This window comes from Saccharothrix carnea, from assembly GCF_003014735.1.
Lineage (GTDB): Bacteria > Actinomycetota > Actinomycetes > Mycobacteriales > Pseudonocardiaceae > Actinosynnema > Actinosynnema carneum.
The window spans coordinates 173,015-230,685 of sequence record NZ_PYAX01000009.1 but is presented as its reverse complement, the minus strand read 5'-3'; the positions used below and the strand labels follow the sequence as shown (position 1 = coordinate 230,685).

The window sequence follows — 57,671 nt, the reverse complement described above, 5'->3', positions numbered from 1 at the left end:
CGGCTGCACGGCGACGGCGCCGCCACCGAGAACCTCGCGGTCGAGCTGGACGTCGACCCGGTCGCGCTCGGCCTCTTGCTGCACCACCTCTCGACCCTCGGCATCGTCGAGCCCGGCCCCACCGGCTACCGGACGACGGCGTTCGGCGAGCACCTCCGCGCCGACGCCGACAACCGCCTGGCCGACCTGCTGCACCTGGACACCGCCGGCGGTCGCGCCGAACTGGCCTACGTCGACCTCGTCCACAGCGTCCGCACCGGCGAGGCGGCCTACCCGCGCCGCTACGGCCGTGACTTCTACACCGACCTGGACGACCACCCGCAGCTGCGGGAGTCCTTCGACCGGCAGATGACCCGCCGGTTCCGCGACCAGGTCCCGCGGATCGTCGCGGGCGTCGACTGGTCCCGCTTCGCCACGATCGTGGACGTGGGCGGTGGCGCGGGCAGTCTGCTCGCCGCGATCCTGGCCGCCCACCCCGACGTGCGCGGCCACCTGGTCGACCTCGACCGGACCGCCGCCGAGGCCCGCCGCACGTTCAGCGCTCACGGTCTCGACGCGCGGGCGCGGGTCACGGCGGGGAGCTTCTTCGACCCGCTCCCTGCCGGGGCGGACGCCTACCTGCTGTTCGACATCCTCCACAACTGGGACGACGACCACGCGCACCGCATCCTGGGCCGGTGCGCGGAGGCCGCGCGGCCGGACGGGCGGATCCTGGTCGTCGAAGGGGTCGGCGGCCTGCGGGCCGACAGCGAGAGCGACCTGACCATGCTGGTGATCTTCGGTGGCCGCGAGCGCCGCCTCGACGAGTTCCGCGCGCTCGGCGCGGCGCACGACCTCGTCCTCGACTCCGTCACCGAGTTGACCGGCCACCGCTGCCTGCTGGAGTTCCAGCTCTCCGGAAGCCGCTGACCACGTCGCTCAGCGGGGCGCCGTGCCGACCCCGATCAACGTGGTGGCGTCGAGTTCACCGATGCCCGCCTCCCGCAACGACGACAGGTACAGCTCGCGCACCGAGTCGACGGTCTCCGGCGCGAGCGTGGCCAGGGCACCCCGGAAGCCGGACCCGAGGACCACCAGCCAGGCGACCTCCGGTGTCATGGTCAGCCGGAGCTCCTTGACCTCCACGTCCACGTCGGACAGCCCGAGCCCGGTCAGCCACCCGGCGTACGGCTCCGCCTGGTTGATCTCGTCGAGCAGGTGCGGCTTCCGCTCCGGTGCGGGCTCGGTGGCGGTGGCCGCGGCGACCGCCTGCCTCAGGTGCCGACCGGCGGCGACCATCGAGTCACCCCGCCAGATGGTGAAGGCGACCCGCCCGCCCGGCCGCGCCGTGCCGATCAGGCTCCGCGTGCCGGCGGTCATGTCGGGGAAGAAGAAGATGCCCAGCGCCGACACGACCACGTCGTAGCCGCGACCACCCCAAGCGGTGACGTCGGCCTGGTGCGCGTGCAGCTGCGGCAGCCCGGCCGCGTTCGCGCGCAGCTCCTCGACCATCGGACCCGACACGTCGACGGCGTCCACGACACCGTCCGGCCCGACCAGCCGTGCGGCGGGCACGGCCGAAGCCCCGGTGCCGCAACAGGCGTCGAGGACGCGGTCACCGGGCCGCGGGCCCACGGCCGCCACCGTCGCCTCGCCGATCGGGCTCCACAGGTAGCGGCCCAGCGCGGTGAAGTCCGTCGCGGCGGCGTCGAACGCCCGCCGGGTTTCCTCGTTTCGCGACCCAGTCGACATGGCCGGCACGATAACCGCTGCCGCTGAAGATCGCGGGCCTGACGCGCCGGCGCGAGCCCGCGCCGGCACGCGTCACCTCCGACACCGGGGTGCTCGCCACGGCCGCCGCCTGTGGACGGTCTCCGAAGAGCTGACCGGTGTCACCTTCCCCCGCGACCTCCTCCAAGCCGCCTGACCCGCCTGCGCCACCGCAAGCCGTGCCGCCCGCCCATCCCGGTGCTACTCCCGCTCGACGCGCGCGAGCGGACCCGGCCGGACGGGCACCCACAGCCACGCCGGTTGGCTGAACTCCTTCTCCACCACCTCGACCCGCTCCAGGTCCGGCCCGGGCAGCCGCACGTAGCCCGGCCGTACGACGTAGGCGTGCAGGTGCTCGGAGATCAGGACGGCGAGCGGTGCCTCCGGGTTCGCCCGCACGGCATCGCGCAGCACCCGTGAGTCGACCAGCCGCGAGAGCTCCAGGACCATCGAGCCGCCGAACCCCGTCGGGGCCACCGCGACCAGGCCGACGCCGAACGCCACCCTCAGCCGGAGCCGGTCCGCGTGGACGGCGTTGTCCACTTCCAGCCGACGCAGCAACGAGCGCGGTAGCGCGCCGGTGACCCGGGTCGGGTCCACGTCGCCGGGCAGCACCACCGCGACACCGTCACCGGTCCACTGGTGCGTCGTCGCCGGCAACCCGATCCCCACGTCGTCCAACGCGGAGCGGACGAGGTTCGCGAGGCGGTCCTGGACCACCTCCCGCGCCAAGGCCGGACGTCCGCCGAAGTCGACGACGTCGACCACGAAACCGGTGTGCAGCGTGCGCGGCGCGGCAGGCTCCCACGCCTCGTGCTCACCCGTGGGCACCGGTTCGAGGAGGTCACGACGCTCGGCGTCGGCGATCGGCACCAGGCCGTGCGCCTTGCAGGAGGCCACACACGCGTCGAACTCCGCGTCCGTGTAAGCCAGGAGGTACACGATCTCCACCGGGGTGTCCGGCACCGTCCTGAAGTGGTCGATCGCGGCGTCCACCAGCGAGTCCGCGGTCGGGCGCGCGGCCCCTCCCCCGGTTCCGGCGCCGAGCAGCGGCACCAGGACCGACTTCGGTGGCCGGGGGTCGCCGCGACCGACGAGCGCGAGCGCGTTGGTCAGGCAACGCCCCACCTCGGGGATCTGCCGGAACCCCGAACCCGGCTCGCCGTGGACGGCCGCCACGTGCACCACGCGGCGGACCCCCTTGGCCGCCAGCCCACCCGCGCCCGTCATGATCGCGGTCCCGCCGGGCACACCGTCGTGCCCGGCCAGCGCCCGCGCGAGTTCGTCCGCGATGTGGTCCTGGACGACCCGGCCCGTGCGGTCGCGCCGCGCACCCTCGTACCGGACGATGCCCGACACCGAGAAGTCGTCGACCCTGGCCATCTGCATCGCCGTGTTCTCCGGGTTGACCCACACCTCGGCGAAGTTCACCCGCCTGATGTCACCGGTGACGATCCCGAGGTAACGGGCCCGCCTGCCCGCCACCCGGTGCACCAAGACCCGGTGCGCTTCCAGACCGCGCGGTGGCCGGCGGGTCACCGCGCCCCGGTCCAGCCGGCGGCGCCACGCCACCACGGCACCCGCGCACAGCAACGCCAGGACCAACCACCGGACATCGACGGCAACCGGCTCCACCGTGCCCACCTCCACCAACGGGTTCAGGACGGGATCCGCGGCTCACCCCTCCAGTGCGGCGAAACCACCGCCCGGGACGCCCAGGCCACCGTTGCGCTCCGCCCCGTCCTTGAGGCGCTGCTTGCGCCGCTCCTGCTCCAGCGCGACCCAGTCGCGCCCCTCGGCGGCGACGGCTTCGAGCGTGCGCAGCGCCGAGGTGACCCCGGAGGTGTCCATGGCGAGCTTGACCAGCTCGGCCGGGTCCTCCAACGCCGGGTCGACCAGGCCCTGGAAGTTCTCCACGACCGCCGTGATGACCTCGCCGCTGTTGAGCGTCAGGGCGAACTGCCGGCTGCGCAACCTGCCGACGTCGAGGGGCTGGAGCTGCTCGGTCACCTGGACGACGTTCCGCTCCCCGTTGGCCACGCGCGTGCCCGCCTCCGCCACCTTGGCCGACGCCAGGGCCTCGTACCGGAACGAGGTCCGACGCTCGTCGCGGACACTGCCGTCGAGGAAGTTCAGGTCGACCTCGATCTCGCGGACCCCGCTCCTGGTGAGCAGGAAGATCAGCACCACGTACTCGGAGTAGCGGACGGGACCGCGCGGCACGCGGGCCCGCCGCGCGTCCGGCGCACCCTGGGTCATCACGACGTGGTCGATGAGGTCGCGGTTGGTCAGGCCGGCCCGTTCGAGGGCCACGGTCTTGAGGTAGGACTTGTCCAGCGCGAGCCAGGTCGCCATCTCCTCGTCGTCCGGGCGGTCGGCGAGCACCTGGAGCCACGCCGTGTAGGCCTCCTGCTCGCTCTGGGAGAGGGCATCCTCCGCCGCCGTGAGATCGCCGACGACCTGGCGCGTGGTCAGGACCGCGATCGCGGTCCGCAGGCCCAGGTACGCGCCGGCTCCCAACAGCAGCGCTACGCCGACCATCCCCCGGCCGGCCAGGACGAGGGGGCCGACCACCGCGAGCGCCACGCCGACGCGGAACAGGACGACGGGCAACGTGCTCGGCCGCAGCGCTTCGCGGTAGTCGAGGAACGTGCCCGCGCGCCACCGGGACACGGCCTGGTCGGCGTGCCAGCGGATCAGCCAGTTCAGCGACGCCGGACTGACCTGGGCGTTGCCGTACGCCGCGACGAGCCTGCCCTTGAGGTGTTCCCGCAGCCCCGCGGTGCCGCCGGACCAGTCACCCGCCACGTGGGGGCGGCGGTCGCGGAACCCCGCCTCGACCTGCTCGTGGACGCCGCGGACCCAGTCGGTCGGCACCCAGTGCCCCGGCGACTCGACCGGCTGGGGGACGTACGGGAACCCGTGCTCGGCCTCCTTGCGCACCAGCCGGGCGGACTGCACCGCGCGTGCCACGCCGAAGCGGACGGTCAGGTAGCCGCCCGCGATCGTGAGCAGCAGCGGCAGCAGCGCACCGAACACCCCCGGGCTGCCGAACAGGGTCAGCAGGCCCATCGCGACCAGGAGCCCACCCCCGGCCAGCTTCGCCCAAGCGGAGGCGCCGACCGGTGGGGACGAGTACAGCAGGCGACGCGGTTGCGCGGGCTCGGGCTCGAAGAACTTCCAGGCCCGCCCGACGCGGTCGGGTTCCCGCCGCTCGAAGAGGATGCGCTGGGCGTCGACGGCGGCGAGGTGGTCCTGGATCGCGCCGCCCAGCACGGAGTTGAGGTGCCGCGTGATCTCCTTCTGCCGCTCGCCGGGCAGGCCGCCGACGCGGTTGAGCACCCGCTGGAGCGAGTCGGCGTCGAGCTGGCCCACCGACGCCTGGCGCCAGATGCACGACATCAGCTCGCGCACCACGTCCAGCGCCACCCTCCAGGCATCGACGACCGGGAAGTTCCGCGCGACGTGCAGGGCGGTGTCGAAGTTCTCGATCACCGACGGGTCGACCTCGTTGAGCGATCGTTCGCTCACCACGGACAGCGCGTAGTAGTAGACCATCCGGCTCGTCCCGCGTCCACTGAGGACCAGTTCGCGCAACAGCTTCTCCGCCTCACGCGGCACACCGCCGTTGAGGTGGCTGAGCGCCACCTTGAAGCGCCACTCGGGCGGGTCGTCCCTGTTGACGTGGTAGGTCGTGTTGTGGGAGTGCAGCGTCGAGCCGCGCAGGTCGAAGCCGACCTGCTTGCCCACGAACGAGTGGTCCCCGGCGACGTTCCGGTTGTCCATCTGAGGTGCCCACGGCGGTGGCGGTGGCGTGTTCATCGGTCATCCCCGTTCCGGAACGCGCTCGGGAAGCCCGCTCCGAAGTCGAAGCCGACCTGCCGGTCGACGTGGGCGTGGTCGCGGGCGATGTTCTGGTTGGACAGCCGGGCGTACGGCGCGTCGTGCTCGTCGGGCTTGCCGGAGTCGCGCTGCTCGGCGTCGTAACGGTCCAGCGTCCCCGCCACGGCCACGGCGAACGCCGCCGCGTTGCGGGCCGCCAGCACCTGCGAGCCGGCATCGTCCGCTTCGTACTTGTGCCCGTCCGCGTGGTCGCTGATCGCCCGGATGGTCGCGGTCGGGATGCCGTTGTTGAGGTGCCCGGCCAGGGCGAACCCGGCGCTCTCCATCTCCACGGCGACGGCGTCGTTGTAGTGGTCGTCGATCTGCTTCGCGGTGTCGGACCGGCGCGAGTCCAGCAGGACCTCACCGGCGGCGATCGGTCCGAAGTGGACTGCCGGGACCGCCTCCCCGTCCCGGTCGGGCGACGCGCGGAACCACCGGTCTTCCCGGGATACCCGACCGGCGACCTGTTCGATCCGGTGCGAGACGTCCCAGGCGCGGGGACGGGCGCGAAACCCCGTGTCGTCGCTCCGCCCGCCCTGGTAGGCGTAGACGCGGGTCCCGACGACGACGTCGCCGATGTCGAGCCGGTCCCGCAGCCCGCCCGCGATGCCGACGAACAGCATCGCCGCGGGGGCGAACTCGACGACGGCGCGCTCGGTGAGCGTCGCCGCCGACAAGTTGCCCATGCCGGTCGCCGCGAGGGCGATCCGGCAGGTCGGGTGTGACGCCAGGAAGCCGGTGTCGAACAGGGTTCCGGCACCGTGGCGGTGCGTCCGCAGGTCGGTCAGGTGTGCGCGCACCGCGTCGTACTCCACGGGCAGCGCGGTCAATATCACGATCATCGGTCCACTCCATCGCGGTCCGGGTGACGTTCTTCGGGAGAAGTGATGAGCGGTGGCGAGCTCACGCGCTCGCCGGTCGATCGAGCCCGCGACGGCACACCACGAGATGCGTTGACCAGGTGAGGGGAACGCCGATGCGGCATCGCGGACGCTAGCCCACCCGCGTTGTTCGCGTCAAACCGACGATAACGGTGAGCGGGTGGAACCCCGAGAATTGCGGTTACCATGTTCCATGTGGATGGACGACCGGTCGGCACAGGCGGCCATGCCTGAGGAAGCCTGGACGATCCCCGAGGTCGCCGTCGCCGTCGACCTCGCGATCCTCACCGTGCGTTCCGGCGCGTTGAAGGTCGTGCTCGTCGAACGCGGGATCGAGCCGTTCGCCGGTATGCCGGCCTTGCCCGGCGGGTTCCTCGCCCACGAAGCCGAGGACGTCGAGGCCGCCGCGTTCCGCGAGTTGACCGAGGAGACCGGCCTCTCCCCCGAATCGCTGCACCTCGAACAGCTCCGGACCTACGGCGCGCCCGACCGCGACCCGCGCCGCCGCGTCATCACGGTGTGCTACCTGGCTTTCGTGCCCGGTCTGCCGTCACCGACCGCGGGCGGCGACGCGGCCGACGCGAACTGGGTCCCGGTCGACGCGGTCCTGCGCAAGCGGAGCAGGTTGGCGTTCGACCACAAGAAGATCCTGGCCGACGCGGTGGAACGGGCCCGGAGCAAACTGGAGTACACGACGCTCGCCGCCGCGTTCTGCCCGCCCGAGTTCACCGTGAGCGACCTCCGCCAGGTGTACGAGATCGTGTGGGGCGAGGAACTCGACCCGCGCAACTTCCACCGCAAGGTCACCAGCGTGGCCGGGTTCCTGGTGCCCACCGGTGGTCGCACGTCCCGTGGTGGTCGACCGGCCGCGCTCTTCCGGCGTGGCCCGGCGGAGGTCCTGCACCCGGCGATCCTGCGCACCCCGTCGAGGACCGGCCGCCGCTGAGCCACGCCACCACCGCGTCGCCGACGATGTCGCGGTGGTCGAACGCCACGTCCGCGCCGGGAGCGAGGAACTCGTCCAGCGGGACCCACCGGGCGGCGCGGGCGTCACTCGCGGCCGTGACCCGGGGCGCTCGCTCCACGTAGTAGCGGTAGACGACGCTGACGACCCGCCCGCGCGGGTCACGACCGGGTTCGTCGTAGCACCCGACCTCGGCCAACCCGGCTCGCGGCACCCTCACGCCGGTCTCCTCCTCCAGTTCCCGCGCGGCCGCCGCACGCGGTTCCTCGCCCGCCTCCACGAAGCCGCCCGGTAACGCCAGGCAGTCCTGGAACGGCTGCTTGGCCCGTTCGACCGCGAGGAGCGAGAGAACCCCGCTCGCCCCCGCGAACAGCACCACGTCGGCGGCGAGATCGGATCCGACGCGCCGACGTCCGACATCATCAGTCATGACACCAGCGTAGCTTATTGTCAGCGTGACATCAACTACTCGCGACCCTAGAGCCGCTCAACCAAGCCAATTGTCATCTTGACCTTAAGAGGGTCACTCCCCCGTCCGGCGCGACCGCATCATCGGTGGTGACAACACCGTCGCCCCGCCGGCCCGGTAGAGCGCGGCCGGTCGACCGCCCGCCGTGGGCCGCTTGCCACCCGTCGCGACGACGAACCCGTCCGCGTCGGTGACCTTGCGGTGGAAGTTCGGCTTGTCCAGCGCCACGCCCCACACGGCCTCGTACACCGCGCGCAGGTCGCCGATGGTGAACTCGTCGCCGCAGAAGGCCGTGGCCACGGTGGTGAACTGCAGCTTGTCGCGCGCCAGCTCGACACCGTCGCGCAGGATGTCGCCGTGGTCGAACGCGAGCCGCACGCGCTCGGCCTCGGCCACCGGCACCCAGCGCGCCGCCCGCGCGTCGGACCCCGCGGTCGGCAGCGGCAGGTCGGGCGCGATGGCCAGGTACGCGCAGGTGATGACCCGGGGGTCGCGGGGATCGCGGTCGGGGTCGGAGTAGACGCCGATCTGCTCCAGGTGCAGGCGGGCCGCGTCCATCCCGGTCTCCTCGGCCAGCTCCCGCGCCGCGGTCTCGTCCAGGCTCTCCCGGCCGCGCAGGAACCCGCCGGGCAACGCGGGCTTTCCGGCGAACGGCTCGTTCGCCCGCTCGACCAGCAGGACGTTCAGCCGGTCGGCGCGGATGGTGAGGATGACGAGGTCGGCGGTGACGGTGACCTTCTGCCGTGCGCGGCGCTGCGGTGACACCGGTGCAGCGTAACTTCTTGTCGGCTCGACATCAGGTCGTGGACTTCGATACACGCCCTAGATCCGGCCGGTCGCCGTCACCAGCTTCACGATCTCGTGCGGTGGCCGTGCGGACGCGCGCCGCTCCACCTCGCGGTAACCGTCGCCGTAGACCGGGTCGGGGTTCGACGACAGGTTGTCCAGGTAGTACCGGGCCAGTCGGCCGCCGCGGTGGCGCAGCCACCAGCTCGCGACGAGCTCGCAGAGCCCTTCCTCGTCACGAGCGCTCCGGATGCCCGCGCCGGGGCAGAGCGCGAGCCAGGCGTGGCCCATCTCGTGCGCGAGCACCTGGCCGAACTGCGTGGCGGGCATCCCGGACATCACCCGCATGCGCGCCACCTGGCTCGTCCCCCCGCTGCGCACGACGCTGGTCAAGCCGTGCACCGACGTGCCGGCGTGCCTGCCGAGCTGGTCGGGGGAGGTCAGTTCGACCCGGACCCGGTTCGGCAGCCGGATGCCGTAGGAGTGCAGCAGTGGTCGGACCAGGCTCACCACCGCACCGACGTCGGACTGCCGGTCCACCGCCCAGGCCGAGCAGCGCCCGCACCGGGTCCTGCCGTCGTCGAGCACGCTCCGGGCACGCGCGCCGGAGCCGCCCGTGGCCGCCGAGCAGCTCCAACAGCGGGCACCTCGGGAACACGCGTGGCACATCGACTCCCCGAAGTGGTCCACCGCCCACGAGAAGCCCAAACCGTTACCGCACACCACGCACACGTCGCCGGCGGCCATGGCCTAAGCTCGCCTGATGAGAGCGGACGTGGTCCTCGCCCGCTGCCGCCAGGGGTCCGCGCTGTACGGGCTCAGGGTGGAGCAGCACCCCGAATCCTGGTACGCGACCTGGGCCTTCGCGATCGACGAGGCCAAGGCCCGCGGTGAGCGGTACGACGCCACCACCATCGACGGCGGTCTGCGGATCGGTGAGGGTTTTCCCGGTTGTCCCCGGTGCACCGCCGACTCCTTCGTCCAGTGCGGCTCGTGCGGTCGCCTGAGCTGCTGGGTGTCCGGTTCCTACTGGCACTGCCAGTGGCCGCCGTGCACGTCGTCCGGGAACCCCCGAGGGGCGATCCGCACGTTCAACGCGCACGGCGACCACTGACTACTGCTCGACCACCGCGCTGACGGCGTTGAACTCGATCTGCGAGCCCGGCACCAGCGCGACCGACCGGCCCGGTGCGATGGGGCTCGCGACCTGCGACCCGGGCAGCGTCACGAACCACGGCAGGGTGCTCAGGTTCTTCAACCCGTACCTGTCCTGCGTGGGGTGCTTCGAGATCTCGGCCAGCGGCGGATCGGTCAGCACCACGTCACCGCGCCGGTTCACGTGGTGGGCGTACAACTTGGTGTCGCGGTCCAGCACGACGGTCCGCCGGCCGTCGATGACGAGCTTCATGGGCACCTGCATGGCCTTCCGGCAACCCCAGCAGGTCGCCACGCGCCTGGTGGAGCAGTAGAAGTTCTCCCGGCCGCAGTGGGGGCACGCGAAGATCGCGTCCAACGTCGCCGAGATCGCGGTCTCCCACTCCCCGAACGTCGGGCGGCGCGCCGGGTCGGCCAGCCCGGCGGTGAACACCTTCGTGAAGATGTCCCGGACGGCCTGCGGGTAGAGCTCCCAGAAGATCGACGCGTTCACGTGCACGCCGGGGATGGGGCGGTTGCTCGCGTCGTGCGGGTCGAAGATGAACACCGGCTGGGTGCCGTAGATCCGGCGCATCGCGGCCGCGTCGAACACGTGGATGCGCGACTCGGCCTCGCCCTGCAGCGGGTGGTCGTTCATCAGCAGCAGGAAGAGCAGGACCGCCATCGAGAAGCTGTCGGTCAGCGCGGACGGCTTCTTCTCGTTCCGCACGATCTCCGGTGCCATGAACCGCGGTGTGCCGAGCACCCTGGGCGCGGTGCGCGAGGAACCGACGTTGTCGTTGTCGCAGATGAGGATGTCACCGGTGCGGGGTTCGACGAACAGGTTCGCGTCGGAGATGTCGCAGTAGAACAAGCCCTTGGCCTGCAACGCCTTGAACGCCGACACGGTGTGCCCGGCGGCCTGGACGAGCTGCCGGAACCTCATCGGGACCTTGCGCCCGAGCACCCGCGTCAGGCTGACGTAGTCCGGCGGGCGCAACGGCATCACGTACCCGAACTCGCCGTCCTTGAACACGATGTCCTCGGGCCAGAGGAACTTCGCCGAGGGCGCGTGCTCGTTCACCAGGTAGGTGATGTTCCGGCGCAGCTCGTCGTTCTGGAACGGCGGCAGGTACCACTTGATCGCGACGACCCGGCCGTCCGGGGTCCGCCCCTCCCGGACCTCGCCCTGGCCGCCCGCGCCGAGCACGTCCCCGACCGCGACCGGCGTACCGGACTCGCTGTCGAGCCGCTCACCTGCCTTGATCATCGCCGGTCACGCCCCTTCCCGTGTTCGTCTGCGCGGACTCCTCCGGTGCCTCGTCCGCTCCGTCGAGGTCGGTGTCGACCCGCGTGTGCGCGAAGGCGGCGGCGGGGTTGTGGATGCTCACGCCGGGCCGGTCCTCGGGCACCTGCTCGACGTCTTCGGAGGCCGGCTCCGTGATTTCCGCGATCTCCGCGGGCGACGAGGCAGTCTCGGGTTCCGCCGCCACGTCCACGGCGTCCGTCGACTCGGGCATCTCCCGCGCGGAGTCCGGCGGAGGCTCGTCGCGGTGGTCGGTCGGCACCTCGCCCGCCCAGGCCAGCGCGACGCTCATGTCGTCCCCGCTGCCCCTGCGCGAGATCTCGGGCAGCCAGCGTTCCAGGTCGTCGACGAACGCCGACCTGCCCCGCCCGTCGCGCGTCGGCCCGCCCGCCGCCCTGGCACGCTCCGCGACGTCCTGGCAGAACCGGAAGAACCCCTGCTCCTCGATGTAGGAGTTCACCACCCCGTCCGTCGTCAACACGATCGCGGACGGCACGTGGCCGTGGTCGAGCGGGATCGTGCCGACCCGGATGCCGTCCGGTGCGTTGTCGTCGCACAGCGACGGGGTCATGTTGCCGATCGCCTCCGGTGGCGGCGGCACCAAATAGCTCGCCTGGCCGCCGACGATCTTCACCATCGCGCCGTCGCCGAGCTGGATCCAGTGGAGTGAGTCGGGGCCCACGATCACGCCCAGCACCGTCGTGCCGTACGCCTTCGCCTGCCAGCTCCCGAGCTTCGGCAGGTCCCACCGCGAGTCGTCGGGCAGGGGCAGCGGGCCCAGCTCCGCGGGCGTCGGCGACGTCCACTGCCCCGCGTACTGCGCGAAACCGCGCAGCTGCCAGAACAGCTGCTCGGTCTGGGCGAGCCCGTTGTGCTCGGCGAACTTGGTGACGAACCGGACGATCCCGCGTTCCCCTCCCTGCCTGCCCGGCAGCATCGGTGGCTCGGCCACGAGGTCGGCGTGCACCATCGCCCGCCACGTCGGGACGACGTGGCTGGTCTCCTGCGCCCACAAGGCGTGCAGGTCGCCGGGGTCGACGCTCTCCCGCGCGGCGCGCACGCGCTCGTGGAAGGCGAGGAACACCTCCCTCATGGTCTGCACGGCCAGCTGCGCGCCGCGGTCGCTGCGGAAGTGGCGCTCCGAGCCGTGGCCGTCCGCGACGACGACGAACGCCCACTTGCCGTCGTCGAGCACCCGGCTGTCGCTGTAGTCCTGGCACATGATCCCGTCGCGGACGTGGGAGGCGCCCAGCGCCGAGTGGTGGGCGGCCCGCCAGATCCGCTGCTGTCTTCTCCCCCTGCCCTTCAGGGCATCGAACACCTGGTTCACGACGTTCACCAGACGAGGTCCTCGGCCGAGGTGGTGGGCGGTGGCGGAGGCGGCGGCGGGGTGCCGAGGAACTGCGTCCCCACCGGCTGGCTCGCGGGCGAGGACGCCGACTTGAGCACGGTCGTCGACGCGTACTTGATGAACTGCACGAGGTCGCGGGGGTTGCGCGCGGTCAGCGGTTCGATCTCGGGGTGCGCGATGAACTGGCGCAGCACGTCGAGGTCCGCGTCCGGACCGATCCCGATCGCGATGCGGATGGCCCGCTTGCCCCACGGCTGGTCCATCAGCGCGCGCAGCCCGCTGTCGATGTCGTCGGTGGGCTGGCCGTCCGACACCAGCACGATCACCGGGGGCAGGCCGCGCTCGGGCATGTTGTCCACGGACAGCTCCGCGGCCATGGCCTTCATCGCGGCGCCCATGTCGGTGATGCCGCTGACCGAGACGTCGGCCCAGCTGAAGTCGGCGAGCGGCACGGGCCGCGGCGTCATCCACCGGTAGCCGGTGCTGAACGTCATCGCGCGGACCTCGACCGCCGCGTGCGGGTTCTCGTCGGCGGAGGCGACCATCTCCGGCAGGGCTTCGCGGATGGCGTGGTTGAGCTGGCCGATCTTCTGGCCGGCCATGGAGCCCGACACGTCGAGCATCCAGAAGAAGCGGAGAGGTCGGTGGGAGATGGCCCCACCGGGCAGATCGGAAGTCACGGGGAACTCCTGTCGGGGGCGTGCGTCGATCAGGTTCGTGCGTTCAGGGGGCGGACGGGTCAGCAGTCCTCCACGGGGACGGTGTCCAAGGGCCCGTGGCGGCCTTCGATCATGGGGTAGACGTTGACGGTGATGGACCCGTCCGGCTTGCCGTCCTTGGGGTTGCCGCCCCAGAACGCCCGGCTGGCCACCAGGCCGCCGTCGTCGCGGTGCGAGAACGCGCCGAGCCTGGGCAGGATCTCGGTGTTGAACGCCGTCGCCCGGTCCGCTCCGCTGGTCGGCTGGTCGGCGACGCCGAAGGACAGCACGACGCCCGCCCTGCGCCCGTCGAGGTCGGGCTGGGACAGGCGGGCCACCACCTGCTCCTCGACGGCCTTGAGGTGGGCGTCCCGCTCCGGTGACGCGGGCCCGGTCAGCAGGGCCGGGTCGGTGGTGACCCGGAAGCAGATGAACGCGCTGTCCACGCCGGGTGGCGGCGTCGACGTCGTCGTGGTTGTCGTCGTGGTCGTGGTGGAGGTGGTGGGCGTGCTGACCGCGCCGCCGGTCTGCGTCGCGAGGAAGATGACGACGAGCACCAGCAGCGAGTCGGCGAAGATCCAGCCGACCACGCCCACGAGGTTGGACCCGTTCTCGGGACGGCGCTTCACCGGGTCAGTCCGCCCGTCCCGAGCCGCGCCGCCACCACCGCCGCCTGACCTGGCCGTCGAGCTCGACCACGCGGGTCATCGCCTCGACCACCCGGCGGCTCTGCTGGGCGCTGTCGGCCAGTTCCACCGACACCGCGTGGAGTTCCGGGAGCAGCAGCGCCGGGGCGGCGCGCAGGTCGTCCACCGCGCGTTGGAGCGCCTGCGCGGCCTTGACCGCGGACTCGTCGAACCTGACGAACGAGTCACCGACCAGGCCCGCCGCGGCACGGCGCTCCTCCAACTCGCGGTCCAGGGCGACGACCACGGACTTGCGCAGGTGTTCCATCTGCGCCGGGAGGTCCGCGACGACCGTCCGCAGCACGGCTTCGGTCTCCTTGGCCAACTTCGCGGTGCGGTTGGCGGCCGTGGCGGCGGCCAGCGGGTTGTCGGCGAGCACGCCCAGTTCCTGCGTGACGACCTCCTGGCGGGCGTGGATGTCGTCGAGCTTCGCGCCGACGTCGCGGATGCCCGCGAGGACGTCGAGCACCTGCTGCTGCGCCGCCGGCAGCCTGCTGTTCAGCCCTTCGGCCCCGGTGACGAGCGTGTCGACCCGGTCGCCGAACCTGTCGGTGGACCGCGCGAGCGACTCCACGGTGGACTTCAGGCCGTCCGAGCTGTCCACGATCGCCCTGCCGCCCACCGCGATGTCCTTGGCGGCGTCGGCGAAGTCCGCGAGGCTGCGCTTGCCTGCCTCGATCGACACCACCAGTTCCTCGCGGGTCTTGGCGAGTTCCGCGACGGCGGCGCTGTGGGCGGCTGCCTCGCTGCGCAGGTCGTCGACCCGGGCGTGGTAGATGCCGTTCAGCTGACCGTGCAGCTCACCGACCGCGCGCACGACGGCGAGCAGGTCGTCGCGCGCGGCGGGCAGGTTGGCGTTGACCTGCTGGACGCCCGCGGCGAACGCCCCGGTCACGGTCTCCATCTCCCGGACGCGCGTGGCCAGCTCGGCGGTCGGCACCTCCAGGCTCTTGGCGCTGCCCGCGATCACGGTCCCGGTCTGGGCGAGGTCGCCCGTCGCCCGCACGAGCTCGGTGATGTTGGCGCGGCCGTCGTCCACCAGGTCCGCCAGCACCTTCTGCGCGTCCACGAGCCGGCGGAGGGTCTCGTCGTAGACCGGGAGCAGCTCCTTGGCGCTGTCCGTCAGCCGGTCCACCGCCTGGTCGTCGACCCGGCGCACGGCCGCACCCGCCTCGATCAGCACGTCCCGCAACGCGTCGGCCTTGAGCAACCGGTCGCGCTCCTCCGCCTCCGCCGCACGGCGTTGCAGCAGCGTGCCGCCGACGAAGAACACGACCACCGCGAGGATGGCGCAGAAGTCGAGCAGGGCGACCACGTCGAGCGTCACCCACGTCCGGTCGCCGAACCCGCGCGTCCACATCTGCAGGAACGAGGCGTCGGCGAACACCTCCTGCTCGGCCCGCGGCGCCCCGAGCAGCTCCCGGTACGCCTGCACCGCGAAGTAGATGCCACCCCAGGTCACCAGCAGGGGCAGGAAGAGCAGCACCGTGCGGACGACGTCGACGTGCCGGGCGCACCACGCCACCACTCCCCGCCGCTGCCCCACCACCGCCTCGGCGTCGAAGAACGCGAGCAGGTCCACGCCCCGCCAAGGCGCGGTGTCGCCGTTGCCCAAGTCGTCCGCCAGCCGAACGAGCCCGGGGGCGAGGTCGCGGTAGGCGGGTGATCCGGCCAATTCCCGAAGGCTCGCCTCGGGACTCTTCGACACCACTCGAACCTCGTTCTCGTCGCACGTGCACACGAAGCCGCCAGGACCTGACAGGTGGCTCACTGATCGCGGTATCGCGACGTCCCAGACCATCGTTACTCGTCTCGACGGCATCGTATCGGAGTCATTGCGCGGCGGTGACCGATACGACGCAAGAGCATTACCCGCAACAATCCAGGCCCGCGCAACCCGCAATTATCGGGCTACCGGCGGGTCGGGCCACCATCGTCACCCGATCACACCGGAACCATCACCCACAGCTGATCTCCGCAGCTCAGCGCGGTGAAGCTGAACCTGTCCGGCCAATTCTGCGACGAAGCCTCACATAATCGCCGATACGCGGGATGCGACTGTCACCTATCGCCGAATTCGACCCCAGAGCAGTCGCAGATGTCGAACGAGGCAACTCCGCATCAACACCCCACGGCGGTTCTACTTGCCACCAGTCGCGGACACGGCACCTGCAGAGCTCATCGCGCATTGAAGTAGTCAGGGTTCGCAAGAGATCCGCAGACACATACCACCAACTACCGGCCGGCAAGCACAAGACCGGTGGCGCCCGCGTGGTGCGGTGTGTGGTGGTGGCGGGCGGCAGGCTAGTTTGCCCCGGTGAGCCTCCTCGATGACGTGGCCGAGCGCGACGGCTGGCGCTGCTGGGTGTGCGACGAACCGGTCGACCCCGACATGTCGGTGAACGACCCGCGGGGACCCAGCGTCGACAGCCGGACCGCCGACCGGAAGGCCAAGGTCGCCGAACGGCTCGCGCACCGCGGGTGCAACACGCGCAAGGGCGCGGTCAAGGTGGTCATCGCCTGGCCGGACCGCCTGCACGTGGCCGACCCCGCGCCGCTGATCACCGTCGCAGGCAGGCTGGAGCGCAAGGGCGGCCGGGAGATGGTGGCCCGCTGTCCGACCGAAGAGGACGCGCGCGAGGCGGCCGAGTGGCTGGTCGACCGGTTCTCCCGACTGGTACCGGGGCTGCCGGTGACCGCCGACGTCGAGGCGGGCGGCGGGCAGTTCCTCGTCGTCCTGGCCACCGGCCGCCGCTGACCGGGTTCAGCGCCGCAGCGGGTAACAACCGGCCGAGTGCAACGAACGAGGCACTTCGCCACGGCCGACGACGGTTTCGCGGTAGAAGTACCGCAGCCCCGCCGTCGTGCGTTCCCGAGGAGACATCGTGCGCTTGCCGACCATCGCCGCCGCAGCGGCATTCGCGGTTCTCGCCGGGGTGGTGACGGTACCGGCGGCGCAGGCCGCGGCCACCACGCTGTACGTGCGCGACACCGCGGCGTGCACCGACGACGGTGACGGCAGTGCGGCCACGCCGTTCTGCACGGTGCAGGCGGCGGCCGACGTGGTCGACCCCGGCCAGGTCGTCGACATCACCGGGACGCAGGACGAGAGCGTGACCATCACCCGGTCCGGGACCGCCGACGCGCCGATCGTGTTCGAGGGTGGCGCCGTGCGGCGTCCGGCGGGCGGCACCGCGCCGACGATCACCGTGCGCGGGGCGCACGACGTGACGCTGCGCGGCATGACCGTGCACGGTTCCACCGTCACCAACGCCGTCCTGATCGACAACGCCGCCCGGGTCACGCTCGACCGCGGCACGATCCAGCCGGACGCGGACCCCTACGGCGGCGCCGACACGGTGCGCGTCACCGGCGGGTCCGCGGCGATCACGGTCAGCCGCACCACCTTCGGCACCCGCGGTCGGGCCGTGTACGCCGACGGCGGCGCGGGCGTCACGGTCAGCGGGAACACGATCACGGCCCTGGGCAACTTCGGCGTGATCGCCGAGAACGTCGACAGCGTCGCCGTCACCGGTAACACCCTCCGCGACTCGTGCCACCGCGGCGTCAAGGTCACCGGTGCGACCACCGGCTCCTCGATCCAGAACAACGTCATCTCCGAGGTGCTGTCCTCCTCGATCAGCGGCTACTGCCCGAAGGGGCCGACGCACCCGATCGAGGTCGACGCCGCGGCGGCTCCCGGAGTCACGCTCGACTACAACGTCGCGGACCGCTACGCGAACGTGTACCGGTGGGCGGGGACCGCCTACCAGACCCCCGCCGCCCTGCACGCCGCCACCGGGCAGGGCGCCCACGACCTGCTCGCGGATCAGAACGACGTCACGCCGACCATCGACTCCGGCAACGCGGACGCGCCGGGCGTGCTCGACGCCGTCAACGGCCCCAGGGTGGACAACCTGCTGGTGCCCAACACGGGCGCGGGTTCCATCCCCTACCTCGACCGCGGTGCGCGGGAGCAGCAGGACCGGTTCGCCAACCAGCACATCACGGTGTCCGCGTCGCAGGCGCCGGTCGGCGGTGTCGTCACGGTCAGCGGCAACGTCCGTTCCGAGTGGGGATCGCCCGTCACCTGTGCGATCGACTTCGGGGACGGCACGACGACCTCGGTGCCCTCGTGCGCGGCGTCCCACGCCTACCGCGCGACCGGCACCTACACCGTCAAGGTGACCGCGACCACCGAGTCCCGGCTGAGCACCGGCGGGTCCTGGTCGGTGAAGGTCGTGCCGGCCGGCGGGACGCTGAACCCCAGCCTCACCGCGACCAGGCTGGGCGGCATGACGGCGTCGTTCCGCGTCGACTCCGGCGGAGATCCGTGGAACATCGTCCGCACCGCGTTCGACTTCGGTGACGGCCACACCCTGACCGCCGTCAGCGGGATCGATCACCGGTACGAACGTCCCGGCACGTACCAGGTCCGGGCCACCGTCACCGACGCCGGTGGCACCACCGCCACGACGTCGACCAGCGTCACCACGCTCGCCTCGGGTTACGTCACGCACGGACCGACCCGGTTCCTGGACACCAGGTCCGGCGTCGGCGCCCCTGCGCAGAAGGTCGCGCCGTACAGCACCGTCCGGCTCAAGGTCGGTGGTCGGCACGGGATCCCGGCGGACGTGACGGCGGTGGCCATGAACCTCACCGTCACCAACGCGACGACCGACGGCTACCTCACCGCCCACCCGGCCGGGCAGGCGCGGCCCACCGCGTCCGTGGTGGACTTCCGGACCGGTGTGACCGTGCCCGGGCTGACGACCGTCGCGGTCGGCGGCGGCCACGTCGACCTGTTCAACGGCAGCCCGGGCACCGTCGACCTGATCGCCGACGTCGCCGGCTACTACACCAAGTCCGGTGCGACCGCGGGCTTCGACCCCGTCTACCCGAGCCGGCTGCTCGACACGCGCACCGGCACCGGAATGCCGTCGCCCCGGACGATCGCGGCCGGTGAGACGTTCACCCAGCGGGTCGCCGGCCACTACACCGGCGACGTGCCCATCAACGCGACCTCGGTGCTGCTCAACATCACGGTCGTCAACCCGCGCGCGGCGGGCCACCTGACCGCGTTCGCCACCGGCACGGCCAACCCCCAGACGTCGAACCTCAACTACGCGGCCGGGCAGACCACCACGAACTCCGTGATCGCACCCATCGGCATCGAGGGCAGCGTCAACTTCCACCCGAACGCGACCACGGACATCGTCGTCGACGTGATCGGCTACTTCGCCGCGAGCGGCAGGAGCTTCCTCCTGCCCGTGTCACCGCTGCGCACGGTCGACACGCGCACCGGCATCGGCGGTCGCACCGGTGCGCTGCCAGGCCGGTCGACCACCGACTACACCCTCGCGCAGGGTGCTCCGTCCCTCGCGTACGGGCCGATCGCGGTGATGTTCAACGCGAAGGCCGTCACCCCCCAGCGCGACGGCTACCTCACCGCCTACCACCGGGACCCGGTCCAGCTCCGGCCGGACGCCGCCACGCTGAACTTCACCGCCGGCGGTGTGACCAACAACCTCGCCGTCACCGAGGACGTGACGGCGGCGTTCCACAACGGGAGCGACGGCACCCTCGACCTCGTCGTGGACGTGACCGGCTACTTCTACGAGTACTGAGCGTTCGAAGGGCGCGGCCGGACCGGTGATCGGTCCGGCCGCGCGGCCTTCGGGTCAGCCGTTGCTCTCCACGTACAGGCAGTAGAGGTCGAAGCCGCCGGAGCCGGCGTCGAACTGCTTGGCCAGCTCTCCGCTGCCCTCGAAGTCGGCGAGCACGTGGTGCGTGCCCTCGCGCAGGCCCACGGCGAACAACGGACGCCCGACGGGCGAGTCGCAGGCGTCGTCACCGGTGCCGGGCGCGTGGAACTCCGGGCACGTCGTGCACGGCGGCAGGGTGAACTCGTGGGCGGTGGAGCCCGCCAGCTTGATGTTGATCTCGCTGTTCACGGTGTTGTAGAAGGTGATCGTGATCGGGCCGCCCTCGCCGAGGGGCGCGGGCACGGGCACCTGGGCGCCGGTGCCGATGGCCACCTCGGCGGCGATCTGCGCCGACTGGGCCTGCGGCAGGCTGCCGTGCTGGGGGAAGGTCCTCATGAACCGGTCCAGCGTGGTGATGGCGGCCGTCGCCTGCCCATCACGCAGTTCGCTGAGCCCGCAGTCGAGCATGACGCGCGGGTACTGGTTCGTCGCCTCGGCCGCCACCTTGGCGGCGACGTCGTTGGTCAGCTCCGCGAAGAAGCCCAGGACGTCCACCACCTCGCACGGCTTGCCGGCGGCGAGCGGCGCGGTGGCCGCCGCGTAGAGCGCGTCGAACGCCGCGGGCACCTCCTTGGCGGCAGGCGTGTCACCGAACTCGTCGGCGATCGCCTCGAGAGCGGTGGCCGCCGCACTGGCGCCCACGGGCGTCTCGGAGGTGAGCTTCTTCGCCAACCGCAGGTAGGTGTCGGCGACTTCCGGGGCGAACGACTCGTCCTCGGCGAGCAGGTCGCGGTAGACCTTGATCGAATCGGACAGCCTGCCCTCGTCACGCAGCCCGCGGGCCCAGGTCGTGTAGGTCTCGACCAGCTTCTCGCGGACGAACGGGCTCAGCGGGCTGTCCGGGTGGTCGCGGCGGAACTGGCCGTAGCGCTGGACGACGGTGGCTTGGTCCTCGGAGTCGGCCGCACGGGTGAAGTCGGCGCACTCGGCCAGGCCGCGGTCCGCCGCGGCGACGTCCGAGCTGAGCGTCAGCTCGTAGGGCCCGGTCACGGCGTTGAACCGGTCGGTCGCCGCCGCGCAGTCACCGCGTCCCTGAGCGGCGAGCCCGTCGTCGTGGGCGCCGCGCCCCAGCACGCCGTACCCGATGTACGCGCCGACCACGGCGACCACCGCGATCGCCCCGACCACCACGGGCCGGCGGTTGGCGATCGGCGGGTGCTGCACCGCGATCCGCCGGGCGTCGAGGACGAGGATCGCGAGCCAGACCGCCGCCAGGATCCGCCACAACCACGGGTTGGCCGCCGCGTTGGTGGCGAACGCGACCACGACGAGCACGACGGCGAGGACTGCCGCCGTCCACGCCTGCCAACGCCGGCGCAGGTAGAAGTAGCCGGCACCGACGCCGGTCAGGTTCAGCAGCACGGCGGCCGCGGTGGACTTCGGCTCGGGCGGCGTCGGTGGGATCCGCAGGATCGGGTCGGTCGGCGTCGGGTCGACCCACACCGCGTGCTCCTCCGGCCCGGACGGCCGCGCCCACGGATTCACCGCCGCGGTGGGGTGAGCCGCCTCGAACTCGGACGACTGGACGACCGCCGCTTCAACGGCCACCGGTTGCGCGGTCTCCGCTTCCGCGACCGCCGGTGCAACAGCCGATGGTCCAGCGGCCGGTCCCGCGGTCGCCGCTTCAGCGGCCGATTCGGCACCGGGCTGCGACACCGGCGGATCGGCCGCCGGTGGCTGTGCCTTCGATCTGTCCTCGCCCATCCCAAACCCCCCACAACGGTGTCCCCCGACCCGATCACTAGGGGACCACACCGCGGTGGTCGGGTGCATGGCTTTTGTCGCCGACAGAGCCGTTCTGAGTCCGAAAGCACGAACGGCGAGCCGCACGACCGAGCCGTCACGGCCCCACCCCGGTCGTGCGGCTCCGGCCGCGCCTTCAGCCGGTCCCGTCCTCCGACTCCGCCGGCAGGTCGATCCAGCTGCCGACCGCGGTGGGCACGGAGATGCTCGGCGCCTTCGGCGGACCCAGCGCGGTGGCCACGGCCTCCTTCCACGCGTTCTGGTCGCGCGGCTCGTCGCCCTCCCGCACCTCGGCGAACCGGATGATGCCCTCGGTGTCGATCAGGAACGTGCCGCGCCGGGCGATGCCCTCGGCATCGTTGAACGTCCCGTAGGTCGTGGCCACCTCACCGTGCGGCCAGAAGTCCGACAGCAGCGGGAACGGGTACTTCTGCCGCTCGGCCCACTCCTTGAGCGAGAACGGCGAGTCGACCGAGACGCCGAGCACCTGGACGTTGTAGCTGCGGTAGACCTCGATCTCGTCGCGGATCTGGCACAGCTCACCCCGGCAGATCGGGGTGAACGCCCGCGGGTAGTACACCAGCAGGACGCTCTTGTCACCGGCGTACGACGACAACGTGACCGGTCTGCGGTTGTTGTCCTCAAGAGTGAAGTCGGGAGCCTGCGCACCGATCTCCAACACGACACACCTCCTCGTTCCCGCTCAGCCGACGACCGAACGGCGCACCTGCTCCACGTCGAGCGCGCGGGCCTGGCGGATCACGTCGGCCAGCGCCCGCTCGCTCAGCGAGCCCTCGTGCGCGAAGATCAGCGCACCGGCCCGCATCACCGCGATCGTGGGGATCGTCTTCACGTTGAACGCCGTGCCCAGCTCGGGCTGCTCGTCGGCGTCGATCGAGGCGAACACGACGTCGTCGTAGTTCCCCGCGGCGTTGCGGAACACCTCGGTGAACGCCTGGCACGGGCCGCACCAGTCCGCCGAGATGTCGATGACGATCACGTCGTTGCTCTTGATCAGCTCCTGGTACGACGGCACGTCCAGCTCGATCACCTCACGGCCGGTCTCCGACATCGTCCACCGCTCCTTCCACGTCGACCACCACTTCCGCTCCTCACACCGTCACCGGGTCGGCCACCTGCTCCACCTTCTGCATCACGTAGGCGACCAGCTGCAGCAGCGTCCGCTTCACCTCGGCGCGATCACGCGCGTCGCACTGCAGCACCGGGATGCCCGGGTCGATCGACAGCGCCCGCCGGACGTGTTCGAGGGGGTGGTGGAGGATCCCGTCGAACGTGTTGACCCCCACGGCGTAGGGGATCTTGCGGTTCTCGAAGAAGTCGATCGAGGTGAACGAGTCGGCCAGCCTCCGGCTGTCGGCCAGGACGACGGCGCCGAGCGCGCCGCGCACGAGGTGGTCCCACATGAACCAGAACCGCTCCTGCCCCGGTGTGCCGAACAGGTAGAGCAGCAGGTCGTCGCTCAGCGCGACCCGGCCGAAGTCCATCGCCACCGTGGTCGCCATCTTGTTCGGGATCCGGGTGGTGTCGTCCAGCTCGTTGCTGACGACGGTCATCATCGCCTCGGTCGTCAGCGGCTGGATGTCCGAGACGGCGCCGACGAAGGTCGTCTTGCCCACGCCGAACCCGCCCGCCACCACGATCTTCGTGGAGGTGACCGAGCCGACCTTCTTCACTGGACCGAAATCGTGGATGTTCATGGTGCGTCGCCCTTCCCCGGTCCCTCAGTTGGCCGCGGAACCGGCGGACACGCCCTGCTCCGCGTCGTCCGCGCGCTCTCCCGGCGTCAACTGGTCGCTGAACTTGTCCACGAGCAGCGCCATCTCGTAGGCGATCTGGCCGATGTCGTAGCCGGGATCGGCCAGGATGGACAGGCACGAGCCGTCGCTGATCGCCATCAACAGCATGGTGCCGGCGTCCATCTCGACGATGGTCTCCCGGACGTTGCCCGCCTCGAACCACCGGGCCGCGCCCTCGGTGAGGCTCAGCAGCCCCGACGACACCGCGGCGAGCTGGTCCGCCCGATCCTCCGGCAGGGCGCCGGAGGCGGCGAGGAGCAGTCCGTCCGCGGAGACCGTGATGCCGTGCGCCACCCCGGGAACGCGGTCCACGAACTCGTTGATGAGCCACCGGCACTTGTCGACGAGTTCCTGGTACGTCAGCGACTTCGACTGTCCGCTCATTTCCCTGTCTCCCTCTCCAACACGGTCCAACCGCCTGTGTGTTGTGGTCGGCCTCGCATCCGGTCCTCTTGTTCCTTCGCCTTGCGCACACCGACCTGGTAGCTGGACAACCTGCGCCGCAGGTGTGCGGGGTCTCGTTCGATCGGCTTGGCCCGGTCGGGCCCGTCCGCACTTCCCGGCGGGAGGTGCGCGCCCTTCTGGCGCAGCGGCAGCCCGTCCTCCGTGTAGACGGTCTCCTGCCGCGGCGGTTCGGGCGGGGGTGGCGGCTGCGGTGCGGTATCGGCGCCCCGCTGGGGATCCGCCGCCCCGTCCTTCGCCTTGAACCACCGGGACGGCGCCCGCAGGTCCGCTCCCCCACCGGCCGGGCCACCCGCGGGCACCGCCGCGAGCACCGGCGTCGCACCGCGGTTGCCGGGAATCCGCACCGGCAGGTCCACGGGGACGTCGTCGTGCTCCGCGCCCTTGCGCTCGGCGGCCGGGCGACGCGCGTTCCGCGCGGCCTTGTCGCGTTCGGCACGCCACGCCTTCGACTTGCCGTACCAGGAAGAGACGCGGCGCCCACCTTCGTCGTCCTGCGCGGACCTCGTTTCCGGGGTCCTCACGGTGGTCATCACCGTCACCGGACCGGAAACGCCCGCGCGCACCGCTTCCTCCTCCAGCAGCACCGAACTGGGCACCGAGATGAGCGCCGACACGCCCTCGACGTCGTCGCCGCCGAACAGCTCGACCTTGAACCCGTGCCTGCCCGCGAGCCGGCCCACCACGAACAGGCCGGTGCGGCGCGAGCGGGCGATCTGCGCCGAACCCAGGTTCGTGAGCCGCTCGTTCGCCTTGCGGACGTCCTCGTCGGACATGCCGATCCCGTTGTCGAACACCCCGATGGACAGCCCCTCGTGCCTGCCCAGTTCGGCGTTGACGGTGACCTCCTTGTCCGGCGGGCTGAACGCCGTCGCGTTGTCGAGCAGCTCGGCGACGATCCGGATGAGGTCACCCGCCGCGGTGTTGGAGATCCGCACCGACGGGATGCCCAGCACCTTGATCCGCTGGTACTTGTCGACCTCGGACATCGCGGCCCGGAACACGGCCTCCATCGGCACCGGGTTCCTGGTCGCCCGCACCAGCTCCGTCCCCGCCAGCACGAGCACGTTCTCGTTGTTGCGCCGCATCCGCGTCACCAGGTGGTCGAGCTGGAACAACAGGCGCATGTCGGCGGGCGACCGGTCACCGCTCTCCAGGCGCTCGACCACCTCCAGCTGGCGCTGCAGCAACGCCTGCGACCGCCGGAACATGTTGACGAACACCTCGGTGTACCCGGCCCGGATGTCCTCGTTCTCCAGGTCGGCCCGCAACGCGGCCGCGCACAGCTCCTCGACCTGTCCGACGAGCAGGGCGAGACCGGCGTCCGACACCGCGGGAAGGCTCTTCCTCACCTCACCGACGTCCTTGCGGCCGAGCGCATCGGCCAGGACGTCGGCGAGCGCCACCGCGGCCAACGCGTCGATCTCGTTACGCATTAGGGTTTGTGCGTGGTGGAGGCGTCGCACTGTCACCACCACCACGGCCAAGAGCGCGACCGCGCCGACCGCGAGAGCCGCCACCGCCGGGCGAACCCAGCCATCGGCCCGGAACAGGGTCGCGAGGACCACCACCACGAGCTGCGTGAGCCCGATCGCGGCGAGCACGACGCCCAGACGTGTGTTCATGGCTGCTCCGTCCTGGTCATCCGGCATCCGGCAGCTGTGACAGCCCGGAGTAGACCCGCCGGAGCAGGTCCATCGACGGCAGGCCGTTGACGATGACGGCCGTCTCGTGCACGCGCAGGTAGCCCTTCCCGATGCACTCGCCGATGATCGCCAGCGTCAGGCCGAGCGGCGTGGAGACGCCGACCGCGACCTCGGCGACCGACTGGGGCACCAGGCACACCCGGCACACCTCCCGCTGGTCGGCGGTCATCTGCCGGGCGGGCAGCAGGGAGAAGGGGCGGGCGAGTTCGACCACGGTCTCGAAGCCGAGGTCGTCCGGGACGTCGGAACGATCGGCCGCGCGCACGTACGGCCGGATCAGCGCCGCGTCACCGAGTTCGGGCACCGGGTCGGGTTCGGGCTCCGGCTCGGCCATTCCGGTCGACGGCACCAGGCAGGATCGCCGCGAGCCCTCGTTCTCCTCCTCCACCAGGACCCTGATCGGCACCAGGTGGGTCAGCGCCTCCACGACGATCGCCGTGTCGGTCGCCGGGCCGGGTTCCTCCGCCGCGGACCGGTCGCGGAAGTCGTGCTCGGCCCACTCGCGGTAGTCGGTCCACCCCCCGAAGCGCGACGGCGCCGCGCGGTCGACCGGTGCTGTTGCGGTCCGCCTCCCGTTCGCCGTCATCGCCGCGCCCCGTGGTCGGTGCGCATGCCGATCCCCCGGTCGGACTCCGGCCAGACGTCGTCGAAGCGCTCCGCTTCCACCGGCGGGAGCACCGCGCGCCGCGGTTCCCGGTACGGCAGCGGAACGACGACGCGCAGCCCGTGCGGCGAGTCCGAAGTGGCGATCTCGACTTCGGTGGTGAGGGAGGAGAAGTTGGGCGACTGCGCGACGGCCACGGCGGCACCGGCGCCGACGAGCAAGCCGAGCAGTGCGGGGAGCATCCGCGGGTTGAGTCGCATCACTTGCGCCTTTCGAGGTCGTTTCCCGGCCGACTAGACGGGCGACAGCGGGGGTGGCCCGGCGAGCTGCCGGTCACCGGCCGCACCGGTGTCCGGCCAAGAGCCGGCTCGCAGCTTCTTCCCGTAGTCCAGCACCGCCACCGAGCGGTCGAACCCGATGACACCGGTGAGCCTGCCGTCACGCAGGTAGCCGGTGAGCGAGCGCTCCGCGGCGGACGCCTGGTCGAGCGAGACGTGCTCGGTGCCCACCGCGGGCATCCCGACGGCCTGGATCCGCAGCCCGTGCTGCTCGGACCAGAACCGGGGCACGGGGGTGAACGGCGTCGCCGACTCCCGGCCGCTCAACAGGCTCTCCGCCGCGGCCCGGCCCATCTCGATCGCGTTCGTCCAGTGCTCGACGCGCCGCGGCTTCCCGTCGAACCGCAGGTTCGGCCAGGACGCGACGTCACCGGCCGCGACCACGTCCTCCATACCCTCGACGTGGCACGTGGCCTCGCACACGACCCCGTTCTCCAGCCGTGCGCCGGAATCACGCAACCAGGAGACCGCCGGGACCGACCCGATCGCCACGACCACGCAGGAAGCGCTGATGCTCCGGCCGGTGGACAGCAACAGCTCCGCGCGGGACGCGTTACCCGACCAGGACCGCACGGAGGCACCGAGTTCGAGGCGGACCTTGTTGCGCCGGTGCAGGTCGGTGAGCCGGGTCGCCAGGTCGTTGTCGAGGAGGTTGTTCATCAACGTGCCGGTGCGCCCGACGATGGTGACGGACCGGTCCATGGACCGCAGGCTCGACGCGACCTCGCAGCCGATGAAACCGGAGCCGATCACCACCACCTGCTCCCGGGAGCGTTCGAGCAGGGTCTTCACCTTCCGCGTGTCCGCGCGGGTGCGGACCACCACGGCCCGCGGATGAGCGTTGAGCCCGCCTGGGTGCCTGCGCGGCTCGACGCCGCTCGCGATGATCAGCCCGTCGTACTCCAGCTCCTCCCCGCCGGGCAGGTGCACGACCCGCCTGCGCGGGTCCAGCTGGGTCACCGCGGTGTTCAGCCGCCAGGTCGCGTCGAGGCTTTCCGATGGGGCCGTCAGCACGTCCGCGGCACCGAGTTCGCCGGTGAGGAACTGCTTGGACAGCATCGGGCGGTGGACCGGCATGGTCGACTCGGACCCGATGATCACGACCTCACCGTCGAACCCGAGGTCGCGCAGCCGCTCGGCGGCGCACAGACCGGCGATACCGGCCCCGACCACCACGATCCTCGGCAATTCGTTCATACGTCCCTCCCGGCGACTTCGATGGCCCGCATCGGGCAGGACCGCGCCGCGGAGAGCACGTCCAGGTTGCGGGTGATGTCAGGGCTCTGCCGGTAGGCCAGCCGACCGTCCTCCTGGAGCTGGAAGACGTCGGGTGCCTCGGTCTGGCAGAAGCCGTAGCGGTGGCAGCGCTGGTTGTCGACGCTCACCGTGAGCGGTGCGGCCTTGTCCACCGGCGTCGTCCGCGCGGAATCGCCCTCGATGAGCCCGACCTTGGCCAACACCCTCGACGGCACGAACCGCACCGCCACCAACGCGAGGGCGGGCGCCGAGACGGTGAGACCGGCAAGCCACACGAGCTCGAAGTTGCCGTTGGCCCACGCTCCCCACCACGCGTGCGCGGCGGCGAGCACGAACACCGCGTACGCGGTCTGGTGGAACCGCAACCAGTTCCGGTAGCGGAAGACGCGGTGCATCCCGGCGGTGACGACGATCGCCACCATCAGGTCGAAGGCGATGATGCCGAGCGCGTGCCGGACGTAGCCGTTGAGGAACGGGATGAACACCTGCGAGCCCACGACGAGCTGTTCGTCCAGGAACCAGAACCCGAACCCGTGCACCGTCGCGGTCGCCAGGGTGAACGTGGCCAGCATGGCGTGCCCGCTGCGCAGCGCGTGGTGGCCGGTGAACCGGCGGACCCAGCCGGTGGCGGTGAAGATGCCCCAGCACAGCGTCAGGCACATCGTGAGGTAGGACAGCCGCGCGGAGAACGCCACCACGCTGCGCACGCCGTTGTCGTTGCCGGTGTAGCCGGCCGCGAGCACGTCGATGGGCAGGCCCGTCATCGAGATCACGTCCACGCCCCCGCCTCCTCTTCCTCGGCGGCCTCTTCGGGCCGCATCCGCGAGCCGAGCCGGACCACGAGCAACGTCCCGAAGCCCGCGGTCACCAGCAGGGCGATGCCGAGGACGAAGTCCACCGGCGCGGGCAGGGCCTGGTACCGCGCGTCGGTGCCGGAGTGCACCGCCAGCGCGTCGGACGTCGCCAGTCCCGTGCTCTCCAGCAGGGACATGTGCCGCGACACGTAGTCCTCGGCGATCGCGGCGGCGGAGCGGACGACGTCGTTCTCCGTCGTGGACCGCACCGCGGCGATGGCCATGTAGACCGACCCGTGCGCGGCCCTCGTCAGGTTGACGTAGATCCGGTCGAGCTCGTCACCGCTCGCCGCCCGGATCTCGTCCCGCCAGCCCTGCTGCTGCGGGGTCGGTGCCTGCGGCAACTGCACCTGCAAGCGGTCCGCGGCGTCGATGTTGGTCTGGTGGAGCACGTGGTGCTCTTCGGCGAGCCGCGCCGCCACCGCCCGCACCTTCGGGTTGGTGCTCCGGCGGGCGACGTCCTCGCTCGCGGGCGCCTCCCACAGACCGGCTTGCGCGACCGCGACGAGCATCTTCACGTCCGCCGGGTACAGCGGACCGTGCGGCGAGTCGATGGTCGTGTCGTTCCGGAGCTCTTGTCCCGGCGGGTCGCCGTCGTGCCAGCCGCTGGTCGCCGAGACACCGCACGCCCCGACCGTCCCGGTGACGGCCAGGACGAGCGCCAGCCGGACGGACAGCGATCGCCCGGCGCGCGTACGACCCGTACTACGCGAGAAAACGCTCATCAATGCCTTCACCTGGAAGTCCTGAGCCGGTATGTGGTCAAGCCCCGGCCACCACTGTTCAGGCTCACTCCACTTGCGACGGTGGCCATGGGTACTCCCGTTCGGTCTTGTCGTCAGCCACCACGAGTGTTCATCCGGCGACGTTCCCGGGTCAGCCATCGGGGACCACTGCTGCCCGAACTGACCGTCAGGTGTGCCCGAGTCCGCCCTCGAATCGGCGGGTTCGGTGCGGGCACGCCCAAGCTGCCGGCGCCTCGATGTCACGCTTCCGGGTCGAGTCGTTGCGCTGTCCGGCTGGATTCCGCCCGCAGCCGGACCCGGGCCGACTCCGGCTGCGCCATCGTGAGCGGCGCCCCCCTTCCAGAGTGTGACGCGAGGTGTCCAGGATGAGACGTCGTACCCGAGCCTTGCCCGTCCTCCACGCTCGACGCTCACGGCGGCGCGTCGTGACCGCTGCGGTGCTCTTGCTGGCAGCCCACCTGACCGCGGTTCCGGCCGTCGCACGCGCCGACGTCACCGGGCAGGAGGTCGCTTGGCAGGAGGTCGCGAGCAACGTCGTCGGCAGCCCGTCGGCGTCGTCACCGGTCCCGGGCCGCTACGACGTCGTGGTCAGCACGACGAACTTCCGCCTGGCCCGCTACTGGACCCAAGGCGCGTTGTCCGGCTGGGACCTGCTGCCGATGTCCAGCCCGACCTTGACGTTGTCCGCGGTCTCGATCGGCACCGGCGTCGTCATCAGCCGTGAGACCGGAAGCCTCGACGTGCTGGCCATCGGCTGCCGGACTGGCGGCTGCGGCCTGGTCCACTGGTCGGCGAGCGCGGGCGGTGCGTTCAGCGGACCCTCCCCGGTGGGCGGCGTCGGGCTGCGCGAACTCCGTCCGGCCGTCACCTCCTGGGACGCCACGCGCCTGGACGTCTTCGCCCAGGGCGTCGACGGGAGGCTCAAGCACTTCTGGCGCAACACCGGCCAAGCCTGGTCCGGTCCCGAGCACCTGCCCGAGGCCCTCTACCCGCTGAGCCCCCGGACCCCGCCGGCGGCGCTGACCCCCAACGGCCCCAACCACGTCAGCGCGTTCGTCACCCTCGACCTCTCCCAACGACCCGACGGCCGACACAGCCAGCGCATCGAGCAGCTCATCTTCACCGCCGACGGCTGGCAGTGGGCCACCTTGGGCTGCGGCATCGTCGAGCCCAACCGGGTCAACCCGCCCACCGCGACCTCCTGGGGACCGGGCCGGTCCGACCTGTTCGTCTCGAACGGCTACGACCGGGGCTGCCACTGGTGGGCGACCTCGGGTGACTACGTCAACCACTGGGACACCGTCGAACAGCCCGTCGCGTTGGGCACGCCGGACGGCATGGGCGCCATCACGGCGACCTCGCCGGCGGCGAACCGGCTCGACCTGTTCATGAACCGCAACGCGAGCACTTACCAGAAGTCCTGGACCGGGACCACCTGGACACCGTGGACCTCGATCGCCCTCATCCCGGCCGCGCTGTCGGAGGTGCTGGTCGCCACCGACCCGCGCCGCAACGCCATCCTGTTCGCGGTCGATCCCAACCGGCGCACCTTGGTCCGCCTCGTCCGCTGAGGCGCCGCTTCCGGGGTCGCCGCGTCACCCCGCGGCCCGGCGACGGCTTGACCGGAAACGCCGAAGTGGCGCCCCCGGAAAGTCCGGGGGCGCCACTTCTTGAGGGGTGGAGAGGTGGTCAGGCGGCCACAGGGGCGTCGGTGAGCGGTTTGGCCTTGGCGCGGCTGATGGTGATCGACAGCACGGCCGCGCCGATGCTGAGGAAGCCGGCGACGTACCAGGCGGGCGCGTAGTCGCCGAAGCTGTCGCGGGTGATGCCGGCCGCGGTGGAGGCGATGGCGGCACCGATCTGGTGCGAGGCGAAGACCCAGCCGAAGACGATCGGCGCCGACATGCCGAAGTGCTCGCGGCACAGGGCCACGGTCGGCGGCACGGTGGCGATGAAGTCCATGCCGTAGAAGATCACGAAGATGATCATCGGGCCGGTGATCGACTCGCCGAACAGCGAGGGCAGGACCAGCAGCGACGCGCCGCGCAGCACGTAGTAGACAGCCAGCAGGATGCGCGAGTCGAAGCGGTCGGTGAGCCAGCCGGACAGGATCGTGCCGATCAGGTCGAACACGCCGATCAGGGCCAGCAGGCCGGCCGCGGTGACGCTCGGCATGCCGTGGTCGTGCGCGGCCGGGATGAAGTGGGTGGCGACCAGGCCGTTGGTGGTGGCACCGCAGATGGCGAAGCCGAGCGCGAGGAACCAGAACGGCTTGGTGCGGGCGGCGTTCTTCAGGCCGTCGAGGGCGAGCCGCGCGGCGTTGCCGGTCGCGGGCGGGGCCGGCACGATCTCGTCCGCGCCGTACGGCGGGATGTTCACGTCGGCGGGGTGCTCGCGGAAGAACAGCAGCACCATCGGCACGGTCGCGAACGCGACCACGGCCACCACGATCGCGGCGGTGCGCCACCCGCCGTCGGACTCGCTCAGCGACGCCACCAGCGGCAGGAAGATCAGCGAACCCGTGGCGCCACCGGCCGAGAGCAGGCCGGTGACCAGGCCCTGGCGCTTGACGAACCAGCGCGTGCCGATGGTCGCCACGAACCCGAGCGAGATCGAACCGGCACCGAGGCCCACCATCACGCCCCAGAGGAGCACGAGCTGCCACGCCGACGACATGAAGATGGTCAACCCGCTGCCCAGCGCGATCAGCGCCATCGCGCCGGCGGTCACCCGGCGCACGCCGAAGCGCTCCATCAGGGCGGCGGCGAACGGGGCGGTGATGCCGTACAGGGCGAGGTTGACCGACATGGCGAAGCCGATCGTCCCGGTGGACCAGCCGAACTCCCTCTGGAGCGGCTCCACCAGCGCACCCGGGGTGGCGCGGAACCCAGCCGCGCCGACGAGTGCGACGAACCCGATGCCCGCGATCATCCAGGGCCAGAGATGCTTGTTGCGAATCACGGGGCAAGAGTGCTCGATCCGCGGCCGTTTCGGAAAGTGGCTTGAAGGCCATCCTGTGCAAGAATCGGGCCATGACCCGACCCCACCAGGTGGCCGTGCTCGCGCTGGACGAGGTCGTCGCGTTCGACCTCGGCACCCCGACGCAGGTCTTCAACGCCGCCCGCGACCGGGACGACCAGCGGCTCTACCAGGTCCGGATCTGCACACCCGGCGCCCGGCCGGTGCGCAGCGCGGCGGGGTTCACCATCATCCCCGAGCACGGCCTGGAGCTGCTGGCCGAGGCCGACACGATCATTGTCGCCGGGGTGTACTACGGCGCGCAGCCGCTGACCGACGGCACGCTCGACAAGCAGGTGCGGGACGCCCTGCGCACGGCGGCCCACTGGGGCGCGCGGGTCGTGTCGATCTGCACGGGCGCGTTCGTGCTGGCAGCGGCCGGTCTGCTGGACGGTCGCCGCGCCACCACCCACTGGGCGCACGCCGAGACGTTCCGCCGGCTGTTCCCCCAGGTCGACCTCGACCCGGGGGTGCTGTTCGTGGACGAGGGGCGCGTGCTCACCTCGGCCGGCGTCGGCGCGGGCGTGGACCTGTGCCTGCACATCGTGCGGGGCGACCACGGCAGCGAGGTGGCCAACATGGCCGCCCGCCGGTGCGTCGTGCCGCCCTGGCGGCCCGGCGGCCAGTCGCAGTTCATCGTGCAGCCGGTCCCGGAGGTGTCCGACACCTTCATCGCCGGGGTCCGGGCGTGGGCGCTGGAGCACCTGCACGAGCCGCTGGACCTGCACGCGATGGCCGCGCACGCCCGGATGAGCGTGCGCACGTTCACCCGGCGGTTCCGCGAGGAGACCGGGCTGAGCCCGGCCAAGTGGGTCACCCAGCAGCGCGTCGAACGCGCCCGGCACCTGCTGGAGACCACCGACCTGCCCATCGACCAGGTGGCCCGCCACTCGGGCTTCGGCACCGGCGCGACGTTGCGGCAGCAGATGGGCGCGACCCTCGGCGTGGCGCCCAGCGCCTACCGGACCACGTTCCGGTCGGCCGGCTAGGTGTACTGCCCCAGGAGGTCGTGGGCGGTCCGACACGTGGTCGGATGATGTCGGGATGAGGGAGGGCCTCCGGGCCCGGTGTGGTCCGGGGCGTCGCGGCCGCACGCGCACCAGCGCCGTTCGGCCCCGCGCTCGATGGCGACCACGGACCGTCTGACTCCTCGGAAGGGCACGCGCCACGCGACAGCGGTCCGGCGCCGGTCCGCTGGGGACCGGCGCCGGACCGCCGGGGGCGACCTGAGGGGGCATCAGGCCGGGGATTCGTCCGGTTCGGCGACGGTGACGCTGTAGAGGTCGAGTTCGCGGAACGGGTTGGGTTGGACGTCGCGCAGGCGCGTCGACCAGGCCGAGAGCGTGCTCTGGTACCAGACCGGGATGGTCGGCATGTCCTCCAGGATCATCCGCTCCGCCTGCTGGTACCGCGCCCACGCCTGCTCGCGGTCGGGGCTGCGGTCCGCGGCGGACAGCAGGGCGTCGACCTCGGGGTTGCTGTACTTGCCCACGTTGTCCGAGGCGCCGGTCCGGTACATCGGGGTGAGGAAGTTCTCGATCGACGGGTAGTCCGCGATCCAGCCGGAGCGGAACAGCGCGGTGACCTCCTGGGCGTTGAGCTTGCGGCGGAACTCGCCCATCGTCGGGATCGGCACGAAGCGGCACGGCACGCCGAGCGCCTCGGTGACCGACGCGCAGATCTCCTCCATCCAGGGCTGGTTCGGCGAGTCGACGTTGGACGTCAGCTCGATCTCGCCCTCGAACCCGGTCTCGTCGAACAGCTCCTTGGCCCGCTGGGGGTGGTAGCCGCACAGCTCGCCGCCCTGGTTCTCGGCGCGGCCGGACACGGCGGGCGGTACCAGGCCGTCCGCGGGCACCTGGTGGCCCTGGAAGATGCGGTCGATCAGCTTGACCCGGTCGATCGACATGGAGATCGCCTGCCGCACCCGCCGGTCGGCGTAGCGCGAGTCGTACAGCGGGAACGACACGGTCTGGATGCCGAGGTAGGTCCGGTCGTGGGTGCGGCCGGGCAGGTCGCGCTGGTACCGGTTGCCCTCCAGCGCCCAGTACGGGGTGACGTCGAGGTAGTCGAGCTTGTCGGCCATCACGTCGTGGTAGGCGTCGCCCAGGTCGCGGTAGACCCGGAACTCGACCCCGCCGATGTGGGGCTTGTCGTCGCCGGCGTAGCCCTCGTAGCGCTCGAGCAGGATGTACTTCTCCCGCTCACGGGACACGAAGCGGAACGCGCCGTTGCCGATCGGGTGCGCCTCGTAGGCCTCCCGGTCCTCGAAGAACGCCTTGGGCAGCGGGAAGAACGCGCTGCACCCGAGCGTGACGGGGAACTCGGAGAACGGCGCCGACAGCCTCACCACGAAGGTCAGGTCGTCGACCACCTTCAGGCCGGACAGCTCGGCGATCTTCGACTCGGGCGCGTTGACCTCCTCGAAGCCCTCGATGTGCGACAGGAAGCTGGCCGCCTGCATCTTGTTCGGTCCGTGCGCGGTGAAGTTCCACGCGTCGACGAAGCTGCTCGCGGTGACCGGCGTGCCGTCGTGGAACGTCCAGCCCGGCTTGAGCCGGATGGTGAACTCCGCGGAGTCCGCGGTCTCGATCGACTCGGCGACCGCGTTCCTCGGGTGGGCGTCCACCGCGTCGTAGGAGACCAGGCCCCGGAACAGGGCCGCGATCACCTTGACGCCACCGGACTCGGTGGTGTGGCCGGGGATCAGCGCGTTCTCCGGCTCGGTGCCGTGGTAGCTGATGACCGGGGCCTCGCCGGCCCGCGTGGTCGGGTCCGTACGGGTAGGTCGCACACTTCCTCCGTAACGCCGTGGGTTTGTGCTCAGCGCTGGTCGTTCAGCGCGTGGTACTGGCCGTGCAGGAAGACCAGGGCGGGCGCGTGCTGGTGCTCGTTGACCGCGACGACCTCGCCGACGACGAGAGTGTGGTCGCCCACGTCGAAGCTGTCCCAGAGCACGCACTCCAGCCAGCTCGCCGAGTTGAGCACCAGCGCGCCGGTCTCGTGCCCCGGCGTGGCGCGCAGCGCGCCGACCACGGGCGCCCGGGTGACCCGGTCCCTGGCGAGCTGCCTGGCGACCTCGCGGGCCCGGCTGTCCAGGATGGACACCGCCCACTTCTTGGTCTCCAGCAGGTCGGCCAGGAACGCCGAGTCGAGCCGCAGGGCCAGCGACACCAGCGGCGGGTCGAGCGAGACCGAGGTCAACGAGTTGACCGTGACCGCGTCGTGGCGCCTGCCTTCCGCACGATCGCTGTAGGTCGTCGCCACGCACACGCCGGTGGCGAAGTTCCGCATGACACCACGCAGGTCGAGTGGCATTGTGATCTCACCTTCCGGTGCCGCCGTGGGCCGGGGCACGGGTCAGATCGCCTGGGAGAAGGAGAAGACCCGGTCGGGGTCGTAGCGGCGCTTGACCTCCGCCAGCCGGTCGGCGTTGGGGCCGTGGTACGCGGCGCGCCAGTCGTCGAGGTCCGGGTCGGTGAAGTTCACGTAGGACGCGCCGGTGGCGTACTCGCCCATGTCCCGGTGCAGGTCGTGCAACCAGTCGAGGTTGCCGCGCACCACCTCGGGCGCCTCGTCCGGCAGCCACGCGGTGTCCATCGACACGAGGAACAGCACGTCCCGGTGCGGGAACGCGGTTTCGGTCACCGGCACGTCGTTGATCGCGCCGCCCCAGGTGAACAGGGCGGCACCGGCGCCGTCCGGGTTCGCGCTGCCGGGCCACTTGTCCACCGCGGTCACCAGGGTCCGCAGCCCGTCCTCGGACAGCGGCTCCGGCGTGCACCGGGTGCGCACCGCGAACGCGCCGCCCGCGGTCTCGTGGTGCAGGTAGTCCGCCGCCTCCCAGTAGGTCCGGTCGGCGATGTCGACCCGGGACGGCGGTGCCGCGGCCAGCGCGGGTGCGAGCAGCTCCCGCAGTTCCTCGGCGGGGCCGAGGTGCTGCCCGACCACCGACACGACGCCGGCCTGCCCCGCGGCGCGGCTCACGCCGATGCGGGCGGAGAAGGCGTTGGGCGCCAAGCGCATGACCTCCTGCATCACGGTCAGCACGTCCATCGCGTGCGGCCAGTCCCACAGCACCAGGCACGTGGACGCGGCCGGCACCGGGCGCGCCTGGAACGTGAACGAGGTGTTCACGCCGAAGTTGCCGCCGCCACCGCCCCGGCACGCCCAGAACAGGTCCGGGTTCTCGGTCTCGCTGCACGTCACCGTGCTGCCGTCGGCCAGGACGAGGTCGGTGGACACCAGCGAGTCGCAGGTGAGCCCCATCGCGCGGGACACCACCGAGACGCCGCCGCCGAGCACCAGGCCGCCGATGCCGACGTCGTCGGAGTTGCCCAGCGGGAAGACCAGGTCGTGCTCGCGCAGCGCGTCGTAGATCCTCCGCGTCCGCGCGCCGCCGCCCACGGTGACCAGCGCGGTCGACGGGTCCACGTGCACGTCGTCGAGGTCCTGCAGGTCGAGCACCAGGCCGCGGTTGACGGAGTTGCCCGCGTAGCTGTGCCCGCCACCGCGGGCGACGACCGGCACCCCGGCTTCCCTGGCCCAGCCGATCGCCCGGCCGACGTCGTCCGGTCCGGCCACGGACAGCACCGCGGCCGGCCGCACGTCGCGGAAGCGTTCGTTGAACGGCCTGCTGCGCTCCTCGAACCCGTCGTCGCCGGGCAGCCTCAGCCGCCCGTCGACCACGTCGCGCAACCCGTCCCACCCGGTCATGCCCACACTCCCCGTTCGCTCCGAAACCGATGGCCGCGTCGGCACTTCCTCGAGGTACGACACCCCGCTGGCGGCGTGGTCGCCGAAGCGCTGCCACTCCTCGCGCAGCACCAGCCGCCCGTCCGGGCGCTGCTGCGGCACGTTCACGGTGTGCCCGGAGATCACCTCGCCGGTGCCGAGCACCATGGTGTACGCCAGCCGCAGCGTGCCATCCGGCGAGCACACACCGGTGACCGTGCCCCGTCGCACCTTCCCGCCGGTGAAGTCGGCCCACACCAGGTCGCCGTCCTGGTGGTACTGGGCGACGGTGCCGTCGCCACCGCCCGCCTTCCGGAACAACCTGCCGTCGTAGTTGATCATTCGTCCACGTCCAGCAGCCCGGCGGGCATCTCCAGCACGGCGCCGCGCGGCTTCGGGGCCACCTCTTCGGCGTCCACGCGGACCAGCGCGCTCGCCTCGACCAACCGCTCCTCGCAGGTCTGCGGGTCGTCGGCCTGGCACACCACGAAGGAGTGCCGGGCGATGTAGCCGCCGGGGGGCAGCCGCAGCGTGGTGCCCGGCTCGACCATCGGGGACGCCGTCACCAGGCCGGGCGCGTCGGTCGGCACGGTCACCGAGCGGACCAGGCAGTCGTGCTCGGGGTAGCCGAACCGGATGCCGGCCACGCCGCGCCGGTCGCGGACGATGTCGGGCCGCTGCCCCAGGGCCACGTCCACCATGACCTCGCCGGGGTCGATGCCGGTGGCGGTCTTGCCCAGGAACGGGATCAGGTCGCCGCCGACCCGGCCGTTGATCTCGATGATCAGCGGGCCGCGGTCGGTCAACCGCACCTCGGCGTGGGTGATGCCGTCCTCGATGCCGAGCACCCGGTGGGCCCGCGCCAGCGTGTCGAGCAGCACCGGGTCGTCCAGCAGCGGGTCGGCGGCGTCGACGACGTGCCCGATCTCCTCGAAGTACGGGTGCTCGCCGGTGCGCTTGCGGGCCACGAACATGGGCAGGTACTCGCCCTTGTGCAGGGCGCCGTCGACGCTGATCTCCGGGCCGACGGCGTACTCCTCCACGATCGCGCCGCCGCGGTAGGGCTCGTCGCCGACCAGGCTGGCGTCGGAGGCGACCTGGAAGGCGTCGACCAGCTCCTGCTCGTCGCGGGCCAGCACCACGCCCATGCTGGCGCCGAGCGCGCGGGGCTTGACCACGACGGGGTAGCCGATCCGCTCGGCGGCGGCCCGCGCCTCGGCCAGGTCGGCGGTCATCGCGAAGCCGGGCTGGAGCAGCCCGCCCTCGGTCAGCCGGGTACGGGCGCTGTACTTGTCGCGGCAGCCGTGCACGCCGGGGATGCTGAGCCCGGGCACGCCGAACTCGGCGGCCAGTTCCGCGGCGGGCATGACCAGCGGCTCGTCCCAGCACAGCACGCCGACGACGGTGTGCCGGGCGGCGATCTCGCGGGCGGTCGTGGCCAGCAGCTCGTGGTCGAACACGTTGACCACGGTGATCTCGTCGAAGTACTCGTGCTGCCAGGTCGGCTGCAGGTTGTTGATCAGCACCAGCTGGTGGCCCGCCCGGCGGGCCCTGGCCGCGGCCGAGCGGACCAGGTACTCCCGGTAGAGCTTGAGCCCGCTGCCGATCACCAGCAGCACGGTCTTGGAGCTGCTCATGTCGTGGTTCCTCCTGTTTCGCAAGAAAGTGCTGGGGCGCCTCAACCGGCGCGCAGGGCGTCCGCGATCCGGTCGGCGACCAGGGGCGCGGTGCGGAACCCCGCGCCGCCGCTGGCCGCACGGGCCCAGACGGCCGGTCCCACGCGGACGAGGTGCGCGTCGCCGGTGCGCGCGTCCACCGCGTAGTGGCACCGCTTCACGGCGGCGACGGCGTACCGCTCCACGTCGGCCAGGATCTCCGCCGCCATGACCCGCTCGGCCCACCGGGTCTCGTCTTCGTCGTCTTCGTCGTCCACGTCGGACACCTCGCGGCAGACCGCGTCGGTGCTGATCTTCAGCAGCGTCCCGCCACCGGACGGCATCAGCCACGCGCGGCCGTCGACGCCGATCCGGCCCGCGCTGGGCGCGGTGTCCCACCAGCCGGCCAGCTCGTCCGGCGGGCGCAGGTACACCATGGTCTGCCGGTGCAGCACGGTCGGCAGGTCCACCAGGGACCTCGACCACGGGCCGCCGGCGACCAGGGTGAGGTCGCCCTGCTCGACCGTGCCGTCCGCCAGCGCCACGCGACCCGTCGCCGGGTCGACCGAGGACACCTCGCACCACGGGCGCAGCCGGGCCGCCGGGTGCTCGTCCAGCCAGCGCGCCGCGGTCCACAGCACGCGGTCGGCCAGCAGCACGCCCGCGTCGAGCTCCAGCACGCCGACCGAGCCCGCCGGGAACCGCACGTGCGGCAGCTCGTCCGGTTCGACGAGCTTGACCGCGAGGCCGGCCTCGGCGCCGAGCGCGGCGACCGACGCGGCCCGCCCGTCCGGCCACGCGGTCACCACGCCGACCCGGCGGTAGAAACCGGCGTCCGGCCCGCACAGCAGGGCCTCCAGCTCCAGCCACCGCTCGTAGGCCGACGCGGCCAGCCGGGTGCCCTCCGGATCGGTCGGGTCGAGCGCCCGGACGGCCCGGTGGTGGTCGAACGAGCTCGCACCGGGGTGCGGGATCGGGCCCCGGTCCAGCACGGTCACCAGGTGCCCGTCCCGCACGCACCGGATGGCGGTGAGCAGCCCGGTGACGCCCGCGCCGACCACGACCACCCGCCGGCGCGAGCCGTCCCGCACCGGTACCGGCCGGGCGTCCTCGGTCATCTCATCCCGTCCATTCGGGCAGCCGCGGCAGGCTCGTCGGCGTGACGGTCGTCGCGCCCGCCCCGGTCGGGATGTCCGTGTCCGGCAGCGCCTTCTCCGCCAGGTCGATCAGGATCGGCGCGGCGCACCGCAGCACCACCTCGACCTCGTGGCAGAAGTCGCCCTCCTCGCCCGGCCGCACCGACCACCGGGCCAGCCTGCCCAGCTGCTCGGCCAGCACCTCGGTCGCCCGGGTGAGGCTGAAGACCTCCAGCTCGTAGCAGGCGGCGAACCGCTCGACGATCCGGGTGGCCGCGCTCCGCGACCGCTCGGACACCGGCAGCGGACCGCGACCGGTGAACCGGTCCACCTCGTCCGCCACCCGGTTCCACGGCGCGACCAGGCGCGAGGACGTCACCCTGGCCAGCGCGGCCCGGCTGAAGTCGGTGCGCTGGTTCTCCGGGCTGGTCGCGGCCAGGTGGAACCTCACCAGGTCGCGCGGCACCTCGGCGACCAGCTCCCGGCCCCACACCACGTGGCCACGGCTGGTGGAGAACTTCGAGTTGTCCAGCTCGTAGAACTCGTTGGTGACGAACTCCTCGGGCAGCAGGTACCGGCCGTCCGCGGCCAGCAGCATCGCCACCATCGCCACCGCGAACGGGTAGGTGTTGTCGAAGCCGAGGAAGTAGACGACCTTCGTGCCCGCGTCGGCGAGCCACATCTCGTCGTCGACGGCGAGCGGCACCCCGCGCCGCTCGGCCGACAGCGTGCCGCAGTAGATGCTCCACGCGGCGGGCTCGGCGTTCGGGTTGATCCGCTGGCCGGCGACTTCCGGGAACGGCGCCGGGATGCCCCACGAGGTCGGGTAGGTGACCGGGTAGTCCGGCAGCGGCCGGGACAGCATCTCCCGGATCGCCTGCGCCATGTGCGGCCGCATCGCCCGGCCGTGCACCGCGAAGTGCTCGCGGATCTGCTCGCGGTACCGCTCCATGGGCAGCACGAGCACCTGCGTCTCGCGCAGCTCCAGCGGGTCGTCGGGGTCGACCGTCGACTTGGGGTCGATCAGGTCGCCCGCGGCGATCGGGTGGCCGCAGCTCTCGCAGAGCCCCGCGCACCCCTCCGCGAGGCACAGCGGGCAGCCGCCCTTCACGAAGCCGTCCACCAGGTACTCGCCGGTCGCCGGGGAGTACGGGAAGGTCATCGTGCGCAGCTCGAACTTGCCCGCCGCGTGCAGCCGCTCGACGAACCCGAGCACCGCCTTGACGAACCGGTCCTCGTCGCCGGTGTACCCGTCGACGTCGATCCCGACCGCGGCCAGCGTCGACTCGATCTGCTCCGCCGAGCGCGCCACCAGCTCCTGCGGCGTCACGCCCAGCCGGTGCGCCGTGGTGACCACGTAGGTGGAGGTGTCCTGGAAACCGGTGGCCAGCAGCGCTTCGCGACCGGTGGCCCGCAGGTACCGGGCGTGCACGTCGGCGGCCAGGAACGGACCGGCGACGTGCCCGAGGTGCAGGTCGCCGTTCGCGGTCGGGGCCGGCGAGATGATCAGCGTCGGTCGGCTCACCGCGACCGCTCCTCGTGCCGGGCGAGGAACTTCTCGGACATGTCGGCGTCCCACCAGACGCCGTAGTACTCGAAGTCCTCGGCGCCGCCGTTGACGACCTTGTGCGTGCAGCCCGGGGGCAGGTGCACGATGTCGCCCGCGACGAAGTCGTGCCGCTCGCCGTCGACATCCAGCTCGGCGGCGCCCTTCATGGCGATGAAGATCTCGTACTCGTGGTGGGAGTGCGGCGTGGACTCGGTGCCCGCGCGCAGCACGCACCAGGCGCCCTCGAACGGGGCGTTGAGCGCGGGCCAGGGCAGCAGGCGCTGGCCGTCCAGGCCGTACGCCGGCTCTAAGTTGTCCCGGTCCAGCTTGCGGATCTCGACCATGTCGTTCACACCTCCGCGGTGACTTCGGCGACCGTGCGGCGGGCGAGCAGGTCCTCGGTGATGTCCTGGGAGCGGTGCGCCAGCACGCTGATCAGCGAGTCGGCGATGCCGTGCGTCTGCTCGTTGACGCCCTGGAGGTAGATGGCGCCCCAGGCGGAGTCGCCGAGGTCGACCCGGTAGCGCCGGCTGACGTTGACGTCGACGAGGCCCATCCGGTCCGCCAGGTCGCCGACCATCGCGGGCATCCGCGGGTCGTAGCCGGTGCCGAGGAACACCGCGTCGCAGCGCAGCGGCTCGACCTTGGCGCTCTTGCGGTCGCGCAGGTCGAGCACGACCTCGTCGCCGTCCATCCGCGCGCCGACGACCTCGGTCAGGCTCCGCACCGAGGACCGCTGCCGCCCCAGCATCTTCTGCTGGTACAGCATCGAGTAGATCTCCTCCAGGAACGGCGGCGCGAGGCCCGCGTAGTTGGTCAGGCGCATCTCGTCGAGCACCTGGGACCGCGCCTCGGGGAGCATGGTGTAGAACTCGTCGACGAACGACGGGTAGAACAGCTCGTTGACGAACTTGCTCGTCTGGTAGTTCTGCAGGCCGATGGAGCGCAGCACCAGCGTCGGCTCGCTGTCCGGGAAGTCCTGGTGCAGCGCCATGAACATCTCCGCGGCGCTCTGCGCGCCACCGATGACCACCGGGCGCAGCGGCCGGTCGGACGGCGGCGTCAACCCGGCGATCCGGCCGGAGTACTGGGTGCTGTGCACCACCCGCTCCTGCGGCAGGTCGCGGAACACGTCGGGGACGTGCGCGTCCCGGCCGGTGCCGACCACCAGGTCGCGGCACGTGATGGTGTCGCCGTCGGACAGCGTGACGGTCCACCCGGCGACCGAGCCGTCCTCGGCGTAGCGCGGGTCGATCCGCTCGGTGCGGGCGTTGTAGCGGATGCGGACCTGCTCCAGGCCGTCCGCGACCCACTGCTGGTAGGCGGAGAGCTGCCAGCGGTAGGGGTTGAAGGTCGACAGGTTCACGAAGTCGTCCAGCTGCCCCTGCTGGTGCAGGTAGTTCAGGAACGAGAACCGGCTGCGCGGGTTGCGCAGGGTCACCAGGTCCTTGAGGAACGACACCTGGCTGCGTGCCCACGGCAGCAGCAGGTTGCGCTGCCACTTGACGTCCGGATACTGCTCCAGCACCAGGGTGCTCTCCGCCACTTGGCGCTCACCGGACTCCTCGATCGCGACGGCGAGCGCCAGGTTCGACGGTCCGGCACCGATCATGAGAACTTCGACATCTTGCCCAGTCACATTCCCCACCTGACTACTAGGTCGGCTCACCCGCCGGGCAGCGGGCCCGCGGGTCGGATGTTCCTGCGCACCGGGCACTGCGTGGCTCGGCACGACTTCCGGCGCTGACACCGGCACGGCGCGGTCCGCGTCACGGCCCGCTCGGACCGCCGGATGCCTTGCGCCACAGAGAAACCTCACCCGGTCCGGATGCCGTCGCGAACGAGTCCGCCAGGGACCGACGTCGACCGGGGAGGGACGATCAGCTCTTCTTGCCGCCGCCGATGACGCCGAGCGACAGCGCGAAGGACGGCTTGCTGCCCAACAGGTACGCCCCCGCGGACTGCAGGATGCGGTCCTGGGCAACCACGTGCTGGCACATCGTGTTCGTGTCGCGCAACCACCGGTCCATGGGCGAGCGCTGGTAGATGGACGAGGTCTGGAGCAGGTCGTACAACCGCGACACGATCGAGCGCGCGGTGCGGAAGGCGTGCCTGCGGGACAACGGGAGCGCGGCCCGCTCGTCCGCCGTCAGGTCGTCCAGGGTGCCGCCCGCCGACAGCACCTCGTGCTGCCGCCGCAGGGCGCCGTACACCGCGTGCCGCGTGGCCGCGAAGTCCGCCTCGCAGTCGGCGATGGTGACCTGGGTGCGGTAGTCGTCGGCCATCGCACCGGCCGGGCCCACCTTGGTCGAGGCGATCTCCCGCACGTGGTCGAGCGCGGCACGGGCCACCCCGAGCGGCACGCCGGGCATGTTGCGCATGTGCACCTCCGGCTGGGCCAGCGGGCCCTCGCCGTTGCGCACGGTGTCGAAGGTGACGGTGCGACCCTCGGGCACGAAGATGTCGGTGATCGCGTAGTCGCAGCTGCCACTGCCGGCCAGGCCGGTGGTGTGCCACGTGTCGATCACCTCGACGTCGGCGCGCGGCACGATGAACAGCTTGGAGTCGTGCGGGTCGCCGTCCGCACCGGGTTCCGGCTGGCCGTCCCGGTAGATGAACGCACCGGAGATCACCCAGTCGGCGTGCGTGATGCCGCTGCCGAACTGCCAGCGGCCGGTGAGCCGGTACCCGCCGGGGACCAGTTCGGCCCGCCCGGTCGGGAACAGCAGGCCGGCGGTGACCATGTCGAGGCTGGTGAACATCTCCTTGGCCACGGCCTCGTCCAGGAACTGCGCGTACAGCCCGGAGTCCGAGCCGATCATCGCGCACCAGCCGGCACCCGCGTCGCCGTAGGACAGCGCCTCGATCACCTCGGTCTGCTCCACCGAGTTCAGCTCGGGACCGCCCCAGTTGCGGCCGAAGCCCATCCGGAACACACCGGTCCCGCGCAGCACCTCCACCAGGTCGGCGGGCAGGCGGCGCGCGCTCTCGATCTCGGCCGCGCGCTGGCGCAGCAGCGGCGCGACGGCCTTGGCACGCGCCAGGATCTCCGCCGCCGGCGAGTCCGGCGACACCGGGTCGGCGCCCACCCCGATCGTGCCGGTCTGAACATCTGTGGCTGTCATCCGCTCGCTTCCCCTCGGCTGCGCTGATGTCACCCGATTCAAACCAGCGGGTCCGTTGACTGGAAGGATTGACCGGATCAGACAATCAACCGAAGAAAAACACCGCGATCAGCGGCGGTGATCGGGATGTTCTCCGTCAGCGGTCCGCCGCCTCGCCGTGCGCGACCAGGTGCGCCGCCACGACCGCCCGCCACGGCCGCCACCTCTCGGCCGCCTCCTCCGGATCGCCGGCGCCGAGTTCGCGCAACGCCCGGTGGACGGCGGGGGCGTCCGCCGGGAAGGCGTCCCGGTGTCCCAGGCGCAGCGCGATCTGCTCCGCCGCGGCCCGCCCGATCCCCTCGACCGCCGTCAGGCCGGTGACCAGGTCCGCCGAGGACGCGCCGCCGTCCAGCACGATGTCGCCGTCGGCCACCCGCCGCGCCAGCCTGCGCAAGGTGTCGGCGGCGGCGGTCGGCAAGCCGATCCCGGTCAGCTTCTCCCCCGCCAGGACCTCGGCCGAGGGGAACAGGTGCGTCAGCCCGTGCGTCAGGCCGGGCACCGGCAGCCCCAACCGCCGGACCAGCGCTCCCATCCGGTCCCTGGTCCACGGCAGGTCGCCGTGCTGCGCCAGGACCGCGTGCACGGCCACCTCGAAGGCACCCCAAGCGCCGGGTGCCCGCAGGCCGGGCCGGGCCGACACCAGCGGCCCGACGACCGGATCCGCCGCCAGGTCCTCCACCGCCGGACCGGTCTCCACGTCCACCGCGACCATGCGGCTCGCCCGCTCCACGACGTGGATCAGGCCCTCCCAGTAGGGCAGGTGCGCCACCAGCACGAGGTTGTCCTGCTCGCCGGGGTGCACCTCCAGCAGGCCGGCCTCGCCGTCCAGGCTGATCGTGCGGCGGTACACCCGTCCCTCGACCGACTCGACGCCCGGTACCGCCCTCGCGGCGAGGTGCTCGAGGACGCCGTCCCAGTCGAACGGCCGGCGGAACGGCAGCCGCATCGCCAGCCCGCCGTCCGCCGCCAGCCGGTCGGCCCGTCGCCTGCGCAGCCGCAGCTCGCTCGGCACGGCCCGGAACACCTGGCGCATCTCCCGGTTGAACTGCCGCAGGCTGCCGAAACCGGACGCGAACGCCACGTCGGCCACGGCCAGGTCGGAGTCGTCGAGCAGCCTGCGCGCGAAGTGCGCGCGACGCGACCGCGCGAGCTGGTCGGGGGTCACCCCCAGGTGGTCGTTGAACAGCCTGCGCAGGTGGCGCGGCGACACGCCCAGCCGCGCGCCGAGGGTGACCTCCGTGCCACCGTCGAGCACCCCGTCCAGGATCAGCTGCACCGCGCGGCACACCAGCTCGGGCGCCTCGGGGCCGACCGGACCGGCGACCCGGTACGGGCGGCAGCGCAGGCAGGCGCGGAACCCGGCGGCCTCGGCGGTCGCGGCCAGCTCGAACGTGCGCACGTTCTCGGCGAGCGGCCTGGCCGGGCAGCCCGGCCGACAGTAGATGCCGGTGGTCACCACCGCCGTGAACGTCGTCATGTCGCAGGAATACAGGGATCGCCACCCGGCCCGCTACCGGGACCGCCGGGATGTCCGCATCTGACCAGACACCCTCCGGGCGGCTCCGAGATCCTCTAGACGCGTTCACGCCGCGTTGGTCGTCCCACCGCAGGAGGTCCTGTGCTCACCAAGGTCCTGTCGATCCCGCTCAAACCCGGCAAGCAGGCCGAAGCCGAGCAGCTCGTGCGGCGGTTCGCCCTGCTCGGCCCCGAGCAGGAGCCCGCGACCCTGTCCTTCCGCGTGTACCGGAACGCGACGCGCCCGGACTACCTGCTGCTCATCGGCAACTTCGCCGACCAGGACGCCTACGACACCCACACCGGCTCGCCCGCCTACCGGGAGCTCGTCGCGGGCCGGCTCGCCGCGCTGGCCGTCGAGGTCGTGGAGACCGACCACGATATGATCATCAGCATCTGAGGACCGCCGTCACACTGGGCGCCGCAGCGCCCGCCAGATCGTCCCACCCGCCGCCGCAAGGGCCATCCGGGTGATCTTCAGCGGATCGTGCGAGGTTGATTGTTCGGACCGATCAACTCTGCCGTTCAATGCCGTCGTCGGTTCGAATAACCGCGGCGCGCTACCCGTGGCGCCCGGCCCGGCAGGGCCATCGAAGGCGGCGATAACGGAGACAGACCTGTGACTGGCACGGCAGAAGACCTGTCCGGCGCGTCGGCCCTCCCGCGCACGACGCCGTCACCTCACAACACCCGCGTTTCGACGGTGAGACCGACCTGCGCCAACGCCGGACCACTCCGCCGCGAACCGCTCGCGCCACGACCGCGGTGTCGGCCTTCCCGCTGTCCCCGCGCCCTCGTCGCCCCGGCCGCGTGACCGCTGCGCGCCCGGCGCCGGGCGCTGCCACCCGGTGAGCCGGGAGTCGGCCGATCACTTCGTGGTACCGCACGTGCCTGCCTGGGGAACGCGGCCGTGTCGAGCGCCTGTCTACGACCGTGTGTGCCCATCCGTCCGCTGTGGCCCGCCGGTCCGCCGGCCGGATCGACGCGAGCGCCATCGGCGGCAGTGGTGTTCGGACGTCCGACGAATCCGTCGGCTTGAAGGAGGGGTTCCGTCATGGCGAGACCAGAGAAGCCCGTGGACGTCGGCGGCGGAGTGGCGGCCGCGTTCGCCACGGAGCTGCGCCGATTGAGGGCGTGCGCCGGCAACCCGACGTACCGGGAGATGGCGCGCTCGGCGTTGTTCGCACCGTCCGTGCTGTCGAACGCGGCCAGCGGCACCCGGTTGCCGACGTTGCAGGTGACGCTCGGGTTCGTGGCCGCGTGCGGCGGTGACCGCGAGGAGTGGCGGCGGCGCTGGATGGAAGCCGCGAACGTGACCAACACCGACACGCCGTCCTGGGGCCGATATAGGAGCTCGCCCCACGACCGGGGGATGCCCCGGCCGGCCCAGCTGCCGCTGCGATCCTGGGGGTTCGTCGGCAGGCGGCGCGAGCTCGACCTGCTCGACGTGCCCGCGGCCAACCCGGTGGTCGTCACCGGTCCGGTCGGGGTGGGCAAGAGCGACCTGGCCCTGCACCACGCGCACCGCGTCGCCGCCGACATGGTCGACGGCCAGCTGTACGCGGACCTCGGACCGCTGACCGGCACCGCGTCGGACGCCGGGTTCGTGCTGGACGGTTTTCTGCGGGCTCTGGGAGTGCCCGCAGACCACCTGTCCGGCACGGTCGACCAGCGCGCCGGGCTGTACCGCTCACTGCTGGTGGAGCGCAGGCTCCTGGTCCTGCTGGAGAACGTCCGCGACGAGCGCCAGGTGCGCCCGCTGCTGACCGAGTCACGGCACAGCCAGACGCTGGTGGTCAGCCGCAAGCCGCTGCTGGGCCTGGACGGCGTCCGCCGCGTCCGGCTGGACGTGCCGTCGCGGTCCGACTCGCTCGCGATGATCACCGCGGCCGTGCCCGAGCGGGCCGAGGCCGAACCGGACGAGTGCGACCGGCTCGCCGAGCTGTGCGACGACCTGCCCCTGGCGCTGAACATCGCCTTGCGCAAGCTCGTCGCGCGGCCGGACCTGCCGCTGCACCGGGCGAACGCCAAGCTGGCGGAGCGCGACGGCGCGCTGAACTGGCTGCGCATCGGCGACCTGTCGCTGTCCGAGTCGCTGAACTCCGCCTACCAGGAGGTGGGCGAGGCAGCCCGGGCACTGCTGACGCGCATCGCCCGCCTGCCGTACCGCTGCGACCCGGAATCGGTCGTGCCCGAGGGCGGCGAACTGGCGGAGGAACTGGTGGAAGCCGGCCTGCTGCGCCGCGGCGACCAGCCGGGCGGCTACCGGGTGGAGCGCCTGGTGCGGGTGTTCGCGATCCAGGTGGGCGCGACTCCGACCAACCGCACCCACCCGTCACCCTTACGCCTCGACGTGCCACCACAACAGTCCCGCCGCCACGAACCGGTCGACTGGGACGCCCTCCGCGGCCGTCCCGACCGGACCAACTGCCCACCGGACGTCACAGCCGGCGCACTGTCCCCGTTCCGCATCGAACTACCGACCCGCCTCGTGGACCGGATGGCACCGGTCACCGAGGCGCGTTCCTGAATCGCGGCGCCGAGCGGGGCGGCCGGACGAACTCGTGACGCGTGCCGCAACGGCCGCACCACCTGACCTTCGTCCGGCCGACCGTCCCGCTCGGCCGGCCGTCGAAGTGCCGAAGGCGTGGAACGTCGCCGCCTCGGACCTGCTGGGTGTTCGTGGTCGAAGCGGCAGCCGTCGACTGTCGCTTCGTGGTTCCGTGCTCCGCGGTCCACGACCGGCCCAGGACACTTCTGCGATGAGCGGTCACTCAACGGTCACGCGTCCGAGCGAACCCGGCGATCCGCGGGACGCTCGTGACATCTGCCTCGTGGGAGTCGGCCCGCGCGGTTTGTCAGTGCTCGAACGGCTCTGCGCCAACGCCCGCGAGACCCCGCACCGCACCGTGCGCGTACGCTTGGTCGACCCCCGGTTGGGCGTCGGTGGCCAGGTGTGGCGGTCCGACCAGTCCCGTCACCTGCTGATGAACACCGTCGCGTCCCAGGTCACCATGTTCGTCGACGACAGCGTCGACTGCGCGGGCCCCGTGGTGCCCGGCCCCAGCCTGCACGAGTGGGCGCGTTTCGTCGCCCTGCTCGACCCGTTCCCGAACCTCCCGGCATGGGTGCGCCACGAGGCGCTCACCCTCGGTCCCGACGCGTACCCGACCCGGGCCCTCTACGGTCACTACCTGGCCTGGACGTTGCGGCACCTGGTCGAGCACGCCCCCGCCAACGTGGTCATCGCGCGGTACCCGGAGCGGGTGGTCGACCTCGTCGACGAGGACGACGGCCTCCAGGCCGTGGTCTTGTCGAACGGCGAACAGCTCACGGGGCTGCACTCCGTCGTGCTCGCCCTCGGCCACCTCGACACCACGCCGACCCCCGCGCAGCAGCGGTTGCAGGACGTCGCCGTCCGCGACGGGCTGCGCTACGTGCCCCCGCACAACCCGGCCGACGTCGACCTGAGCGCTGTCGCCGGCGGTGAACCGGTCATCCTGCGCGGTCTGGGCCTGAACTTCTTCGACCACTTGGCGCTGCTGACCTCCGGTCGCGGCGGGGTGTTCCACCGGGACCGGGACGGGCAGGTGCGCTACGAGCCCTCCGGCAGGGAACCCCGCCTGATCGCCGGTTCCCGGCGCGGGGTGCCCTACCACGCGCGAGGCGAGAACCAGAAAGGCGTCTCCGGCCGGCACGTCCCGCTGTTCCTGACCCCGCACCGCATCGCGGCCCTGCGCGCATCCAGTCCCGTGGACTTCCGTACCGACATCTGGCCCTGGATCGACCGCGAAGTGCGCGCCGTCTACTACGCCACCATCGTGGTCAACCGATCGGGCGACGCCGAGGGGGCACGCTTCTTGCGCGAGTTCCGCGACCTGGCGGAGTCGGCGCCCGTGACCGGTGCGGAGGACGGACTGCTGCGCCGGTTCGGGCTCGAGCCGACTTCGCGCTGGGACTGGGAGTCCGTCGCCACGCCCTGCCGCACCCGGTTCTCCGGGCCGGGCGCGTTCCGCGACTGGCTGTTGTCCTACCTCGACGCCGATGTCCGCGAGGCACGCCTGGGCAACGTCCGAGGCCCGCTCAAGGCCGCCTTGGACGTGCTGCGCGACCTGCGCAACGAGGTGCGGCTCCTGGTCGACCACGGCGGCCTCACCGGCACCTCCTACCGCGACGACCTCGACGACTGGTACACGCCGCTCAACGCCTTCCTGTCCATCGGCCCACCCGTGCAGCGCATCGAACAGGCCGCGGCGTTGATCAGGGCCGGTGTCCTCACCGTCGTCGGGCCGGGGATGGTCGTGGAGCACCTCGACGACGGCCGGGGCTTCCTGGCCCGCAGCCCGCTCGTGCCGGGAGCCGACTACCGGGCTCGCACGCTCGTCGAGGCACGGTTGCCCGACGTCGACGCCCGCCGCACCACCGATCCCCTGCTCACCCGCCTGCTCGCCCGCGGCGCCTGCACCCTCAACCGCATCCCGAACCGCACGACCGGGTGGTACGAGACCGGGGGCATCGCCGTGACGACACGCCCTTACGCGTTGCTCGACGCACAACGGCGGCCACACCCCCGGCGCTTCGCGTTCGGCGTGCCCACCGAGACCGTGCACTGGGCCACCGCGGCGGGAGTGCGGCCCGGTGTCAACTCCGTCATCCTCGGCGACGCCGACGCGCTGGCCCGCGAGTGCCTGAACCTGACCGCCCACGCGGTCAACGAACCAGCCACCGCCTGAAGGGAACCGACATGTTCGCAGACAGCGGTCTGCTCTCACCCGGATGGGCCGGCACGGGGATCGACGACCTGCTCGACGACCGCGCGTGGCTGACCGCCATGATCCGGGTCGAGGAGGCACTGGCCCGCGCGCAGGCCCGCATCGGCATGGTCCCACCCGCCACGGCCTCGGCGCTCGCCGAGGTCGACGCCGACGCGTTCGACTGGTCCGACCTCGTCGCGAAGGTCCGCGAGACCGGCAACCCGACCGTCGGCTTCGTCGCGCAACTGAGCGGCATCGTCGCCAGGATCGACCCGGAAGCCGCGGACTTCGTCCACCGCGGCAGCACGAGCCAGGACATCCTCGACACCGCCACCATGCTCATCTGCCACGAAGTGCTCGGCCGAGTGCTCGGCGACCTGCGACGGACCGCCGACGCGGTGGCCGACCTGGCTCGCGAGCACCGCGACACCCCCATGGCGGGCCGCACCCTGACCCAGCACGCCGTCCCGATCACCTTCGGCCTCAAGGCGGCGGGCTGGCTCAACGCCGTGCTCGACGTCGTCGACCGCCTCGACCACCTGCGCTCGCACGGGCTGCCCGTGTCGCTGGGCGGCGCCGCCGGCACCCTGGCCGCCTACCAGGAGTTCACCGAGGCCGACAGCCTCGACCTCGTCGGGCACCTCGCCACCGACCTCGGACTCACCGCACCGCTGATCCCCTGGCACGGCGCCCGGCTGCCGGTCGTCGACGTGGCCAACGCGCTCAGCCTGGTCACCGGCACGCTCGGCAAGCTCGCCGCCGACGTCGAAGTCCTCACCCGCACCGAGATCGGCGAACTGGCCGAACCGGCGGCACCGGGCCGTGGCGCCTCCTCCGCCATGCCGCAGAAGCGCAACCCCGTCTACGCCACCACCATCCTCACCGCCGCTCGTCAAGTACCGACCCTGGTCTCCGTGCTGCACCAGTGCATGGTCGTACCCGACGAGCGCTCGGCAGGCGGCTGGCACGCCGAGTGGCAGCCGCTGCGCGAGGCACTGCGCCTCGCCGCCGGCGCCGCGCGCAACGCCGCGGACCTCGCCGCCGGCCTGACCGTGTTCCCCGACCGGATGAGGGAGAACCTCGCCCTCACCGGTGGCGCCATCGTCTCGGAACGCCTCGGCGCGGTGCTGACCCCGCTGCTCGGCAGGGTCGCGGCGAAGAAGGTCATGACGGAAGTCACCGCCACCACCGGCGACACCGCCGAAGTCCTGGTGCGACAACTCCACGCCCGAGGGCACGACAGCGACCCGGCGCGGTGGCGGGAGCTGTGCGACCCCACCGGTTACCTGGGCGCATCGTCCCGACTCGTCGATCGGGTCCTCGACCGCCACCTCGCCGGTCAGCCCCCTTCAAGCCCGCGTGAACGAGCTTGACTCGCGATGGCGCCTGCGACACCTCATGCGCACCCGGCTGCCACGTCGCACGGCCGATGACGAACGACCGGCACTCGCCACCCTCGGGGCGTGGCGCCAACGAAACACCACAGGCCCGCTGCGCCAGTACTTTCCTGAGGCAGCGGCCCGGCCGTCCGCACGACCGCGCACCGGCGCGGTCACCACCGCGGGCGCGGTCGAGCCGGTGAACCTGAAGGTCAGCGGATCCCCGTCGTCAACCCCGCGGTCGACCTCTCAGCAGAACTCGACGCCGGTGGGCCCGGGACAGGCCGCGAGCGCCCAGGCGTCGGAGGTCAGGACACCGTCCGAGGACGTGACGGTCGCCGTGACGTAGCGGTCGGTCCGGGTGGTGTTCACCACCACGGTGCAGGTCGACGAGGTGGACGTGCAGGACGACGGCAGAGGGGCGCCGCTCAGCGACCACGAGTAGGTGGCGCCGGGAGTCGGCGACTGCACCCGGAAGTGGATGGTGGAGCTGTACGACGGACGTGGCGAGACGCAGGAGCCGCTGTAGGCGGGCGGGTAGGTCCAGTAGGGGTAGATCGTGCACTCCAGACCGGAAGCCTGGTTGCCGACCGGCGAATCGGCCCGGCCGGCAGCCTGCGCCGTCGAGGGCAGGGTGACGAGGGATAAGGCTCCGATGATGGCCACGAGGGCGGAAGACAGTCTTCGCACGAGTTTCGACCCCCTTGGGTGATGTGAGCCGGAACAGCCCCATCCAGCATCACCGGTCAGGGTGAACCGGAACAGCGACCGAACGGTGCGACCTCGGTCATCCGGGTGGCGGTGCGGCTCTCGTGGCTTGGTGGCCCACGCGTCACCCGTCTCTTCGACGAGTACCACGTACGCCTCGATCCGGGCGGTGGCCGCGTCGTTCGGGTTCTTCCGACGGACCGTCACGACGCCGTGCGCACGTTCGAGCGCGAGTTCCGTGACGCCGAGCGCGGCCACCATGTCGGCCATGTGAGCGGCACAGGCAATGTCGGTGAGTACCGCACCGAACGAGCAAGCCGCTGCCTCGTCATTCGGATGCGGCTGCCAGCTTGACACGCAGATCTTGGGCCGGGTGGTCCAGCTCATCGAAGACGTCCAGCGCCTCGGACCAAGCGGCCCGCGCCGCCCGGCGGTCGCCCTTCGCCCGGAGACAGTCGCCCAGGTGAGTCAGGGTGTCGGCCAGATAGAAGCGCTCACCTATCTCACGACACAGGCGGACCGACTGGTTGTAGTGGCCGATCGCCGCATCCAGCTCACCCGACTGCTCGCAGGCATAGCCCAGGCTGCCTTGCGTAGCCGCCTCGCCGTCGCGATCGCCGATTTCGCGGAAGAACGCCAGCGCCCGCGCGCAGTGTTCCACGGCGAGGCGGTGCTCACCCAGGACGGCATGGCACCAACCGGTCGCGTTGAGTGCTCGGGCCATACCCGCCCGATCGTCGATGGCCTCGTAAACGCGCAAGGCCGTACGGGCGTGCCGCAACGCCGTACGCGGCTGGCCCATCCGGTCGAAGATGTCGGCCAGGAAGTGATGTGTCTGCGCCTCGCTCGTCTGCTCGCCCAGTTCGTGGAAATGACCGGCCGCGGTGAGCGCGTGCCGTCGCGCCCCGTCGTGGTCGCCCAACATCAGGAGGGCACGGGCCAGGCTGCGCAGCAACTCTGCTTCCGCCGCCCGATCGCCGGTCCGCCGCGCCGCGCGCAGCCCGATCTGGTCCAGTTCGACCAAGTCGTTCCACCGGCCCTGCCGCACGGCGAAGTGGTCGCGGGCGCGGGCCAGCCGCCACGCGTGCCCGTCGAAGCCCGCCTGTCCGGCCAGCCGGATCAGTCTGGTCAACACAGAATCGTTGGCAATCAGCCATGCCAGCGCGGCACTGTCGTCGGCGATCTCGTCCACCACCGTCCCCGGCTGGGCCGGCGGCAGGGTCAGCACGGACGGGGTGTGGTTCAGCCGCATAGCTTTGCTGGCGCCGTGGAGGTAATGATCGAGCAGGCGGTGCAGGGCGTCTCGCTCATCGGTGCCGGCCAGCTCCGCAGCGTACGCGCGCAGCAGATCATGCTGTTCGTACCGACCGGTCGCAGCCGGTACGAACAGGTGGGCCTGGACCAACTCGTCCAACACCTGATCGACCGGATGCCCGGCCAGGCTAGCCGCCGCGGTCGCCGTGAACGCCGGCCCGGGGTGCAGCCCGAGCAGCCGGAACAGTCGCGCCGCGGCGGGTTTCAAGCTCCGGTACGACCAGGAGAAAACCATCCGCACGTTGCTGCTGGCGTCGTGGCCGTCGAGCACGTCGAACCTGTCGCCGGCGGTGAGCTGGTCGGCCAGCGATGCCAGCGGCAGGTCGGGCCGGCCGGCCGCACGGGCGGCCACGATGGCCAACGCGATCGGCAGGTGAGCGCAGGCATCGCCGAGCCGCCGCACCGCCGCCGGTTCGGCGTCCACGCGTTGGTCCCCGAGCCGCCAGGCCAGCATCGTGCGAGCCTCGGCCTGGGTGAGCAGGCCGACGTTCACCAGCCGGGCGGCCTCGATGGCGACAAGGCTGAGCAGTTGGTCCCGGCTGGTGATGGCGACGACCGAGCCCGGCGTGCCGGGCAGCAGAGGCCGCACCTGGTCGGCGTCCCGTGCGTTGTCCAGGATGATCAGCAGGCGGCGGCCCGCCACCAGCGTGCGGAACATGGCCGCCCGGGCCGGTAACTCCCGCGGTATCCGTGGGCCCGGCACGCCGAGCGCCTCGAGGAAACCGCGCAACGCCTCTTCGGGCGGCAGCACCGACTCGACCGGTCCGAAGCCGCCGAGGTTCACGAAGAGCTGGCCTCCTGGGAACCGGTGCCGGACCCGGTGCGCCCAGTGCACCGCGAGTGTCGTCTTTCCGACCCCGGCGGTGCCGGCGAGCACCACCGGCCGGTCGTCGCCCAACGCCTCGTCCAGCCGGCGCAGTTCGTCCTCACGAGCGGTGAAGCCCGCCACGTCAGCGGGCAGCTGCGCAGGCACAGCCGGACCCGGCACGCGGTTCGACGCCGGTTCGTTGCCGCGCAACAACTCGACGTGCAGCTCTCGGACCGCGGCGCCGGGCTCGCTGCCCAACTCGTCACTGACAGCGGCGCGCAGCCGCGCATAACATTCCAGGGCCTCGGGCACCCGCCCGCCGGCGCTCAGCGCCCGCATCAGGGCCGCCACCACTCGTTCCGCCGTAGGGTGCTCGGCGGCAACCGGCCGGAGCTCCTCGACCACCGCGTCCGCGAAGCCTAATCGCAGCCGCGCCTCGGCGAGATCGGCCAGCAGATCGAGCCGTTCGCGGTGCAGAGCCTCGCGCACCCTGGCCGCCCAGTCGCCGGGCAGACCGGCCAGCGCGATCGGCTCCCATCCGGCCAGGGCCTGCCTCAGCAGCCCTGCGGAGCTCTTGTCGTCCCCCGCGCGCTGTGCCTCGCGGGCCGCGGCGGCCAGCCGCCGCGCCCGATGCAGGTCGACCTGCTCGGCCGCCACGTCGATGCGATAGCCACCGGAGACGAACTGCAACAGGCCAGGATCGCCACCGGCGGCGGCGATGACGCGGCGCAGCCGTGCCACGTACGGCGCAACGGCGTTGCTGGCCCGCGGCGGATACGCGCCCCATATGCGATCGACCAGCGTCCCGACTGGCACGCTGCGGCCGGGGGTCAGCAGGAGCACCGCGATCACGCACTGCTGCTTGGCGGGTCCCAAGTCGACGTCCGCACCGCCCACTCGCCAGCGCGGTGGACCCAGCAAACGCCACGGCGCCGGTCCCCCCGTACGCGTGTCCACGCCATCGAGTGAAGCACACGTACATAAGTGATGCAATCCAAAAACAACTCACAAACAATCGCGGCACCGGAAGCTGTCCAGGTCGCTTGCGGCGCACGCCGCAAGCGAAAGACACAGGACTGCCAGACCGGCACGACATAACCGAGGGGAACCGATGAGGAAATCGATCAAGGCTGCTGCAGCGGGTGTGGCCGCCGCGACGGCGATGCTGGTGGCGACGCCTGGGAACGCGCTCGCCTACACGGAGTCGTGCACGGTGCAGGCGAACCGCAGTAACTGCAGCACCGGCAACGTGACAGCCAACGCCGCGCATCAGGTGGTGGTCGCGACCTACAACGTGCAGGGCCGGAGCTACGAGCTCAGGGTTCGCGACATGACCAACAATCAGGTCATCTTCTCCACGGCCACCTCGGGACAGGTGTACCGGACGCTGAGCAATGTCTACGCCACCTACCGGGCGGAAATCTATTGTTACAACAACTGCCCGGGAATGATGGTCGCCCTCTGGAACTGATGCCCGTAGCGGTCCACCCGGTGCGGAGGGCCGGGCGGTCGGCGTAATACCATGCTCAGGAGCAGGAATTCGACGATTCACTCCGGTGGCGGCGGTGCCGGCGGTGGCTGCGGGAACAATCGCCCGGCCACGCCGGCGGCCGCCGCTCCAGCCCTTGCCGCGCGGTCGCCCACCTGCCGGGCCGTGCGTGACGCCAACCGGCAGGTCCTCGCCGACTACAAGTACAACCTCGCCGACATCGTGATGATGGTGGAGGGCGGCGGCACCAACTACCGCGACCTCGCCCTCGCGCTGACCCAGGCGTTGCTGACCTGTGCTGCTCGAAAGTCATCGTCGCAGGTAGAGCAGGCACTTACCGTGTTGGCAGCACATCCGGGTGATCGTGTCCCTGCTGTACGAGGTGACCCGGAAGCTGCTGTCCGTCCCGGCGGTGTTTCTCCGCAGCGAGACGGTGAAGGACGCCGAACTGCTCGTTTCGCGGCACGAGACCGCGGTCCTGCGCCGGCAGCTCGCGTGTCCGGTCACCACGAGCCCGCCGATCGGTTCTGGTTCGCCGCCCTGTCCGGGTTGGAGGATCACCGACTGAGCATGGACCACCCAACAAGCCCGCAACCTGCTCGTGGACCTCAGCGACCGGACAGACGGCTCCCGGTCCCTCAACCACGACCGGGCCGGTCAGGTCACCGCCTCGTGCGACGCGGTCTTCTCCGCCCCCCGCATTCAGGTCGTGAAGACCCCACCACGATGGCTGCGAGCCGACGCCCACGCCGAGCGGTTCGTCCGCACCGTCCGACGCGAAGTCACCGACCGACTGCTCATCATCAACGAACGCCACCTGCGGACGGTGCTGGACCGCTACGCGGCCCACTACAACCACCGCCGGCCGCACCGAGCACTCCAGCTCGCACCACTACGACCGGACAAACCACCAGTAGAGCCGAGTTGCACGTCGATATGTCACCGACCAGTCCTCGGCGGCCTGATCAACAAGGACGAGCCCACTGCCGCCTAACCGCAGGTCAAACCGTGTGGCCAACATTTGGCGCCCCACAGGCCGCCCGCCCTACCTGCGCGTATGGTGAAAGCAAGGCAAGGCGGGATCCAGGCGCAAGAAGATGATCAGTGATGGGACTTCTGAACAGAGCCAAGGAGCAGAGCGCTCTCGACCAGGCTAAGCACGCGATCGAAGCAGGCAGACACATCCTGGTGTTCAAGTTCATCGAGGCACACACCAACAGCTCCGCAACCGGCGCCATGACCGGAAT

Annotated in this window: 49 protein-coding genes and 2 pseudogenes (2 of these 51 running past the window's edge); 15 read left to right on the top strand and 36 right to left on the bottom strand. The window is 71.5% G+C overall.

Going from position 1 to position 57,671, the window contains the following annotated elements; all coding sequences use genetic code 11:
- A protein-coding gene (locus tag B0I31_RS26450) for a methyltransferase (RefSeq protein ID WP_106618091.1) crosses the window boundary here: on the top strand, positions 1–909 show its 3' portion. The gene continues 99 nt to the left of window position 1, outside the view; 909 of the gene's 1,008 nt are visible here — the last part of the coding sequence; the start codon falls outside the window, past its left edge; it ends in the stop codon at positions 907–909.
- Positions 910–918: 9 nt separating this feature from the next.
- Here B0I31_RS26450 and B0I31_RS26445 read toward each other — a convergent pair whose 3' ends face one another.
- The 4 genes from B0I31_RS26445 to B0I31_RS26425 all read right to left on the bottom strand — a co-directional run bounded on the left by B0I31_RS26445 (position 919) and on the right by B0I31_RS26425 (position 6,476).
- Positions 919–1,731, bottom strand: coding sequence for a class I SAM-dependent methyltransferase (locus B0I31_RS26445; protein WP_106618090.1), 813 nt, complete (start codon positions 1,729–1,731; stop codon positions 919–921).
- A gap of 219 nt (positions 1,732–1,950) precedes the next feature.
- Positions 1,951–3,384 (bottom strand): hypothetical protein, encoded by a 1,434-nt coding sequence (locus B0I31_RS40805; RefSeq protein ID WP_181320395.1) that lies wholly within the window; start codon positions 3,382–3,384, stop codon positions 1,951–1,953.
- A 42-nt stretch (positions 3,385–3,426) separates the two neighbouring features.
- Positions 3,427–5,571 carry a hypothetical protein gene (locus tag B0I31_RS26430; RefSeq protein ID WP_146173955.1) on the bottom strand — a complete coding sequence of 715 codons (2,145 nt, stop codon included), beginning with the start codon at positions 5,569–5,571 and terminating at the stop codon, positions 3,427–3,429.
- Positions 5,568–6,476 (bottom strand): 5'-methylthioadenosine/S-adenosylhomocysteine nucleosidase family protein, encoded by a 909-nt coding sequence (locus tag B0I31_RS26425; RefSeq protein WP_106618086.1) that lies wholly within the window; start codon positions 6,474–6,476, stop codon positions 5,568–5,570. The genes B0I31_RS26430 and B0I31_RS26425 overlap by 4 nt, the downstream gene beginning before the upstream one ends.
- Positions 6,477–6,741: 265 nt before the next feature.
- Between B0I31_RS26425 and B0I31_RS26420 the strand changes: the two genes are divergently transcribed.
- The gene (locus tag B0I31_RS26420) at positions 6,742–7,461 is read left to right on the top strand and encodes an NUDIX hydrolase (protein ID WP_106618247.1); all 720 of its coding nucleotides are present in this window, start codon (positions 6,742–6,744) and stop codon (positions 7,459–7,461) included.
- Positions 7,462–7,531: 70 nt separating this feature from the next.
- Here the strand turns inward: B0I31_RS26420 and B0I31_RS42005 are convergent.
- From B0I31_RS42005 to B0I31_RS26405, 3 genes and pseudogenes are all read right to left on the bottom strand, one after another.
- Positions 7,532–7,909: pseudogene (locus B0I31_RS42005) on the bottom strand (NUDIX domain-containing protein); the annotation flags it as partial.
- A 93-nt stretch (positions 7,910–8,002) separates the two neighbouring features.
- Entirely contained in the window at positions 8,003–8,713 is a 711-nt protein-coding gene (locus B0I31_RS26410; protein WP_106618085.1) for an NUDIX hydrolase, read from the bottom strand.
- A 57-nt stretch (positions 8,714–8,770) separates the two neighbouring features.
- Positions 8,771–9,481, bottom strand: coding sequence for a protein DA1 (locus B0I31_RS26405; RefSeq protein WP_106618084.1), 711 nt, complete (start codon positions 9,479–9,481; stop codon positions 8,771–8,773).
- Positions 9,482–9,497: 16 nt separating this feature from the next.
- Between B0I31_RS26405 and B0I31_RS26400 the strand changes: the two genes are divergently transcribed.
- Positions 9,498–9,848, top strand: a complete 351-nt coding sequence (locus B0I31_RS26400) for a hypothetical protein (RefSeq protein ID WP_146173954.1) — start codon at positions 9,498–9,500, stop codon at positions 9,846–9,848.
- Here B0I31_RS26400 and B0I31_RS26395 read toward each other — a convergent pair whose 3' ends face one another.
- From B0I31_RS26395 to B0I31_RS26375, 5 genes are read right to left on the bottom strand one after another with little or no spacing between them, the layout of a single operon-like run.
- The gene (locus tag B0I31_RS26395; protein WP_106618082.1) at positions 9,849–11,138 is read right to left on the bottom strand and encodes a protein kinase domain-containing protein; all 1,290 of its coding nucleotides are present in this window, start codon (positions 11,136–11,138) and stop codon (positions 9,849–9,851) included.
- Positions 11,122–12,513, bottom strand: coding sequence for a protein phosphatase 2C domain-containing protein (locus B0I31_RS26390; protein WP_106618081.1), 1,392 nt, complete (start codon positions 12,511–12,513; stop codon positions 11,122–11,124). The genes B0I31_RS26395 and B0I31_RS26390 overlap by 17 nt, the downstream gene beginning before the upstream one ends.
- A complete protein-coding gene (locus B0I31_RS26385) occupies positions 12,510–13,205 on the bottom strand; it encodes a vWA domain-containing protein (protein ID WP_219910803.1) in 696 nt (231 codons plus the stop codon). Before B0I31_RS26385 ends, B0I31_RS26390 begins: the two co-directional genes overlap by 4 nt.
- A 59-nt stretch (positions 13,206–13,264) precedes the next feature.
- A complete protein-coding gene (locus B0I31_RS26380) occupies positions 13,265–13,852 on the bottom strand; it encodes a hypothetical protein (RefSeq protein WP_106618079.1) in 588 nt (195 codons plus the stop codon).
- 4 nt (positions 13,853–13,856) lie between these two features.
- Positions 13,857–15,617 carry a coiled-coil domain-containing protein gene (locus tag B0I31_RS26375; RefSeq protein WP_146173953.1) on the bottom strand — a complete coding sequence of 587 codons (1,761 nt, stop codon included), beginning with the start codon at positions 15,615–15,617 and terminating at the stop codon, positions 13,857–13,859.
- Between the two features lie 609 nt (positions 15,618–16,226).
- Here B0I31_RS26375 and B0I31_RS26370 point away from each other — a divergent pair.
- Both B0I31_RS26370 and B0I31_RS26365 read left to right on the top strand, forming a co-directional pair.
- Positions 16,227–16,667, top strand: coding sequence for a hypothetical protein (locus B0I31_RS26370; protein ID WP_106618077.1), 441 nt, complete (start codon positions 16,227–16,229; stop codon positions 16,665–16,667).
- A gap of 127 nt (positions 16,668–16,794) precedes the next feature.
- The gene (locus tag B0I31_RS26365; protein WP_106618076.1) at positions 16,795–19,536 is read left to right on the top strand and encodes a PKD domain-containing protein; all 2,742 of its coding nucleotides are present in this window, start codon (positions 16,795–16,797) and stop codon (positions 19,534–19,536) included.
- 54 nt (positions 19,537–19,590) lie between these two features.
- Here the strand turns inward: B0I31_RS26365 and B0I31_RS26360 are convergent, their stop codons facing one another.
- From B0I31_RS26360 to B0I31_RS26305, 11 genes and pseudogenes are all read right to left on the bottom strand, one after another.
- Positions 19,591–21,222, bottom strand: a complete 1,632-nt coding sequence (locus B0I31_RS26360) for a transglutaminaseTgpA domain-containing protein (RefSeq protein ID WP_106618075.1) — start codon at positions 21,220–21,222, stop codon at positions 19,591–19,593.
- Between the two features lie 430 nt (positions 21,223–21,652).
- Positions 21,653–22,099: pseudogene (locus B0I31_RS26355) on the bottom strand (peroxiredoxin); the annotation flags it as partial.
- A gap of 21 nt (positions 22,100–22,120) precedes the next feature.
- Positions 22,121–22,489 carry a thioredoxin family protein gene (locus tag B0I31_RS26350; RefSeq protein ID WP_106618073.1) on the bottom strand — a complete coding sequence of 123 codons (369 nt, stop codon included), beginning with the start codon at positions 22,487–22,489 and terminating at the stop codon, positions 22,121–22,123.
- Between the two features lie 40 nt (positions 22,490–22,529).
- The gene (locus B0I31_RS26345; RefSeq protein WP_106618072.1) at positions 22,530–23,135 is read right to left on the bottom strand and encodes a GTP-binding protein; all 606 of its coding nucleotides are present in this window, start codon (positions 23,133–23,135) and stop codon (positions 22,530–22,532) included.
- A 24-nt stretch (positions 23,136–23,159) separates the two neighbouring features.
- The gene (locus tag B0I31_RS26340; protein ID WP_106618071.1) at positions 23,160–23,618 is read right to left on the bottom strand and encodes a roadblock/LC7 domain-containing protein; all 459 of its coding nucleotides are present in this window, start codon (positions 23,616–23,618) and stop codon (positions 23,160–23,162) included.
- Positions 23,615–25,321, bottom strand: a complete 1,707-nt coding sequence (locus B0I31_RS26335) for a sensor histidine kinase (RefSeq protein WP_106618070.1) — start codon at positions 25,319–25,321, stop codon at positions 23,615–23,617. The genes B0I31_RS26340 and B0I31_RS26335 overlap by 4 nt, the downstream gene beginning before the upstream one ends.
- Positions 25,322–25,337: 16 nt before the next feature.
- Positions 25,338–25,988, bottom strand: a complete 651-nt coding sequence (locus tag B0I31_RS26330; protein WP_106618069.1) for a DUF742 domain-containing protein — start codon at positions 25,986–25,988, stop codon at positions 25,338–25,340.
- The gene (locus tag B0I31_RS26325; protein WP_073894057.1) at positions 25,985–26,266 is read right to left on the bottom strand and encodes a hypothetical protein; all 282 of its coding nucleotides are present in this window, start codon (positions 26,264–26,266) and stop codon (positions 25,985–25,987) included. Before B0I31_RS26325 ends, B0I31_RS26330 begins: the two co-directional genes overlap by 4 nt.
- Positions 26,267–26,299: 33 nt before the next feature.
- Positions 26,300–27,541 carry an NAD(P)/FAD-dependent oxidoreductase gene (locus tag B0I31_RS26320; RefSeq protein ID WP_106618068.1) on the bottom strand — a complete coding sequence of 414 codons (1,242 nt, stop codon included), beginning with the start codon at positions 27,539–27,541 and terminating at the stop codon, positions 26,300–26,302.
- Entirely contained in the window at positions 27,538–28,380 is an 843-nt protein-coding gene (locus tag B0I31_RS42000; protein ID WP_245950433.1) for a 4Fe-4S domain-containing protein, read from the bottom strand. The genes B0I31_RS26320 and B0I31_RS42000 overlap by 4 nt, the downstream gene beginning before the upstream one ends.
- Positions 28,371–29,180, bottom strand: coding sequence for a DUF4142 domain-containing protein (locus tag B0I31_RS26305; RefSeq protein WP_181320393.1), 810 nt, complete (start codon positions 29,178–29,180; stop codon positions 28,371–28,373). Before B0I31_RS26305 ends, B0I31_RS42000 begins: the two co-directional genes overlap by 10 nt.
- 446 nt (positions 29,181–29,626) lie before the next feature.
- Between B0I31_RS26305 and B0I31_RS26300 the strand changes: the two genes are divergently transcribed.
- Entirely contained in the window at positions 29,627–30,772 is a 1,146-nt protein-coding gene (locus B0I31_RS26300; protein WP_106618066.1) for a DUF8189 domain-containing protein, read from the top strand.
- Between the two features lie 118 nt (positions 30,773–30,890).
- Here the strand turns inward: B0I31_RS26300 and B0I31_RS26295 are convergent, their stop codons facing one another.
- On the bottom strand, positions 30,891–32,162 hold the full coding sequence (locus B0I31_RS26295) for an MFS transporter (RefSeq protein ID WP_106618065.1): 1,272 nt from the start codon (positions 32,160–32,162) through the stop codon (positions 30,891–30,893).
- Positions 32,163–32,233: 71 nt separating this feature from the next.
- Here B0I31_RS26295 and B0I31_RS26290 point away from each other — a divergent pair, with 71 nt between their 5' ends.
- The gene (locus B0I31_RS26290) at positions 32,234–33,208 is read left to right on the top strand and encodes a GlxA family transcriptional regulator (RefSeq protein WP_181320391.1); all 975 of its coding nucleotides are present in this window, start codon (positions 32,234–32,236) and stop codon (positions 33,206–33,208) included.
- A 248-nt stretch (positions 33,209–33,456) separates the two neighbouring features.
- Here the strand turns inward: B0I31_RS26290 and B0I31_RS26285 are convergent, their stop codons facing one another.
- The 10 genes from B0I31_RS26285 to B0I31_RS26240 form a co-directional block, all read right to left on the bottom strand.
- Positions 33,457–35,013, bottom strand: a complete 1,557-nt coding sequence (locus B0I31_RS26285) for a peptide ABC transporter substrate-binding protein (RefSeq protein ID WP_106618064.1) — start codon at positions 35,011–35,013, stop codon at positions 33,457–33,459.
- Positions 35,014–35,042: 29 nt separating this feature from the next.
- The gene (locus B0I31_RS26280) at positions 35,043–35,537 is read right to left on the bottom strand and encodes a flavin reductase family protein (protein ID WP_106618063.1); all 495 of its coding nucleotides are present in this window, start codon (positions 35,535–35,537) and stop codon (positions 35,043–35,045) included.
- A gap of 42 nt (positions 35,538–35,579) precedes the next feature.
- Positions 35,580–37,295, bottom strand: a complete 1,716-nt coding sequence (locus B0I31_RS26275; protein WP_245950430.1) for an FAD-binding oxidoreductase — start codon at positions 37,293–37,295, stop codon at positions 35,580–35,582.
- Entirely contained in the window at positions 37,292–38,590 is a 1,299-nt protein-coding gene (locus B0I31_RS26270; RefSeq protein ID WP_106618062.1) for an ATP-grasp domain-containing protein, read from the bottom strand. The genes B0I31_RS26275 and B0I31_RS26270 overlap by 4 nt, the downstream gene beginning before the upstream one ends.
- Positions 38,591–38,631: 41 nt before the next feature.
- Positions 38,632–39,726 (bottom strand): FAD-dependent oxidoreductase, encoded by a 1,095-nt coding sequence (locus tag B0I31_RS26265; protein ID WP_106618061.1) that lies wholly within the window; start codon positions 39,724–39,726, stop codon positions 38,632–38,634.
- Position 39,727: 1 nt separating this feature from the next.
- A complete protein-coding gene (locus tag B0I31_RS26260; protein WP_106618060.1) occupies positions 39,728–41,269 on the bottom strand; it encodes a class I tRNA ligase family protein in 1,542 nt (513 codons plus the stop codon).
- Positions 41,266–41,637 carry a cupin domain-containing protein gene (locus tag B0I31_RS26255; RefSeq protein WP_106618243.1) on the bottom strand — a complete coding sequence of 124 codons (372 nt, stop codon included), beginning with the start codon at positions 41,635–41,637 and terminating at the stop codon, positions 41,266–41,268. The genes B0I31_RS26260 and B0I31_RS26255 overlap by 4 nt, the downstream gene beginning before the upstream one ends.
- Before the next feature lie 5 nt (positions 41,638–41,642).
- Positions 41,643–42,932, bottom strand: coding sequence for a lysine N(6)-hydroxylase/L-ornithine N(5)-oxygenase family protein (locus B0I31_RS26250; RefSeq protein WP_106618059.1), 1,290 nt, complete (start codon positions 42,930–42,932; stop codon positions 41,643–41,645).
- Between the two features lie 241 nt (positions 42,933–43,173).
- A complete protein-coding gene (locus B0I31_RS26245; RefSeq protein ID WP_106618058.1) occupies positions 43,174–44,418 on the bottom strand; it encodes an acyl-CoA dehydrogenase family protein in 1,245 nt (414 codons plus the stop codon).
- A 136-nt stretch (positions 44,419–44,554) separates the two neighbouring features.
- Positions 44,555–45,934 carry a DNA-3-methyladenine glycosylase 2 family protein gene (locus tag B0I31_RS26240; protein WP_106618057.1) on the bottom strand — a complete coding sequence of 460 codons (1,380 nt, stop codon included), beginning with the start codon at positions 45,932–45,934 and terminating at the stop codon, positions 44,555–44,557.
- A gap of 141 nt (positions 45,935–46,075) precedes the next feature.
- Between B0I31_RS26240 and B0I31_RS26235 the strand changes: the two genes are divergently transcribed.
- From B0I31_RS26235 to pcaB, 4 genes are all read left to right on the top strand, one after another.
- On the top strand, positions 46,076–46,372 hold the full coding sequence (locus tag B0I31_RS26235) for a putative quinol monooxygenase (protein WP_106618056.1): 297 nt from the start codon (positions 46,076–46,078) through the stop codon (positions 46,370–46,372).
- 654 nt (positions 46,373–47,026) lie between these two features.
- Positions 47,027–48,502 carry an XRE family transcriptional regulator gene (locus B0I31_RS26230; protein WP_146173952.1) on the top strand — a complete coding sequence of 492 codons (1,476 nt, stop codon included), beginning with the start codon at positions 47,027–47,029 and terminating at the stop codon, positions 48,500–48,502.
- Positions 48,503–48,734: 232 nt separating this feature from the next.
- On the top strand, positions 48,735–50,705 hold the full coding sequence (locus tag B0I31_RS26225; protein ID WP_106618054.1) for an FAD/NAD(P)-binding protein: 1,971 nt from the start codon (positions 48,735–48,737) through the stop codon (positions 50,703–50,705).
- A gap of 11 nt (positions 50,706–50,716) precedes the next feature.
- Positions 50,717–52,099, top strand: a complete 1,383-nt coding sequence (gene pcaB, locus B0I31_RS26220; RefSeq protein ID WP_106618053.1) for a 3-carboxy-cis,cis-muconate cycloisomerase — start codon at positions 50,717–50,719, stop codon at positions 52,097–52,099.
- 255 nt (positions 52,100–52,354) lie between these two features.
- Here pcaB and B0I31_RS26215 read toward each other — a convergent pair whose 3' ends face one another.
- The gene (locus tag B0I31_RS26215) at positions 52,355–53,200 is read right to left on the bottom strand and encodes a hypothetical protein (RefSeq protein WP_146173951.1); all 846 of its coding nucleotides are present in this window, start codon (positions 53,198–53,200) and stop codon (positions 52,355–52,357) included.
- Positions 53,142–55,787 (bottom strand): BTAD domain-containing putative transcriptional regulator, encoded by a 2,646-nt coding sequence (locus B0I31_RS26210; protein ID WP_181320389.1) that lies wholly within the window; start codon positions 55,785–55,787, stop codon positions 53,142–53,144. The genes B0I31_RS26215 and B0I31_RS26210 overlap by 59 nt, the downstream gene beginning before the upstream one ends.
- 259 nt (positions 55,788–56,046) lie before the next feature.
- Between B0I31_RS26210 and B0I31_RS26205 the strand changes: the two genes are divergently transcribed.
- From B0I31_RS26205 to B0I31_RS26195, 4 genes are all read left to right on the top strand, one after another.
- Positions 56,047–56,406: a hypothetical protein gene (locus B0I31_RS26205; RefSeq protein WP_146173950.1), complete on the top strand. Its 360-nt coding sequence runs from the start codon at positions 56,047–56,049 to the stop codon at positions 56,404–56,406.
- A gap of 400 nt (positions 56,407–56,806) precedes the next feature.
- Positions 56,807–56,992 (top strand): integrase, encoded by a 186-nt coding sequence (locus B0I31_RS41265; protein WP_219910825.1) that lies wholly within the window; start codon positions 56,807–56,809, stop codon positions 56,990–56,992.
- Between the two features lie 33 nt (positions 56,993–57,025).
- Positions 57,026–57,418 carry a transposase gene (locus B0I31_RS26200; RefSeq protein WP_245950426.1) on the top strand — a complete coding sequence of 131 codons (393 nt, stop codon included), beginning with the start codon at positions 57,026–57,028 and terminating at the stop codon, positions 57,416–57,418.
- A gap of 110 nt (positions 57,419–57,528) precedes the next feature.
- Positions 57,529–57,671, top strand: the 5' end (the start) of a protein-coding gene (locus B0I31_RS26195) for a hypothetical protein (protein WP_106618049.1). Its footprint extends 166 nt past the window's final position; only the first 143 of its 309 coding nucleotides appear in the window; it begins with the start codon at positions 57,529–57,531; its stop codon lies beyond the right edge, outside the window.

Bases quoted from the DNA above. Each gene is read 5' to 3' on its own strand.
- B0I31_RS26240 (WP_106618057.1), bottom strand. From the start codon at position 45,934: ATGACGACGTTCACGGCGGTGGTGACCACCGGCATCTACTGTCGGCCG.
- B0I31_RS26265 (WP_106618061.1), bottom strand. From the start codon at position 39,726: ATGACCGAGGACGCCCGGCCGGTACCGGTGCGGGACGGCTCGCGCCGG.
- B0I31_RS26330 (WP_106618069.1), bottom strand. From the start codon at position 25,988: ATGACGGCGAACGGGAGGCGGACCGCAACAGCACCGGTCGACCGCGCG.
- B0I31_RS26405 (WP_106618084.1), bottom strand. From the start codon at position 9,481: ATGGCCGCCGGCGACGTGTGCGTGGTGTGCGGTAACGGTTTGGGCTTC.
- B0I31_RS26255 (WP_106618243.1), bottom strand. From the start codon at position 41,637: ATGGTCGAGATCCGCAAGCTGGACCGGGACAACTTAGAGCCGGCGTAC.
- B0I31_RS26305 (WP_181320393.1), bottom strand. From the start codon at position 29,180: ATGAGCGTTTTCTCGCGTAGTACGGGTCGTACGCGCGCCGGGCGATCG.
- B0I31_RS26225 (WP_106618054.1), top strand. From the start codon at position 48,735: ATGAGCGGTCACTCAACGGTCACGCGTCCGAGCGAACCCGGCGATCCG.
- B0I31_RS26215 (WP_146173951.1), bottom strand. From the start codon at position 53,200: ATGAGCTGGACCACCCGGCCCAAGATCTGCGTGTCAAGCTGGCAGCCG.
- B0I31_RS26425 (WP_106618086.1), bottom strand. From the start codon at position 6,476: ATGATCGTGATATTGACCGCGCTGCCCGTGGAGTACGACGCGGTGCGC.
- B0I31_RS26345 (WP_106618072.1), bottom strand. From the start codon at position 23,135: ATGAACATCCACGATTTCGGTCCAGTGAAGAAGGTCGGCTCGGTCACC.
- B0I31_RS26400 (WP_146173954.1), top strand. From the start codon at position 9,498: ATGAGAGCGGACGTGGTCCTCGCCCGCTGCCGCCAGGGGTCCGCGCTG.
- B0I31_RS26205 (WP_146173950.1), top strand. From the start codon at position 56,047: ATGAGGAAATCGATCAAGGCTGCTGCAGCGGGTGTGGCCGCCGCGACG.
- B0I31_RS26245 (WP_106618058.1), bottom strand. From the start codon at position 44,418: ATGACAGCCACAGATGTTCAGACCGGCACGATCGGGGTGGGCGCCGAC.
- B0I31_RS26445 (WP_106618090.1), bottom strand. From the start codon at position 1,731: ATGTCGACTGGGTCGCGAAACGAGGAAACCCGGCGGGCGTTCGACGCC.
- B0I31_RS26230 (WP_146173952.1), top strand. From the start codon at position 47,027: ATGGCGAGACCAGAGAAGCCCGTGGACGTCGGCGGCGGAGTGGCGGCC.
- B0I31_RS26420 (WP_106618247.1), top strand. From the start codon at position 6,742: ATGCCTGAGGAAGCCTGGACGATCCCCGAGGTCGCCGTCGCCGTCGAC.
- B0I31_RS26290 (WP_181320391.1), top strand. From the start codon at position 32,234: ATGACCCGACCCCACCAGGTGGCCGTGCTCGCGCTGGACGAGGTCGTC.
- B0I31_RS26430 (WP_146173955.1), bottom strand. From the start codon at position 5,571: ATGAACACGCCACCGCCACCGCCGTGGGCACCTCAGATGGACAACCGG.
- B0I31_RS26395 (WP_106618082.1), bottom strand. From the start codon at position 11,138: ATGATCAAGGCAGGTGAGCGGCTCGACAGCGAGTCCGGTACGCCGGTC.
- B0I31_RS26340 (WP_106618071.1), bottom strand. From the start codon at position 23,618: ATGAGCGGACAGTCGAAGTCGCTGACGTACCAGGAACTCGTCGACAAG.
- B0I31_RS26325 (WP_073894057.1), bottom strand. From the start codon at position 26,266: ATGCGACTCAACCCGCGGATGCTCCCCGCACTGCTCGGCTTGCTCGTC.
- B0I31_RS26280 (WP_106618063.1), bottom strand. From the start codon at position 35,537: ATGCCACTCGACCTGCGTGGTGTCATGCGGAACTTCGCCACCGGCGTG.
- B0I31_RS26335 (WP_106618070.1), bottom strand. From the start codon at position 25,321: ATGAACACACGTCTGGGCGTCGTGCTCGCCGCGATCGGGCTCACGCAG.
- pcaB (WP_106618053.1), top strand. From the start codon at position 50,717: ATGTTCGCAGACAGCGGTCTGCTCTCACCCGGATGGGCCGGCACGGGG.
- B0I31_RS26320 (WP_106618068.1), bottom strand. From the start codon at position 27,541: ATGAACGAATTGCCGAGGATCGTGGTGGTCGGGGCCGGTATCGCCGGT.
- B0I31_RS26350 (WP_106618073.1), bottom strand. From the start codon at position 22,489: ATGTCGGAGACCGGCCGTGAGGTGATCGAGCTGGACGTGCCGTCGTAC.
- B0I31_RS26275 (WP_245950430.1), bottom strand. From the start codon at position 37,295: ATGATCAACTACGACGGCAGGTTGTTCCGGAAGGCGGGCGGTGGCGAC.
- B0I31_RS26270 (WP_106618062.1), bottom strand. From the start codon at position 38,590: ATGAGCAGCTCCAAGACCGTGCTGCTGGTGATCGGCAGCGGGCTCAAG.